This is a genomic window from Kitasatospora acidiphila, assembly GCF_006636205.1.
GTDB lineage: Bacteria > Actinomycetota > Actinomycetes > Streptomycetales > Streptomycetaceae > Kitasatospora > Kitasatospora acidiphila.
Genome location: NZ_VIGB01000003.1, coordinates 7,762,677 through 7,816,592 on the forward strand (window position 1 = coordinate 7,762,677; position 53,916 = coordinate 7,816,592).

Sequence of the window (53,916 nt, forward strand, 5' to 3'; positions counted from 1 at the left end):
CTGGTCGACGTCGCGCCGCCGCAGCACCGCCATCGCCGCCCGCACCGTGGCGCCGGTGGCGATCCCGTCGTCGACCAGCACCACGGCCCGGCCGGCGGGATCCAACGGCGGACGGTCGCCGCGCAGCCGCCCGGTCCGCTCCGCCACCTCGGCGGCGGTCTCGTCGGCCAGCCGCTCAAGCCGCTCGGCGGAGATGCCGAGCGCGGCGATGATGTCGTGGTTGAACAGCCGGATGCCGCCCTCGCCGACCGCGCCAAGGGCCAGCTCCGGCTGCCCGGGCGCGCCGATCTTGCGGACCACCAGGATGTCCAGCGGCGCCTCCATCATCCGGGCCACCTCATAGGCGACCGGGACCCCGCCGCGTGGCAGCCCCACCACGATCGGCCGGTCGGCGGCCCAGCCGGCCACCCGCTTGCCGAGCAGCCGCCCGGCGTCCGCGCGGTCGCGGAACCTCATCTGGTGCTGACCATGCGCATGGAAGACGGTCATCGCTCTCACCCACCCTCCAGCCTGCCACGGCCCCGTCGCCCGGGCCCCGTCGCCCCGGCCCCGCCGGAACGGCCCTGGCGGCCAGGCCCTGCCACCTCCGCCGGCCCGCCCGGGACGCCCAGGCCCCGCCACCCCACCCCGGCACGCCCCGGAAACGCCGAAGTCCCGCCCACCCGCACGGGTGGACAGGACTTCGACGAGCTCGGTGCCTCAGCCCGCCTGGGCCGGCCGGCTGCCGCGCTTCTCCAGCGAGGCGAGGTACGCGTTGTACGCGGCGAGCTCGGCATCCCCGTCACGGTCCGCCGCGCGGTCGGTGCGGGTCGCCTGCCGCTGCTCCGACTTGGCCCACTGGAAGACCAGCGCGACCAGCACCACGGCGGTCGGAATCTCACCGAAGGCCCAGGTGAACCCGCCGGCCATCTTCTGATCCGCCATCAGGTCGGTGCCGGGCGGCGCGGTGGCCATGGTGAAGGTGGTCACCAGCTGACTGGTCGCCATCATCACCGCCACCCCGAAGAAGGCGTGGAACGGCATCCCCATGAACAGTTCGAGGATCCGCATCACATGGCCGGGGCGGTGCGGTCCCGGGTCGACGCCCATGATCGGCCAGAAGAAGAGCAGCCCGACGGCCAGGAAGTGCACCATCATCGCGAGGTGCCCGATCCGCGACTGCATCAGGGTGTCGAACAGCGGCGTGAAGTAGAGGCCGTAGAGGCTCGCGATGAAGAGCGGGATGGTGAAGGCCGGATGCGAGATCACCCGGACGTACCGGCTGTGCAGCAGCGCCACCAGCAGCTCGCGCGGCCCGCGCGGCCGCCCCTTGCCGGCCGGCCGCAGCGCACGCAGCGCCAGCGTGATCGGCGCGCCGAGCAGCAGCAGGATCGGCGACAGCATGCTCAGCACCATGTGCTGCATCATGTGGGCGCTGAACAGCACCATGCCGTAGTCGTTCAGCCCGGAGCAGGTGACCGCGACCACCGTGAGCACCCCGAGCAACCAGGCCACCGTGCGCCCCACCGGCCAGCGGTCACCGCGCCGGACCAGTCGGACCACCCCGGCCCCGTACAGGCCGAGCGCCACCAGGCAGCCCACCAGGAACGGCCAGTCGGGGGACCAGGTGAGCGCCGAGTCCAGTGAGAACGGCCCGAGCATCCCGCCACCGTGGTGGTGCATCCCCGTCATACCGTCCATCGGCGGCCCTGCTTTCCTTCGTGGCGGCGGACCCCCGTTACCGCGTCAGGTCCGGTTCGTCCGTTTTTCATCGGCTCCACAGTACGGGCGCCCACGTGCGGCAGGGCCACCGGGGTGGCCGCGTCACGCCACGCCAGGCTCGATGGGCCGCCCGGCCACCAGGACCGCGATGTCGTCGCTGGCCGTGGTGCCGTAGTCGGCCAGGTCGCCCTGCAGCCGGTCGAGCAGTGGGCGGGACGGCAGGCCGGTCCAGTCTTCGATCCGCTCCAGCAGCGGGTAGAAGGTGCCGGTGCGGTCCCGGGTCTCGCTGACGCCGTCGGTGTAGACCAGCAGCCGGTCGCCGGGGCCGAACGGGACGGTGTCCACCGGGTACTCGTCGTTCAGCAGCGGCGACAGGTTCAGCGGCAGCGCGGGGGTGCTCGGCTCCAGCGGCCGCACCGCTTCGCCGTGCAGCAGCAGCGGCGGCGGATGGCCGCAGTTGAGCAGGCGGGCCACCGGCTGGTCGGGCGGCACCTCCAGCAGCACGGCGGTGGCGAACCGCTCGGCGGCGTCCGACCCCGGCACCCGCTCGGAGTAGCGGCGCATGCTGGTCTCCAGCCGGTCGACCAGCCCGGTGAGCTCCGGCTCGTCGTAGGCGGCCTCGCGGAACGAGCCGAGCAGCACCGAGGCCGTCTCCACCGCGGCCAGCCCCTTGCCCTGCACATCGCCGACGATCACGCGCACCCCGTGCGGCGTGCGCAACGCCTCGTAGAAGTCGCCGCCGATCCGGGCCCGGGCGGCCGCGGCCGCGTACAGCAGATCGAGGTCCACCCCGGCCAGGCGGGGTGGCATCGGGCGCAGCAGGACCTGTTGCGCGGTGTCGGCGACCGCGCTGATCTCGGCCAGTTCGCGTTCCCTGGTCTGGCGCACATGGCTGGCGAAGCAGGCCGCCAGGGTGACGGCGAGGATCACCAGCAGCCCGGTGAGCAGTGAGGACGGCCGCACCGGCCCACCCCGGGTGAAGCTGAGCAGCACCTCGAAGCCGGCCGCCAGCACGCCGAACGCGGCGGTCGCGGGCACGTTCCAGGTGGCGGCGGCCAGCGCGGGAGCGGCCGACAGCACCCGGTCGAACCGCTGCGCGCCCGGCGTCGACGCATCGACGACCACTGCCAGGGCGATCAGCAGGAACGGGGACCAGCGGGTGATCTCTCGGGAGGAGCCCTCCCGGCGGTGGCCGACCGGCCCGCCTCGGGGAGAGTTGTGCACCGGCTCAGGTTACCGGCCGGTTCGCCGTGCGTGGCGCACCGCGCGGGCGCGCCACGCACGGTGACGGAATGTCAGGAAGGCCGCGGAGCCTCAGCCCTCGATCCAGTTGTGCTGCCGACTCAGGTCGACCAGTGCCTTGCGGATCGCCAGGATCTGGGTGCCGGTCAGCGTCGGCGCGGCGGTGAGCAGCGTCTCGGTCAGCTCGTGCTGGAACTCGGCGGACGACAGGACGTCGCACAGGTTGTCACCCGGGGTCTCCTCCCGGGTGGCCCACGGCGGGATGACGGCGACCGGCGGGCGCTGCACTCCGATGCCCTCCCGGGGCGGTGCGTCGACCAGCCGCACCCGTGAGGCCTTCATGCCCCGCTCGCCCTGCTCCGCGTCGAACGACACCGCCAGGCCCGCGCGGAAGAGGTGCTTCTCCCCGAGCAGGTCGTTGGCGTGCATGAAGAGATCCTCACCCCCTTCATCGGGGGCGATGAAGCCGTACCCGCGAACCTCGTCGAACCGCAGAATGTGCCCTGTAGACGCCACAATGACCTCAATCGCCTCTGGAGAACCCACACCTCAAAAGCCGCCGGCGCCAAGAGTGCCGACGCGCCGCCCACTGTAGCGCGGCCGGGGGCCTGCGGTCAGGAGATCGGGGCATGCGGCGCACGGGCCGCGCACGCCCCGCCGGGTGGCGGCGGGGCGCTGCTCGCGGCGGTGACCGCTTCCGGGTGACAGCGCGTCAGATGACCGTCTCGGCCTCGATGTAGCGGTCGGCGGGGACGGTCTTCAGGTCGGCCACCGCCTCGCCCAGCGGCACCAGGTTGATCTGGGTGCCGTGCAGCGCGGTGATGTGCCCGAAGGCGCCCTTGTGCGCGGCCTCCACGGCGTGCCAGCCGAACCGGGTGGCGAGCACCCGGTCGTAGGCGGTGGGGGTGCCGCCGCGCTGGGTGTGGCCGAGGATCACCGGGCGGGCCTCCTTGCCGAGGCGGTGCTCCAACTCGCGGGAGAGCTGGTTGGCGATGCCGGTGAAGCGCTCGTGGCCGTAGATGTCCTTGGTGCCCTCTTCCCAGTGCATGGTGCCGGGTTCCGGCTTGGCGCCCTCGGCGCAGACCACGATGGCGAACTTCTTGCCGCGCTCGAAGCGCTCGCGGACCACCTCGGTGAGCTTGTCGATGTGGAACGGGCGCTCCGGCACCACGATGGCGTGCGCACCGGCCGCCATGCCCGCGTTGAGCGCGATCCAGCCGGTGTGGCGGCCCATCACCTCGACCACCATCACCCGCTGGTGCGACTCGGCGGTGGTCTTCAGCCGGTCCAGCGCGTCGGTGGCCACCGAGACGGCGGTGTCGAAGCCGAAGGTGACGTCGGTGCAGGCGATGTCGTTGTCGATGGTCTTGGGTACGCCGACCACGGGGAGTCCGGCGTCGCTCATCAGCTTGGCGGCCTTGAGGGTGCCCTCGCCGCCGATCGGGATGACCGCGTCGATGCCGAGGTCCGCGCAGTACTGCTTGGCCCGCTCCACGCCGTCCCGCAGATGGCTGGGCTGGACCCGGGAGGAGCCCAGGATGGTGCCGCCCTGGGCCAGGATGCCGCTCACCGAGTCGAGGGTCAGCGGGCGGTGGACGCCTTCGAGCAGGCCGCGCCAGCCGTCCTGGAAGCCGATGATCTCGTCGCCGTGGTCGACCACGCCGCGGTGGACCACGGAGCGGATCACCGCGTTCAGGCCGGGGCAGTCGCCGCCGCTGGTCAGCACTCCAATACGCATTGTTCTGCAACTCCCCTTGGGGGCTCCGCCCAGCCGGCGAGGCTGGGGGAGATACCGGACGGCCGGATTACCACCTTTGGAAGGTCGAGGTCAGAATCGGACAAATCACGCCGAAACTGATCGTAGCGGCCCCCACCTCCGGCCGGGCGGGAGCAGGCACGGGGGCGGCGTCGTCGGCGCGCCCGCGCGATGGTGCCGGTTGCCGAGGAGGGTTGCATCCGACGGTGCATATTGTCTTACGTTTTTGAGGCGACCGTTCGCGCCGCCGGATGCTGGACATCCGGCGGCCGGCGAACGTTCATCTCATGGGAGCTGATGCCCGTCAGCGCCCGCTCAACGCCTGATCAGGCGTTCTGGCCGACGGAGGCGATCCGCTCGGCGCGCAGCGCGTCGTACCAGGTGGTGTCGGCCGGCGGCAGGGCGTTCACGTCCAGCGCCAGCTTGATCAGCAGGTCGGCGACCGCAGGGTTGCGGGCCAGCACCGGGCCGTGCAGGTAGGTGCCGAAGACGGTGTCCCGCCAGGCGCCCTCGGTGCCGTCCCCGCCGCCGTTGCCGCCACCGACGGTGACCTGCGCCAGTGGCGACACGCCCTGCCCCAGGTGGGTCACGCCCTGGTGGTTCTCGAACCCGGTCAGGGTCGGCAGGCCCAGGGTCGGGTCGCCCTCGGCCAGCACGTCGCCGACGCTGCGGGCCCCCTCGCCACGGGTGGACCAGACGTCCAGCAGGCCCAGGCCCGGCTCGCGCTGGCCCAGGTCGTTGATGAACTCGTGGCCCAGGATCTGGTAGCCGGCGCAGACCGAGAAGACGATCGCCCCGTTGTCCACCGCGCGCGGCAGGCCGGAGTCGGCCCGCAGGCGCTCGGCGGCGAGCCGCTGCGGGCGGTCCTCACCGCCGCCGATCAGGTAGATGTCACCGCTGGTCGGGATCGGCTGGTCGGAGCGGACGTCGATGCGCTGCACGTTCAGCCCGCGCTGCCGTGCCCGGCGCTCGACGACCAGCGCGTTGCCCCGGTCGCCGTAGGTGCTGAGCAGGTCGGGGTAGACCCAGACCAGCCGCAGGCTGCTGTCGCTCATCCGAGAGGGCCTTCCATAGTGCTGCTGCGGTTGCGCCTGCGCAGGCTGCTGGTGCTGCGCGGGCGGCTGCTGCGGCGCCTGGTAGCCGGGCTGCGGCTGCTGCTGGTAGCCGCCCGGCCCGCCCTGCGGCTGACCGTAGCCGGGCTGCATCGGAGGCTGCTGGTGCTGCTGGGGCGGCTGCTGGTGCATCGGCTGCTGCGACTGCTGGTGCTGGGGCGGCTGCGGCTGGCCGTAGCCGGGCTGCATCGGCGGCTGCTGGCCGTGGCCGGGCGGCATGGGGGGCTGCTGGCCGTAGCCGGGCTGCACCGGGGGCTGCTGACCATAGCCCGGCTGCCCGCCGTGGCCGCCGTATCCGGGAGGCGTGCTCATCCGGCCGCCACCACCTTTCGCAGCTGCTGGAACGCCGTGTAGTTGGCGATCGCTTCGATCCGTCCGGGCGGCGCCATCTGGACCGCCTCCTCCGCCGACTCCACCACCTGGAACTGCAGGCCGGCCACCTCCAGGCGGACCGCCAGGTCGAGCTTGCGCTGGCCCATCACGAAGACCGGGTGGCCGGCGAGGCGCTCGTAGTCCACGTCCCAGAGCCAGGAGGTGTCGGTGCCGTCGGCGTCCATCGCGTTGACCGAGAGGATCACCGGTGCCGGCGGGCCGTCGATCAGCGAGAAGGTCTCCAGCCAGCCGGCCGGGTTCTTGGCCAGCAGCAGGCGGACGTCACGACCCCGGAAGTTGACCACGTCGTAGCGGCCCGCGACGGCCGTCACCGACTGCATCCGCTCCAGCGCCACCTGCGGCGACACGCCGAAGACCGCGGCGACCGCGGCGGAGCTGGTGGCGTTGGCCAGGTTGGCGCGGCCCGGCAGCTGCAGCTGGATCGGCCAGGCGGAGCCGTTCGGGTCGATCACGTGGTGGCCCTGCAGCGCCCAGTGCGGCTGCGGACGGCGGAAACCGCACTCCTGGCAGTACCAGTCGTCCCCGGGGCGCTGCATCACGCCACCGCAGGACGGGCAGGACCAGGCGTCCTCCTTCCAGGCCTGCCCGGCGGCCACCCAGACCACCCGCTGGCAGGAGGAGGCGGCCCAGGTCACCAGCGGGTCGTCCGCGTTGGCGATGATCACGGCCTCGGTGTTCTGCAGACCCTCGCGCCACTTCTCGGCCAGCATCCGGGTCTCGGCGGCCCGGTCCAGCTGGTCGCGGGAGAGGTTGAGCAGGGCTATTGCCTTGGGGCTGGTGTCCCGGGCGACGCCCGCCAGGTACTTCTCGTCCACCTCGATCACGCCGTACCGGGCGTCGGAGCCGCCGGCCAGGGCGGAGGTGATCCCGGCCGGCATGTTGGCGCCCAGGGCGTTGGAGACCACCGGGCCGGCGGCGCGCAGGGCCTCGGCGATCAGCCGGGTGGTGGTGGTCTTGCCGTTGGTGGCGGAGACCAGGACCACGTCCAGGTGGTCGGCGAGCCGGGCGAGCAGGTCGGGGTCGAGCTTGAGCGCGACCTTGCCGCCGATCACCGATCCGCTGCCGCGGCCGATCGACTTCGAGGCGGCGGCGGCCATCCGGCCCGCGGTGACGGCGAGCTTGGAGCGGGCGGGCAGTGAGGAGTCGCGCGCGCCGGTGGCCGCGGCCTCCGATTCGGTGCCTGGCATGCTCAGGGGTTCCTCCTCTGACTGACGACCTCCCGGGGACCGCTGGGCCGGGGTCGGACCGGCGGGCCGTCGGAAGGCTGGGACGGGGCCAGCCTAACGGCTCATCGGGATCGCGGTGAGCCGCGGCCCCCGGTCATGACTGCTCAGCGCCCTGACGATGGCTCGAACGGCCGCCACCCGCCCCCCGGTGCGCGCGGTGGCCGCCCCGCGCGGGCGGGGCGGCCACGGTGGTGTCGTCGGGCGCTCGGACGGCCGGTGCGCTCAGGGGCGGCCCGGCAGGCTCGGCCACGGGCTCGGCAGCCGGCCGGCCGCGCCCGCCAGGTGCGCGGTGATCACCAGGGTGCCGTCCTCCACCAGGTAGTCCAGCGGGATCGCCAGCCGCTGCATGGCGCCGATGAGCGCGGTGTTGCCGGCCTGGGTGACCGCGTAGACGGTGGCCACGCCCGCCTCGGCCGCCAGTGCGGCCATCCGGCGCAGCAGGTCCACGCCCAGGCCGCGGCGCTGCCAGGCGTCCTCGACCAGCACGGCGAGCTCGGCGCTGTCGTCGTCCCAGAGCAGGTGGGCCAGGGCGACCAGCTCGCCGTCGGCGGTCTCCACGGCCAGGGTCTGGCCGTGCCGCGGGTCCAGCAGGTGGGCCAGGTAGCGGTCGGCGTCCGCGACCGGGCCGTGGTAGCGGCGGCGCAGCGTCTCGGTGGAGCAGCGGTGGTGCATGGCCAGTGCGGCGGCCCGGTCCTGGGGCACGGCCCGGCGCACGGTCAGCTCGGCGCCGGCCGGGCTGCGCAGCCGGTCGGCCACCTTGGGCACCCGGGGACCGAGCACTCCGTCCAGGTCGACCAGGGCCTTGGCCCGGGCGAACTCGGTGGGGGTGAACGGCAGGTGAGGTCGGGAGAGCTCGATCTGCCCGCCGCCGGGCACCGGCAGCCGCATCAGGTGGCCCGCCAGGCTGGGCGCCGGCTCCTCACCCGGGCGGCGCGGGAAGTGCCGCACGGTGAGCCGGCCGAACAGCTGCCGCAGCGCCACCGGCAGCTCGGCGGCGTCCAGTGCGGTCCGGGTGGCCAGGCCCAGCACATGGGTCGGCACGTCCACCAGGTCGTGCGCGTCGGCCGGGTCGGTCCAGATCTCCCGGCCGCCGGCCAGCGCCACCGCCTCGGTCAGCCCCGCGCGCGGCAGGTCCCGCGGGGCGCGCAGCAGGAACTCGTCCACGGTGCCCTCGGGCAGCGGGTGGGTCTGCAGCGAGATGATGCTGACCCGCAGCACAGCCAGCGCCGCGCAGACCGTGGCCAGGCTGCCGGGCGCGTCCGACACGGTGGTGCGCAGCCGCCACAGCCGGGTCTCGGCCGGCGGGCCCGCCTCGGCAGCGGCTTCGGCCTCGGGCGTGGGCGGCGGCGCGCCGTGGGGATGGCGATGCGCCCACCAGGCGTGGAACACCGCCGTGGCGAGCAGCGCCAGCGCCGAGGCGAAGAGCAGCACGGGGCCGTCGTGCCCGTGCACGACCACGTTGGCGATCAGGTCGGCGGTGGCCACGGCGAGGAAGACGGCGGCCAGCTCGACCGTCGAGTGGCGCCAACGGGCGCCTCTGGCCTGCCGCCGCTGGGCCCGGGACGGGGTGGTGGAGGGGTGCTGGGCGGTCGAAGACGATTCACTCATGACACCACCATGACGGACGGGTGTTTCACGATCACGAATCCGTTATGACCACGCGGTTAATGTCTGCGAGTGCGCCCCGGGACTCGGCCAGGTCTACTGCCGGATCGTCAGTTCGTCCACCGCGCACCGGACTTCGTCCAGCAGGACGGCCAGATCAGCCTCGCTGGTGGCCGAGTTGAGCAGGCACGCCCGCACTGCCTCCCGGCCGCCGAGCAACGTGCCCGTCACAAATGCCCGGCCGCGCCGCTGCACGGCGAGCGGCAGCGCGTGGTTGAGCGCGTTCAGCTCGGCCTCGGACAGGCCGGCGGGCCGGGCCCGGAAGGCGACGATCGAGGTGTCCACCGGCGCCAGCAGCTCCAGCGCCGGGTCGGCGGCCACCGACCCGCCGAGCCGCCGGGCCAGCCGGGTGCAGTGCGCGACGTCGGCGGCGATCCCGTCCCGGCCGCGGTGCGCGATGGTGGCCCACACCTTCAGGGAGCGGAACGGGCGGGTCTGCTCGATGCCGTACTCGGAGAACCAGCCGAGCCCGCCGTCCTCCTCGTCCCGCAGGTAGGACGGCACCAGGCTGAAGGTGTCCCGCAGCTGCTCCGGGTCGCGGACCAGCGCGCAGCCGCAGTCCACCGGCACGCCCAGCCACTTGTGCGGGTCCAGGGCGAGCGAGTCGGCCCGGTCCAGCCCCGCGTAGCGGTGCGCGATGGCCGGATCGAGCACCCCGAAGGCGCCGTAGGCCCCGTCGACGTGCAGCCACAGCTGCTCCTCGGCGCAGAGGTCGGCGAGCGGCTCGAAGGCGTCCACCGCGCCGGTGTTGACGGTGCCGGCCGAGGCGACCACCAGGAACGGCAGCCGGCCGGCCGCCCGGTCGGCGGCGATCTCGGCCCGCAGCAGGCCCGGGTCGATCCGGCCTTCGGCGTCGGCCGGCACCACCCGCAGCTGCCGGCTGCCCAGGCCCAGGAGCTCGGCGGCCTTGCGGACGCAGGAGTGGGTCTCGCCGGTCGCGTAGCCGACCAGCGGCGGCAGTCCGGTCAGCCCGTCGGCCCGCACGTCGTGGCCGGCCCGTGCGGCGGCCCGGCCGCGGGCGGCGGAGAGGCAGACGATGGTGGCCATCGAGGTGCCGGAGGTGAGCAGGCCGCCGCCGGGCCGGTGGGGGAACCCGACCAGCTCGGCGATCCAGCGCACCACCGCCCGCTCCAGGTGCACGTCGGCGTGGTCGCCGCCCGCCGAGCTGGGGTTCATCGCGGCGGCCGCCAGGGTGGCGAGCACGCCGGCCGGGGCGGGGGCCGAGTTGACCCAGCCGAAGAACCGCGGGTGCCCGTTGCCCATCGGGGCCGGGAGCACCTGCTCGGCGATCACGGCCAGCAGTTCGTCCAGCTCGCGGCCGGTGTGCGGCAGCGGCGCGTCCAGCAGCGCCTGCCGGGCGGCCGGGTCCATCGGCTGCCAGACCGGGCCGGCCGGCACCCCGGCCAGGTAGTCGGAGACCAGCTCGGCAGCGGCATGGGCGGCGGTGCGAAAGTCGGACATGCGGCCGATCGTATGACCTTGACGCGCAGGTCAGCCGGGCCGTTCCAGTAGGTGGTCAGTCCAGCGATCCCGACAGGTGGGCGGCCGAGCGGCAGTACCGGGCGATCTCCTCAGTGGTGAGCTTGGCGCAGAGCCGGCCCGCCGCCCCCGCGTCGGTGTAGTTGACCGTGTAGTAGCTGACCAGCCCCTCGGTGCAGGCCTTGCGCTGCCAGCCGTCGGCCGCGGTGGCGCACTGCTGGCCCGCCCAGTCCTCCCGGTCCAGGTTGTACTTCATCAGCCGCGAGCCCAGCCCCCGGCTGCAGTCGTTGGCACCGCCGCCGGCCTGCGCGTTCAGGCACCACTTGAGTGCCTGGCCGTAGATCTCCGGGTGGTTGGGGTAGTCGTGCGAGGAGAGGTAGAGGGTCGGCGCGTAGAAGAAGCAGGCGGACTGGAACAGCGCGGGCTGCTGCGGGCACGGGTAGAGGTCGGCGGACAGCTTGTCGAGCGGGACCAGCGACTTGGCCTTCTCGTCCTCCTCGTCGGGCGAGAAGAGCTGCATGAACAGGCCCTCGGAGCAGGTGATGATCCGGCTGTCGCTGCCGAACTCGCTGCACAGGTCACGGGCCTTGGGCACGTCCTGGTTGGTGACGTAGATGGTGCCGTGGCCCACGCCGTGCACGCAGGGGCCGCTCATCTGCGGCTCGCAGAGCTTCAGCAGGTCGTGGGTGGGATCGCTGGAGCCGGCCAGCATCTCCTCGACGGCGCCGTGCAGATAGCCCGCCGCGCAGGTGTCGTGCGGAAACGACAGCACCTTCTGGAAGTCGTGGTTGTAGCGCTTCACGGCCGCGTGGCCCAGCTCGTGCGCGATCGGGTGGCAGAACCGCACGGTGTACGGCTTCTCCTTGGTGATCTTGTCCAGGTCGGCCAGCGCCACGCCGGGGTCGGCCGCCTGCATCTCGGCCATCAGCTTGTTGCGCAGTGTGCTGCGGGTCCACACCGCCGGGTCGCCGGTGGGGGACGCCGACGCGGCGCCGGCCGGCCAGACCGCGCCGGCCGCGCGGCCGGCGGTGGGGGCGGCGACCGGCACCCACTGGGTGACGGCGGCCGCGCCGATCCCCAGCAGGCCGATCAGGACGGCGGTCACGATCGCGAAGAAGCGCGGCTTCATGGCTGGCGGATCCCTACCGTTCGATTGCGTACGGTTACCGTCCCATCCTTACCGTGACCGCGCGGCGACTCATTGGGAATTGCTCCGTCCGGGTGGTCGACGGGGTGTGGCACGATGCCCGGACACCCTGGAGATTCGAACAGCCGAGGAGCCCCGCCATGGTTACCGCCGCCCCCGACCTGGCCTTCCGCCCCGCCACCGCCGCGGACGTCCCCGCCCTGGTGGAGCTGGTCGAGTCCGCCTACCGCGGCGAGAGCAGCCGGGTGGGCTGGACCACCGAGGCCGACCTGCTGGACGGCCAGCGCACCGACCCGCAGTCGCTGGCCGCGACCCTGGCCCAGCCCGACACCGTGGTGCTGCTCGCCGAGCGGGACGGTGCGCTGCTGGCCTGCTGCTCGCTGGAGCGCCGCGCGACCGCTGCCTACTTCGGGATGTTCTCGGTCCGCCCGGCCCAGCAGGGCGGCGGGGTCGGGCGGGCCGTGCTCGCCGAGGCCGAGCGCTTCGCCGGCGGTGAGTGGGGCGCCGCCGAGTTGGAGATGACGGTGATCGTGCAGCGCGAGGACCTGATCGCCTGGTACGAGCGGCGCGGCTTCCGGCGCACCGGCGAGCTGTCGCCGTTCCCGTACGGCGACGAGCGGTTCGGGCTGCCCAAGCGCGACGACCTGGCCTTCGAGAAGCTGGTCAAGGCGCTCTGACGGCGGTCAGGCCTGCGGGACCAGCTCGGCCACGGGGGTGAACGGGCGGCCGTCCAGCGTCCAGTGCGGATCCGGGACGATCTCCAGCGCCGCGAACACCTGGGCCGCCACGTCCACGTGGCGCACCGGGAGCACCGCGCCGCCCGGCGCCAGGCCGGGCCCGCAGGCGGCCACCCAGGCGGTGCGCTCCTCGGCACTGCGCCCGCCGTGGCCGCCGGCGTCGACGTGGCCGTGGTCGGTCACCACGATCACCGTCCACTCCTCGTCGGCGTACCCCGGCCGGGCCCGCAGTGCCGCCAGCAGCCGGCCGAGCCGGGCGTCCGCCAGCTCGATCGAGCGGCGGTACTCGACGCCGCAGCCGAGGAAGTGCGCGGTCTCGTCCACCGCGCCCAGGTAGACGAAGCTCGCCTGCGGGTCGTCGTCCCCGGCCAGCACCGTGATCGCCTCGGCGGTGACCCGCTCGTCGCAGACCTCCCACTCCTCGGGGTGTCCTCCAGCGGGGCTATGTAGGACAGCCGGCCGGGCGCGGCGAACAGCGGGCCGCCCTGGCGGGCCAGGAAGAGCGGCTCCCAGCCGCCCGCGGCGAAGGTGCGGCGGCGGTGCGCGGTGGCCAGCCGGGTGGTGAAGTCCGGGAACACGTCCAGCCGGTTGCCGCCCAGGTGGTTGCCCCACACCCCGTGCTTGGCCACCGTCACACCGGTCGCGATGGTCGCCCAGCACGGCCCGGACATGGTCGGGGTGGCGTCGTCCACCTCCACCGGGGCGAGGAAGCCGGCCGCCGCGACCGCGTCGAGGTGCGGGGTGTGCAGTTCCGGCAGCAGGTCGAGGCGGACGCCGTCGATGCCGACCACCAGGACACGTCGCGGCCCGGCGGGCCAGCGGCTGGACGAGGACACGGGGGGCTCCGATCGAGTTGTACGGACAACGGCCTGCCCGCACCCTAGCGGGACCGAGCCGGACCGCTCGCCGCCCAACTGGCCGGATCCGGGCTCCCCTTGATGCCCGTCGTCGAGAATTCGCCCCGATGTCACCCGTGGTTCTCCGATGGCCGGTCGGCTTCGGCGCCCTCCGGGTCGATGTGCGGCAGCAGGCGGTCCAGCCATCGCGGGATCCACCAGGCGTGGCGTCCGAGCAGCACCATCACCGCCGGGACCATCAGGAGTCGCACCACGGTGGCGTCGATCAGCACGCTGACCGCGAGGCCCAGCCCGAGCATCTTGACCACGATGGTGTGGCTGAGTAGGAACGCTGCGAAGACGCTGATCATGATCAGCGCGGCGCAGCTGATCACCCGCGCGGTGATCCGCAGGCCGTGCGCGACGCTGTCGTGCTCGTTGTGGGTGCGCAGCCAGAACTCGTGCACCCGGGAGAGCAGGAAGACCTCGTAGTCCATGCTCAGCCCGAAGACGATGGCGAACATGATCATCGGCACATAGCTCTCGATCGGGACGTTCCCGGAGACGCCCAGGGCCGGGCCGCCCCAGCCCCAGTAGAAGACCGCCACCACCACGCCGTACGACGCGGCGATCGACAGCAGGTTGAGCACCGCGGCCTTGACCGCGACCAGCAGGCCGCGGAACACCGTCAGGATCACCAGGAAGGCCAGGCCGACCACCACCGCAATGATGCCCGGTAGGCGACTGGTCATCAGCTCCACGAAGTCCAGCTGGGCGGCGGTGGTGCCGGTGATGTAGGTCTTGGCGGGGGTGCCGGCGACGGCCTGCGGCAGCACCTGCGTGCGGAGCAGGTTGAACAGGCTGGTGGTGGAGGCGTTCTGCGGCCGGCCGACGGGGACGGCGGTGGCCACCAGCAGGTCCCCGTCGGAGGTCGGCTGCGGCGCGCTGATGCTCGCGGCACCGGGCACACCCGTGAGTGCCTGCTGCACCTTGCCGGCCAGCGCCTGGCGGTCACTGGTGGCCACCGTGCTCTGGTCGACGACGATGGTCAGCGGGCCGTTGGTGCCGGGTCCGAAGCCGGTGGAGATCAGGTCGAAGGCCCGGCGGTCGGTGAAACTCGTCGGGTCGGCGCCGTCGTCGATGTGGTCGAGCCGGATCGAGAACACCGGGATCGCCAGCACGCCGACCACCACCAGGCCGGCGGCCAGGAACCACCAGGGGTGGTCGGCGACCCGCTGGGCGTAACGGGCCAGGCCGTCGGTCGGGACGGCCGGCTCCGCGCCGTCCGGCTGTTCGGGCTCCTCGGCGACCGCGCGGCGCAGGGTGAACCGGTCGATGTGCGGGCCGATCCAGCCGAGCAGCGCGGGCACCAGGGTGAGCGCGCCGAGGACGGCCGTAACCACGGTGACCGCGGCGGCCACACCGAGCTTGCCGATGAAGGCGACCCGGGAGACGTACAGCCCGGCCAGCGCGATGATCACGGTGCAGCCGGAGACCAGCACGGCCCGGCCGCTGGTGCTGGTGGCGCGCGCGGCCGCGGTGACCGGATCCCGGCCGTCCATCACCTGCTGGCGGTGACGGGTGATCAGGAACAGCGCGTAGTCGATCCCGACCCCGAGGCCGATCATGGTGGCCAGCGTGGGGGAGACGGTGGCGAAGGTGAAGGCGATGGCCAGCAGGCTCAGGCAGCTCAAGCCGACGATCACGCTCACCAGCGCGCTGACCAGCGGCAGACCGGCCGCGATCACGCTGCCGAAGCCGATCAGCAGCACCACCACCGCGACCCCGAAGCCGATCGCCTCACTGGCCAGGTCGGTGGCCTTGGGACGGGCCAGTTCGCCCAGCGGGCCGCCGTACTCGACCTCGACGGAGGCGTTCCGCAGCGGGGCCACCGCCGCGTCGACCTCGTTCAGGTAGGACTTGCCCAGTGAGGTCGGGTTGGTGTCGAAGTGCACCGTGAGGTAGCCGATGTGTCCGCTCTGGGAGACGGTGGGTCCGGCCGCGGAGAGCACGTGCGGCAGGTGCTGGAGGTTGGCGACCACCTGGCCGGTCTGCCCGGACACCGCGGAGAGCGGGGCCTGCGCGTCGTTCAGCACCACCTGGGCGCTGGTGCCGCCGGACGCGGGAGCGTGCGTCTTGAGCAGGTTCAGGCCGGTGTCCGACTGGGTGCCCGGGAGGTTGAAGTCGTCGGAGTAGGTGCCGCCGACGGTGTTCTGCAGGACGTGCAGGCCGGCCAGCGCGAGCAGCCAGCAGACCACCACCAGGACGAAGTGGCGGGCGCACCAGGCGCCGAGTCTGCCCAACCGGCCGGCGGGGGGTTGCTGCGCGCTGGTCATCGGCCCCTCCCGGGGTACGTCGTCGGTTGCCGGTCGGCGCTGTGCCGGGCCGGGTCAGTCGCCGAGCACCACGGTGTCGGCCAGCTTGTCGGCGAAGGTCTGCCTGCGGTGGTCCCAGAGCGGCCAGAGGAAGCCGAGGAAGCAGGGGATCGCGTCCAGCAGGTGCGCCAGGTCGCGGAGGAAGGCGCGCAGCATCCCGGTCGACCGGCCGTCCGCCGCATCGGTCAGCTCGCTGCCCAGCAGCTGCCGTCCCCAGCTCTGCCCGGTGCGCCCGGCCTGGTACCAGCGGTTGTACGCGAGCAGCGCGATCGAGACCGGCAGCAGGCCGACCTGCAGCGCGTCGTTGTCGGGGTCGGCCGCGCCGGCGACGATGTTCGGCGCGAAGCAGGCCAGCATGTCGATGAGGAAGGACAGCACGCGTTCCGTCCAGTGGGCGTAGCTCACCGAGACCGCACTCCGTTCCGCCGGGCCTGCCCCCGGTCCAGCCTGCCAGCCGGGCACGGCCGCGCAACCGCCGTTGCGCCGACCGGCTGACGTGCCGTCAGTGCGGCTGGCGGCCCGCCGGCCGGCTGACCGCCCGGCCGACCCGCCGTCAGTAGCCGGCGGCAGCCCGGCTGGGCAGACCGGCCAGCAGCTCGCCCAGCTCGGCGGCCTCCGGGACGCCGAGGTGCCGGGCCAGCTCCAGCGCGTCCTGGAGCTGCCCGGTGCCCTCCGCATGGCGGCCGGTGCGCAGCACGTTGCGGCCCAGGCCGGTCAGCGCGCGCACCTGCTCCAGCGGGGAGCCGGCCGCCCGGGCGCCGTCCAGCGCCGCCGTGAACTCCTGGTGCGCCGCGTCCGGGCGGCCGGTGGCGTTCAGCAGCCGGCCCAGGATGTTGCGCACCTCGGCCTCGCCGCCGCGGTCGCCCCGCTCCCGGCAGAGCGCCAGCGCGGCCCGCAGGTGCTCCTCCGCCCCCGGGTACTGGCCCAGGGCGAGCAGTGCGTCCCCCAGGTAGGCCAGCACCCGGGACTCGCCGAGCCGGTCGCCCTGCCCGCGGTAGAGCGCCAGCGCGGCCCGCAGGTTCTCCACCGCCGCGGCCGGCCGCCCGGTGGCGAGCCGCAGCACGCCCAGGTAGGCCATGGTGTTCATCCGCCCGCGCGCCTCGTCCAGCTCGTGGTACATCGCGCTGGCCTGCAGCAGGTCCTGCTCGGCGCTCTGGTACTGGCCGATGACCAGGCGGACCGCGCCGAGCGCCATCAGCCCGTTGGCCTCGCCGATCCGGTTGCCCAGGCCCCGGTAGAGGGACATCGCCTGGCGGTGCGTCGCCTCGGCCGCTTGGTAGCGGCCGGTGAGGTGCTGCAGCGACCCCAGGCTGGCCAGTGCGTAGGCCTCGCCCGGCCGGTCGTCGCGGGCCCGGCACAGCTCCAGCGCCTGGTGCAGGCTCTCCTCGGCGGCCGGCACGTCGCCGGTGAGCTGCTGGATCAGGCTGAGCTCGCTGAGCGCCGCGGTCTGCCCGGTCCGGTTGCCGAGCTCCCGGAAGAGCAGCAGCGCCCGGGTGGTGTGCGTGGTCGCCTCCGGGTACTCGCCGGTGATCCGGCCCAGGATGCCCAGCTGGCTGAGCGCCTCCGCCTCGCCGGGCGCGTCGGCCGCGCCGCGGGCCAGGCTCAGTGCCTCGGCGAAGTGGTCGCGGGCCCGGGTGTTGCAGCCGAAGGTCCGTTCCATGGCGCCCAGTTGCACCCGCGCGGCCGCCTGCCCGGACGGGTCGTCCAACTGCCGGAAGAGCTCCAGTGCGAGCCGTAGATGCTCCGCCCCGGCCTCGTGCTCGCCGGTCAGCCGTTGGAAGGTGCCCAGGTGGGTGAGCGCCTCGGCCTGGCCGAACCGGTCGCCGTTGGTGCGGGCGGTCTCCAGGGCGATCCGGTGCAGCGCCCGCGCCTGGTTCCAGTGCCCCTGGGTGCGCAGGAAGTCGTGCAGCGCGGCGGGCAGCCGGATCGCGTGGTCGGGATGCCCGTGGGCGGCCGCGTACTCGATCGCCGCCCGCAGATTGCCCCGCTCGGCGCGCAGCCAGGCGGTGGCCGCCTCCTCGGTGGGCAGCTCGGCCCCGGGGATGCGCTGGGCGGGCACCCAGCGGTGCCGGCGCACCGCCAGCCGGCGGCCCGCCTCGATCACGGTGGCCAGGTAGGAGTCCAGCAGCCGGCCCACGGCGGCGTGCCGCACCGACGGGTCGTCCATGGTGCCCAGCGCCCGGGAGTGCTCGCGGATCAGGTCGTGCATCCGGTAGCGGCCGCGGACCGGCTCGTCCACCAGGTGGTGGTCCTCCAGCTCCTCCAGCAGGCGGCGGGCGGTGGCCACGTCGGTGCCGTCCAGCGCGGCGGCCGCCCGGGCGTCGAAGTGGTCGCCGGGGTTGAGCCCGAGCCGGCGGAACAGCCGGCGCTGGGCGGGGGTCAGATCCCGGTACGAGAGGTCGAAGGCGGCGGCCACCGAGACGTCCTCGGCCCGCAGCGCCGCCAGCCGGCCCGCGGCGGCCTCCAGGTCCGGCACCAGGTCGGCCACCGACCAGGCCCGCCGGTGCCGCAGCCGGGCGGCGGTCAGGTGGATCGCCAGCGGCAGGTAGCCGCAGAGCCGGACCACCTCGACCACGGCCGGCTGGTCCGGTGCCAGGTCGGGGCGCTGCGCGGTGGCGGTGAACAGCTCGGCGGCCTCGTCGGGCGGCAGCACGCCCAGCGTCATCGGCACCGCGTCGCCCAGCGCCGGCAGTCGGCGGCGGCTGGTGACCAGCACCAGGCAGCCGGGGGAGCCGGGCAGCAGCGGGCGGACCTGCTCGCTGCCGCTGGCGTCGTCGAGCAGCAGCAGCACCCGGCGCCCGGCCAGCCGGCTGCGCCACAGGTTGGCCCGGGCGTCCAGGTCCGGCGGGATCTGCTGGGGCGCCACCCCGACGGTGAGCAGCAGCGCGGCGAGCGCGTCGGCCGGCTCGACGGCCGGGGTGCAGGGGGTGTGGGCGTGCAGCGGCAGGAAGATCTGCCCGTCCGGGAAGTCGGCGGCCAGCCGGTGCGCGGCGTGCACGGCCAGGGCGCTCTTGCCGACCCCGGGCATGCCGTCCAAGGCCAGGATCCGTACCGAGCCGTCGGGGCGGTCGGTGCGGCAGGCCGCCAGCAGCCGTTCCAACTCCTCGTAGCGCCCGGTGAAGCCGGCCACGTCCCGCGGCAGGCCGGCGCCCGCGGCCACCGCCGGCAGCTCGGCGTCCTCCTGCGCCTCGGCGGCCTGCTGCTCGGCGCGCAGGATCTCCTGGTGCGCGGCCCGGACCCGGGGGCCGGGCTCGATGCCCAGCTCCTCGACCAGGGTGCGGCGCAGCCGCTGGTAGCTCGCCAGCGCCTCGGCCCGCTGGTCGGTGCGGTGCAGGGCGATCATCAGCTGGCGGTGGAAGGCCTCGCGCAGCGGATGCTCCGCGGTCAGCCGGTTCAGCTCCGGGATCACGCCGTGCGGCCGGCCCAGCTCCAGTTCGGCGTCGAACTGCCACTCCAGGGCCTGCAGCCGCAGCTCCTGGAGCTGCTGCACATGGGGCAGCGCCTCCTCGGCCAGCGACGGCAGATCCGTCAGCGGGGTGCCGCGCCACAGCCGCAGCGCCTCGGCGCAGCGACTGCTGACGGTCTGCCAGTCGCCGGCCCGGCGGGCGGCGCGGGCGACGTCCAGCAGTTCGGTGAAGGCCGCGCTGTCCAGCTCGCCGGGGCCGACCTGGAGGAGGTAGCCGGGGGCGGCGGTGCGCAGCCGGGCCGGGCTGCCGGGGCCGAGCAGCCGGCGCAGCTGGACCACGTGGTTGTTGAGCGAGGTGGGCGCGGTGGCCGGCGGATGCTCGCCCCAGAGCGCTCCGGTCAGCCGGTCGCGGGATACCACTCGACCGGGTTCCAGGAGCAGCATGGCCAGTAGCGCACGCACTTTCGGCGAGCTGACCGGAAGCGCCGTACCGGTGCCGTCGTGGACCGTCAAGGGCCCGAGCAACCCGAATCGCAGCCCGGCGACAGGCTCGTCAGGGGTGGTCGGGCGGCCCTGCCGGGGCCCTTGTTGATGGTCCATTATCGGGATGTTACCCGCCCGTGAGCGGCCTACGGCAGGCTCATGACGACCGAGCCGGACTGGGTCGGTGCCGAACAGGGGAGGGCACCGATCCAGTCGGCCTGTCGCCGCACTACCCGCCGCACGAGGGAGGACAGGCCGCATGACCGCCAAGCGTGACACCTCCTGGACCTGAGCGTCCGCCGCACCCCGCTCGGACAACACGCCGACGTCTCACCCGGGTGCCGCGTGGGACGGCGCAGGTCGGGTAAGTGTTGGAGACAGCAGGGGCCGCCCGAGCCCCATAGCTGTAAGGGGTGAGGTCATGACCGACAACGCCACTGATTACGCCGTCGACGCCCGGGACGCCATGGAAGACCCGGAGGACCTGGAGTCCGGCAGCGACGAGCAGCCCACCCCGCGTGCCGAGCTGTCCCTGGACGCCGCAGCCGATGTGGCCGATGCGGTCGAGCAGACCCGTCAGGTCCCGGTGGACGACGACGAGTACCCGCGCTGACCGGCGCCCCACCGCCGGTCAGCGCGTAGCACTTCACCGGCCCTACCGCAGCAGCGAGACCGGGTAGAGGCGCTGCCAGCGGTTCAGCGCCAGCAGCAGCTCGGTGGCCGGCCGGTCGTGGCGCGGATCCCGGTCGGGCGCGAGGGCGCGGGTCACCGCCACCGGATCGGCCAGGGCGTGCAGGGGGGCCTTGGGGTCCTGGTACGCCTGGGCGAGCTCCGCCTTCAGGGCCTGCGGATAGTCCGGGTCCTGGGTGGCCGGGTAGGGGCTCTTCACCCGGGCCACCACGTCGTCCGGCAGCAGGTCGGCGGCCGCCGCCCGCAGCAGGCTCTTCTCCCGCCCGTCGAAGGCCTTCATCGCCCAGGGCGTGTTGTAGACGTACTCGACCAGCCGGTGGTCGCAGAACGGCACCCGGACCTCCAGACCGACCGCCATGCTCATCCGGTCCTTGCGGTCCAGCAGCATCCGGACGAACCGGGTCAGGTGCAGGTGGCAGATCTCCCGCATCCGCCGCTCCTTGGGGTCCGCGCCCGGCAGGTGCTCGACGTCGGCGATGGCGTCGGAGTAGCTGTCGGCGATGTAGCTGGCGAGGTCCAGCTCGGCCAGCAGCCCCGGGTCGAGCAGGGACAGCCGGGGTTCGGCGCCCCGGCCGGTGATCTGGTGCATGTCGGCGTGCCAGGGAAACGTTTCGGCGGCCACCGCGGCCGGATCGTGGAACCAGCGGTAGCCGCCGAACAGCTCATCCGCGGACTCCCCGGAGAGCGCCACCGTGGAGTGCCGCCGGATCTCCCGGAACAGCAGGTAGAGCGAGGTGTCCATGTCGCCGAACCCGGTCGGCAGGTCGGCCGCGCGCAGCACCGCGTCCCGGTCCGCGGGATCGGTCAGCTGGGCCGCGTCCAGCACGATGTCCTGGTGGTCGGCCGCGACGTGGCGGGCCACCGAGTGGGCGAACGGGGTGTCCAGGCTGCCGCGCAGCTCGTCCGGCTGGAAGTTCTGCGCCTGGCCGGCGAAGTCCACCGAGAACGACCGCACCGGACCGGCGCCGGCGGCGGCCAGCCCGCGGGCGGCGAGCGCCGTGACCGCGCTGGAGTCCAGCCCGCCGGAGAGCAGCGAGCAGAGCGGCACGTCCGCGATCAGCTGCCGCCGCACGGTGTCGGTCAGCAGCTCCCGGACGGTGGCGATGGTGGTGGGGAGGTCGTCGGTGTGCTCACGGGCGCCGAGCCGCCAGTACTGGTGGACCGTCAGGCCCTCGCGGCGGACCTGCAGCCAGTGGCCGGGCTTCAGTTCCGCCATGCCCCGGTAGATCGCGTGCCCCGGGGTCTTCACGAAGGCCAGCAGCTCGCGCAGCCCGTCCCGGTCGACGACGGCGGGCACCTGCGGGTGGGCCAGGATCGCCTTCGGCTCGGAGCCGAACAGCACACCGTCGGCGGTCGGGTAGTAGTACAGCGGCTTGATGCCCATGCGGTCGCGGACCAGCAGCAGTTCCTCGCGGCGGGCGTCCCAGACGGCGAAGGCGAACATGCCGTTCAGCCGGGTCACGAAGTCCGTGCCCCAGTGCAGGTAGGCGCGCAGCACCACCTCGGTGTCGCTGCGGGTGCGGAACCGCACGCCGTGGCCCTCCAGTTCGGCGCGCAGCTCATGGAAGTTGTAGACCTCGCCGCTGTAGGTCATCGCGGCCAGCAGGCGCCCGTCCTCCTCCACCGCCATCGGCTGCGCACCGCCGACCAGGTCGATCACCGCCAGTCGCCGGTGGCCCAGCGCCGCATGCGGTTCGAGGTGCACACCGCCGGCGTCCGGGCCCCGGCAGAGCATGGTCGCGGTCATGGCGTCTACCACCTGCCGCTGCTGCCTCACGTCGCTGTCGAACGCCACCCAGCCGGTTATCCCGCACATGACAGGAGACTCCTTCCGCTGCTTCGCGTCGTTGCGTATGCGTTCGGTGACGCTACGCCTCCGCTTTCGGGGTCGCCATGGCCGGGTCGGATTTGGCCGAGAACCGTCAATCCCGCCCGGAGCGCTGCGCCGTGGCTTCCGGCGTAGCGTGGAGCCAGAGCTTCCGGAAGCGGCCAACCCCGCCGCTTCCTTCGGGAACCCTCCGGTGAGGGCCGTCATGGAGCAGTGGAGGCCGTCATGAAACTGCAGGACGAACTTCCCGTCGACCACCGATTGGCCCAGGTCTACCGCTACGGCGCAGGCCTGGCCGGACTGGCACTGCTGATCTGGGGCTGCTTCGGGTTGGCCGGCAACGTCGGCTTCTCCAGCGTCCACGGCAAGACCACCGCGGGCATGTCCAGCAATGGCGCGCTCGGCGTCCTGTCGATCATCTTCGGCGCGATCCTGATGATCGGCGCCATCGTCGGCGGAAACTTCGCCTCCTGGCTCAATATGATCGTCGGCTTCATCTTCTTCGTGGCGGGCTTCGTCGGCCTGATCGCGCTCGACAGCACCTGGAACCGACTGGCCTTCCGGATGACCAATGTGATCTTCAGCTTCATCTTCGGGCTGGTGATCGCCTCCTTCGGCATGTACGGCAGGGTCAGCGGCCACCTCCCGCACGACAACCCCTACTGGCGGCAACGGCACGGTGGGGAACGAGACCGGGAGGAGGAAGAGATCGCCGGCCGCTGGCACGTCCCGGCCTTCAAGAGCGTGCTGCGTCCGACGGTGCATCATTAGGCATGACTGATCAGCACACCGCACAGCGGGCCGAGATTGGAGTCATCGGCGGCTCCGGCCTCTACGCCCTGCTGGACGACGTCACCGAGATCACCGTCGACACCCCGTACGGTGCGCCCAGCGACTCGCTGTTCCTCGGCGGGATCGGCGGGCGCACCGTCGCGTTCCTGCCCCGGCACGGCCGCGGGCACAAACTGCCACCGCACCGGATCAACTACCGGGCCAACCTCTGGGCACTGCACTCGCTCGGGGTCCGCCAGGTGGTCGGGCCCTGCGCGGTCGGCGGGCTGCGCCCCGAGTACGGCCCGGGCACCCTGCTGATCCCCGACCAGTTCGTGGACCGCACCTCCGGGCGGGTGCAGACCTACTACGACGGGCTGCCACTGCCCGACGGCACCGTCCCCGAGGTGGTGCACGTGTCGATGGCCGACCCGTACTGCCCGGACGGCCGGGCCGCCGCGCTCGCCGCCGCTCGCTCCCAGGCCTGGGAGCCGGTGGACGGCGGCACACTGGTGGTCATCGAGGGCCCGCGGTTCTCCACCCGCGCCGAATCCCGCTGGTTCACCGCCAACGGGTGGTCGGTGGTCGGCATGACCGGCCACCCGGAGGCCGTGCTCGCCCGCGAACTCGGGCTCTGCTACACCTCGCTCGCGCTGGTCACCGACCTCGACGCCGGTGTGACGGCCGGTGAGGGGGTCACCCATGCGGAGGTCCTGGAGGTCTTCGCGCGCAATGTCGACCGGCTGCGCGGGGTGCTCTTCAAAGCGGTCGAGGCACTGCCCGCCGACCGCGACTGCGTCTGCTCGCACGCCTTGGACGGCGTCGAGACCGGCCTGCCCGGGGTTCCGGAACCCTGAGCCCGCCGCTGCGGCCCCCGGGCGATTAGGAAGGGCCCGCCCGGGGCACCAGCGGGGATATAGCGTCACCCAGAAGGTCCAGAGGTGAGGAGGCGGGGATCATGGAGGGTCCGGCTCTCTCCCCGCGCGAACAGCAGCTCCTTGAGGAGATCGAGGCCGACCTGCGGACGGACTCCGTGCTGGACACCGAGCTGTCCACCATGCGGGTCATCCGGATGCGCCGCCTGCTGAACCTGCTGACGCCGTGGCGTCGCCACCGTCGGCCGCGGCCCCCGGAGCTCGGCGGGCCCCCGGAAGCCGACGGCCCGCCGCCGCTGCCGGGGCAGCCCGCGTAGCCGCGCGCCCGGGCGCCGCGGCATGGCTGTGCCGCGCCGAGGTCCTCGGCGCGGCACCCGCGGCGGCCTCAGTGCGCGTCCTCCAGGCGGAAGCCCACCTTGACGGTCACCTGGTAGTGCTCGATCGCACCCTGCGCGACGTTCCCCCGCACCTGCGTCACCTCGAACCAGTCGATGTTGCGCAGGGTCTGCGAGGCGCGGGCGAGCGCGTTGCGGATCGCGGCGTCGGTGCCCTCGTGGGAGGAGCCGACGATCTCGGTCACCCGGTAGGTGTGCTCGGTCATGGAGGCCTCCTGGCGGTACTGGGGCTGCTGTCACCTCCACCGTGGCCCAAGCCGGGCCCGGGCGCGCGCCGAGGACGGCGATCAACGTACCGAGAGCCCGAACGGTTCCCCGAACGGTCTAGCTTCACTCGAACTACTGATTGATGAAGAACGCCCGGACACCGCACACCGTTGATCCCTAGCGTCGACAGCGTCACGCACCGCACGGGCCCGGGGAGGCACCAATGGAGAACGACACCGCGCCGACCACGGACGGCGGCCTGACCCGCCGCCGCCTGCTGGCCGGGTCCGCCGCGCTCGGCGGGGCCGCCTGGCTGCTGCGCGGCGCCGTCACGCCCGACCAGGCGCAGGCCGACGCCGGCCCGCCCCTCCCCGCGCCGCCCGCGTTCCCCGGCGGCATCGAGGTCTACCGCCAGGTCTTCGAGAACTGGGCCGGCGAGATCCATGCCGACCAGCTGTGGACCTGCGCCCCGAGCACCCCGGACGACGTGGTCACCCTCGCCAACTGGGCGCACGCCCAAGGCTGGCAGCTGCGCGCCCAGGGCTTCCGGCACACCTGGGCGCCGCTCACCGTCGCCGACGGCACACCCGCCGCGAGCACCGTGCTGCTACTCGACACCACCCGCCACCTCACCGCGATCAGCCCGGCGGGCAGCACCGCCGCGCCCGCCGTCCGGGCCCAAGCCGGCGCCGCCATGGAGCAGTTGCTCGCCGAGCTGGCCGGCCGCGGCCTCGGCATCGCGCACTGCCCGGCACCCGGCGACCTCACCCTCGGCGGGGTGCTCGCCATCGGCGGCCACGGCACCGCGGTGCCGACCGCCGGCGAGACCGCGGCCCCCGGGCACGGCTTCGGCTCGGTGAGCAACCTGGTCACCGAGCTCACCGCCGTGGTCTGGGACGCCACCGCCGGCCGGTACGCGCTGCGCACCTTCGACCGCGCCGACCCGGACTGCGCGGCCCTGCTGGTGAACCTGGGCCGGGCGTTCGTCACCGAGGCCGTGCTGCGCGTCGGCCCGGACCAGAACCTGCGCTGCCTCAGCCGGATGGACATCCCGGTCAGCGAGCTCTTCGCGGCCCCCGGCACCGGCGGCGCCCGCACCTTCGCCGGGCTGATGGAGCAGAGCGGCCGGATCGAGGCGATCTGGTTCGCCTTCACCGACTTCCCGTGGATCAAGACCTGGAGCGTCAGCCCCACCCAGCCGTTCGGCTCCCGGGCCGTGGACCAGCCCTACAACTACCCCTTCTCGGACAGCATCCCGACCCCGGTGGCCACACTGGCCGGAGAACTGGTAGCCGGATCCTGGGGGTTGGCCCCGACCTTCGGCCAACTCCAGTCCCTGATCGCCAGGCTGGGGCTCACCGGAGACCTCACCGATGTGCTGCTCTCCGGCACCCTGATCCGCGACCTGCTCACCCTGGACGTGGTCACCCACCTGCTGGCCGACGGCCTGCGCTCCGACCTCTGGGGCCCCTCCCGCACCGTGCTGCAGTACGTCCGCCCGACCACCCTGCGGGTCACCGCCAACGGATACGCCGTGCTGGCCCGGCGCGCGGACGTCCAGTGGGTGGTCAACCAGGTCACCGGCGAGTACCAGCGGCTGCTGACGCAGTACCAGGACCGCGGCCAGTTCCCGGTCAACGGCGCCGTGGAGATCCGGGTGACCGGCCTGGAGGACCCGGCGGCCAGCGGCGTCCCCGGTGCCCAGCCCCCGCTGCTCTCGGCGATCCGGGCCCGACCAGACCACCCCGAGTGGGACGTGGCGGTCTGGTTCGACGTGCTCACCCTGCCCGGCACCCCCGGGCTGCACCAGTTCGGCCGGGACCTGGAGCAGTTCCTGATCGCCACCTTCGACGGCACCAGGGCCGGCCTGCGCGTCGAGTGGTCCAAGGGCTGGGCCTACACCGCCGACGCCACCTGGGCCGACCCCGACGTACTCGGCCGGGTGATCCCCGACAGCCTGCGGGCCGGCGGCGGCCCCGGCTGGGACGCGGCCGTCGCCACCCTCGACCGCCACGACCCCAACCACGTGTTCAGCAACCCGTTCCTCGATCGGCTGCTCGGGTAGGCGCGGGCCCGCCGCCGGGGCAGGCTGGAAGTAGCGGCCGCCGGGTACCGCAGCCGGCGGCGCGTCGTGAGCCGTCGGGGCGAGGAGGTCGTTCGCCATGGCAACCGAGCAGACCGGAGCCACCGGGGCCGCCGAGCAGGAGCGGCTGCCGCAGGTCTGGCCGAGCCTGCGGGCCAGGGACGCCCGGGCCCTGATCCGCTTCCTGGTCGACGCGTTCGGCTTCGAGGAGAACGTGGTCTACGGGGAGGGCGAGGTGGTGCACCACGCCGAGCTGGACTGGCCGGAGGGCGGCGGGGTGATGCTGGGCTCGGTCCGGGAGAGCGAGGACGACGGCTTCGACCTCCCGCCGGGCAGCTTCGGCGCGTACGTGGTCACCGACCGCCTGGACGAGGTGTACCAGCGCGCCAAGGCGGCAGGTGCGCGGATCACCGCCGAGCCGCACACCACCGACTACGGTTCGTACGACTTCGCCGCCGTCGACCCGGAGGGCAACCGCTGGAACTTCGGCAGCTACCGGGGCGCACCGCGCAAGAGCCACCGGGCCTGACGGGCGGCGGTCACTCACACGGCGTAGCGCCGGGAAATACCCCGGCACCTCGGGGAGCTGAGATCCGTGGAGGTGGAGTCATGAGTCCCCAGCAGGGTGAGTACCGCATCGAGCACGACTCGATGGGGGAGGTGCGGGTCCCGGCCGCCGCCAAGTGGCAGGCGCAGACCCAGCGCGCGGTGCAGAACTTCCCGGTGTCGGGCCTGCGGCTGAATCGCGCCCACATCGCGGCCCTGGCCCGGATCAAGGCGGCCGCGGCCAAGGTCAACGGCGCGCTCGGGATCCTGGACGCCGCGGTGGCCGAGGCCATCCAGCAGGCCGCCGCCGAGGTGGCCGACGGGCGCTGGGACGACCAGTTCCCGGTCGACGTCTTCCAGACCGGCTCCGGCACCTCGTCCAACATGAACGCCAACGAGGTGATCGCCACCCTGGCCGGCGAGCGGCTGGGGCGGCCGGTGCACCCCAATGACCAGGTCAACGCCAGCCAGTCCAGCAACGACGTGTTCCCGTCCTCGATCCACGTGGCCGCCACCGCAGCCGTCACCGAGGACTTGCTGCCCGCGCTGGCCGAGCTGGAGGCGGCGCTGGCAGCCAAGGCCGAGGAGTTCGCCGGCGTGGTCAAGGCCGGCCGGACGCATCTGATGGATGCCACCCCGGTCACCCTCGGCCAGGAGTTCGGCGGCTACGCGGCCCAGGTCGCCTACGGCCAGGAGCGGCTGCGCGCCACGCTGCCCCGAGTGGCCGAGCTGCCCCTGGGCGGCACGGCGGTCGGCACCGGCATCAACACCCCGCCCGGCTTCTCCGCCGCCGTGATCGCCGAGCTGGCCGCCGGTACCGGCCTGCCGCTGACCGAGGCGCGGAACCACTTCGAGGCGCAGGGCGCCCGTGACGGCCTGGTCGAGCTGAGCGGCCAGCTGCGGACCATCGCGGTCGGGCTCACCAAGATCGTCAACGATCTGCGCTGGATGTCCTCCGGTCCGCGCACCGGCCTGGGTGAGATCAACCTGCCCGATCTGCAGCCGGGTTCCTCGATCATGCCGGGCAAGGTCAACCCGGTGATCCCCGAGGTGGTGGCGATGGTGGCGGCCCAGGTCGTCGGCAATGACGCGACCGTGGGCATGGCCGGTGCCAGCGGCAGCTTCGAGCTCAATGTGATGCTCCCGGTGATCGCCCGCAATGTGCTGGAGTCGATCCAACTGCTCGCCTCCGCCGCCCGGTTGCTGGCCGGCCGCACCGTCGACGGGATCACCGCCAACGTCGGGCGGGCCCGCGAGTACGCCGAATCCTCACCGTCCATCGTGACCCCGCTCAACCGGTACCTGGGCTATGAGGAGGCCGCCAAGGTGGCCAAGCAGTCGCTCGCCGAGGGCAAGACGATCCGTCAGGTGGTCGTGGAGCGCGGCTATCTGTCGCAAGGCCTGCTGACCGAGCAGCAGTTGGACGAGGCGCTCGATGTGCTGCGGATGACCAGGCCGTAGCCCCGCCGGGCACCGGCGCTGCGCCCCGGCCTGCGGCGCAGCGCGGCGCTCGCCGGGCGGGTCCGTGCGACGCGGGCGTGCTCCGGGTACGGTCGGACCAGGCCGGGCCGGTCGGTGCTCGGGCAGCGAGGAGGCGGTGCGATGACCGAGCCGGCGGCGGCGAAGGGGGCTGCGGTGCGGTGCGTGCCGGCCGTGCCCAGCTGGGTGAGCCTGACGGTCAGCGACCTGGACAGCGCCATGGCCTTCTACGGCGAGCTGCTCGGCTGGACGTTCAGTCGCGGCCCGGACCGCTGGGGTCGCTATGTGCGCGCTCTGGCCGAGGGCGTCGCGGTGGCCGGCATGAGCGCCTCCGACCTGCACCTGCCGGTCGCCTGGACCACCTTCTTCGGCACCGAGGACGCCGATGCCATCTCCGAGCGGATCCAGGCCCGCGGCGGCACGGTGGCGATCGGTCCGCTGGGCTTCGACGCGGGCCGGATGCTGATCGCCGCCGACCGGTCCGGTGCCCCCTTCGGCGTTTGGGAGGGTGAGACCGGTAGCGGAGCCGTCCTCAACTCGCTGGCCGGCGGCCCGGTCTGGATCGAGCTGCGCACCAAGGATGCCTTCGACTCCGCGATCTTCTACGGCGAGGTGTTCGGCTGGGACAGCCGCAAGTCGGGCGTCTTCGACGTGCGCTGGGAGAACGAGCGGGTGGTGCTGCGGTCCGCAGACCGCAGCGTGGCGGCTCTGGTGACGGCGACCGACCCGGAGGCCCGGCCGAGTTGGAACGTCTACTTCTCGGTGGCCGACGCCGACGAATCGGTGGAACTGGCCGAGCGGCTCGGCGCCGATGTGCTGGGCGAGGTCAATGACAGCCCGTACGGGCGCTGGGCTGATCTGCGCGACCCGCAGGGCGGCCGGTTCTGCCTGCAGGGCCCGCGGCCCGAAGGCGGCTGACGGCTGCCCCGAGCGCGCCGGTCCCGGCCGTCAGTCCCGGCCCGTCAGTCCCGGTCCACGACCGCCCCGCAGCGCCAGCAGACGGTCGGCGGCCGCTGCTCGGCCAGCGCCCCGCACTCCGCGCAGACCAGGGGGAGCAGGCAGGCGCTCTCGCCGCCGATCGCCTCCGGCTCGGCCGCCTCCCGCAGCTGCTCCGGCTCGGCCGCCTCCCGCAGCTGCTCCGGCCGCTCCTGCCACTCCGGCCCGACCGGGTCGGCTATCGGGCGGATTTCACCCTCGGTGTTCGAATCTGCCATAGCCCGAGGCTACTTGTCCGCTATCCGAGCGAACCATCCGGCGGGTCCGTTTGATCACCAACGCCCCGGGTACCGCTGGCTGCTAGCTGCAGGAATCCCTAGCCGAGGAGGTCATGATGGAACGCGAGACCAACACCCCGGGCGAGCCCGCCACTCACGCCGAGCAGGCGCAGCGCCGGATGCTGGAGGAGGAGGCGGCGGCCGACTCCTTCGAGCACGGCGACGTCGAGTGGTACGCCGTACTGGGCGAGGACTGAGGCCGGGCCGCACCGACCGGGGCCGGCACCGAGTGCGTGCGGGCCGGACCCTCGGCCGCGCTCAGGCGATCCACACCGTGGTCGCGTTGCAGAACTCGCGGATGCCGTGCCCGGACAGCTCGCGCCCGTAGCCCGAGCGGCGCACCCCGCCGAAGGGCAGCGCCGGGTGCGAGGCGGTCATCCCGTTGAAGAAGATCCCGCCGGCCTGGATGTCGCGGACGAACCGCTCCTGCTCGGCGGGTTCGGTGGTCCAGACATTGGAGCTCAGCCCGAACGGCGAGTCGTTCGCCAGCTCCACGGCGTGGTCCAGGCTCTCGGCCCGGTAGAGCGTGGCGACCGGGCCGAACGCCTCCTCGTGGTGGATCCGCATCTGCTCGGTGATCCCGCTGAGCACGGTCGGCGGATACCACCAGCCCTCGCCGAGCCCGGCCGGCACCGCGACCTGGCACTCCGCCCGCGCGCCGAGGTCCAGCGCGTCGGCCACCAGCTCACCCAGGTCCTCGCGGCCCTGGGCGGTGGCCAGCGGCCCGATCTCGGTGGACTCCTGCAACGGGTCGCCGATCCGCAGCGCCGCCATCCGCTGCACGAAGGCGGCGCGGAACTCCTCGTAGACCTGCTCGTGCACGATGAACCGCTTGGCCGCGATGCAGGACTGCCCGTTGTTCTGCACCCGGGCGGTGACCGCGGTCCGGGCGGCCGCGGCGACGTTCGCCGAGGGCAGCACCACGAACGGGTCGCTGCCGCCCAGCTCCAGCACGGTCTTCTTGACCTCGTCGCCGGCCACCGCCGCCACCGACCGCCCGGCACCCTCGCTGCCGGTCAGGGTCGCCGCCGCGACCCGGGGGTCGCGCAGGACGTCGGAGACGGTGGCGGAGGGGATCAGCAGGGTCTGGAAGCAGCCGTCCGGGAAGCCCGCGCCGCGGAACAGGTCCTCCAGGTAGAGCGCGGTCTGCGGCACGTTGGAGGCGTGCTTGAGCAGGCCGACGTTGCCGGCCATCAGTGCCGGTGCGGCGAACCTGATCACCTGCCAGAGCGGGAAGTTCCACGGCATCACGGCCAGCACCACGCCCAGCGGGCGGTAGCGCACCAGGGCCCGGGAGGCTCCGGCGTCGGTCACATCGGTCGGCGCCGGGTGCTCGTCGGCGAGCAGCGCGGGCGCCCGGTCCGCGTACCAGCGCATCGCCTTCGCACACTTGGCCGCCTCGGCGCGGGCCGCGGTGAGCGGCTTGCCCATCTCGGTGGTCATCAGCCGGGCGATGGTCTCCTGGTCGGCGTCCAGCAGTTCGGCGGCCCGGTGCATCAGCTCGCCGCGCCGCGCGAAGTCGGTCAGCCGGTACTGCGCGAAGGTCTGCTCGGCGCGGGCCAGGCGCTGTTCCACGGCGGCCGCCGTGTAGGGCTCGAAGGTCCGCAGGGTCTGCCCGGTTGCCGGGTTCACGGTTGCGATGGCCATCGGTCGCCTCCTCGCCAGACGGGACGTGCCGCCGCGGGTGCCCGGCACTGCCGCTGACCCTAGGCGCAACACCCGGCCCGGGCCCCGTGCGACAGGCGGCACGCACCGGCGGTTGGGCCGGGTGGGTGCATGCTGGGGGCATGCCCGAGGGTGACACCGTCTTCCCTTTCCGTTTACGCGGAGAGGAATACCCGGGCGCGCTCATCGAGGTCTTGGGCCGTGCGGACGCCCCTGGACCGAACGGCAGCGAGGCTGTGCCGGATGGAAACCACAGCCTTGCGGGTGCGTTCGGACCGGACGCCGCCCATGCTGTCGATGGACCGGTGCCAGGTCGAGCAGGCTTGCTCCAGATGCCCTTGTGAGTGCTGCATGCAACCCTGGGCGACGAGGTCCAGCGCGAAGATCCTGGCGTAGGTCTCGGCCGGCCTTCCAACCGCAGCCCGGGCGTATTGCTCCTCAGCCCGCTTGCGTTCCCCAGCCTCTCGAAGACCTTGGCGGTGCGGGACTGGACGGTCGCCGCGACCGGCCCCCAGGACGTCGCCCAGAACGGCACCGGCTCGCCGATGGAGGCCGACATAAGGTCTTGCGCCCGTTGAAGTGCTTGGACGGCATCCCGGCGCCTGCCCGCACCGGCGAGGGCATGGGCGTGGGTGACCGCGAAGAGTGCTTGTGTCTCGGGGGCCGACCCTTCCGTCGCTCCGGCGGACTGCCTCAGCGGCCAGATCCAGGCAGTGCTCTGGGCGGCGGCGCTTCATGCCCTGCTGGGACATGGTCCGAAAGACGAAGGCGTCGTGGCCGGCGATGCCCGAAGCACGAGCCAGCGAGTAGGACTGGAGGTAGTAGCGCTGAGCGAGACCCTGCTCCCCAGCGTCGTAGGCTTTCCAGCCCGCCAAGTGCACGCCGACGGCCGCGGCGGACAGCATCTCCGCCCGAACCTGCTCGGTGCGGAATCGTCCGCGACACAGGCCGGCCACGTCGCTCATCAGGTATTGCACCAGGGCGCTTCGGCCATGTTGCCCGCCGTGCCGCTCGTCCATGATCATGAACATTCCGATCATGTCCCGGACGGCTTCCACTTCTGGCATTCCGGCGAATCCGCCACGCAGGGCGGTACTGGTGCGATGACCCATCTCCTCGACCACACCCAGCGGGAGGAGACATGCTGCGGCCGAATAGGCCGAGGTCACGATGAAGCGTCGACGATCCAAGTCAGCCCTCCAGATCTGTGCGAGGACTCCCACGGCGTCCGGCCCGACAGAGAGGCCGAGGTTCGCGTCATCCCCGTCTTCCGTCGAGGCTAGCCCGAGATCGGATGGCACGAGGACGCGGCCCAGGCGTTGTGACAGAGCCTCCGTCAGGTACCGGGTGGCGTTGACTCTCGGCTGGGCTCCTTTCACCCAGTGATCGACGGCAGACTTGTTGGTCCGCAGGGGGTCGTCGTACTCGGCTGCGATGCGCCTTACTTCGGAAGCGAGCTGGTCAAGGGTCCATCCGGCTTCGTCGAGCGCCTCGGCCAGCCGGTCATTTCTTCCCTGTCGAGCCACGGGAACTCCCGTATACCCGATATACCGGAGCGCGTAGTCACGCCAGTACCCAGCGTGCTGTGCAAGCGGTTTGACTGTACATCAGGCGGCTGAACCGCCTCGTGGTCGAGGTGCTGGATGGCTCTGGAGTCATGCCGAAGCAGCGGTCGGCGGGCCCGACTGAGACCTCGGGGCGCGGACTCACCCTGGTCGAAGCGCTCGCCATCAGGCACGGTGCGGGGCGCAACCGGCGCGGAAAGCGAGTCTGGGCAGAACTGGAGCTGCCTCAGCAGCCCTTCACGCGCCGTCAGTTGATGACCCAGCCGCACCGTGCTGCCAAGGCTCTCGCACAGGGGCTCGGTGGCCCGCAGCCGGCCGAGTTCAGCGTCTCCTGACCGGGTCGGCACCCAGAGATTCCGTCAGGCGCGAAGGTGCGCCCGGTGGTAGCAAGACCGGCGTCGTCCCCGGCGTCGGGAGGAACTCACGAGAGGAGAACGCGATGAGCGCGATCGTCGAGAACACCGAGGAACTGGAGACCACCGTCACCGAGGAGGAGGCGACCGCCATCAGTGACAACGTCGCGGCGTTCTTTGCTGATGGCAACGTCTCGATGATGGGCGGCTGGACCAACTAACTCTGGCTACTGGCTAGTTGATCGGTTGACTCAACCCGTGTGCCCGGCCGCCGCCACGGGGCCGGGCACATGTGTCCCCCACCCTGCTCACACTGGAGGAGCTCATGCGCTTCCTGAACATCCACCACGCCGAAGAGACCATCACCCGCCTCGTCACCGCCGTCACCGGCACCACGCCCAATCCCGCCGAGCTGTCGGCGGCATACCGCAGGGTGATCTCGCTGCGGCGTGCCATCGCTGCCACTGGCACGGGCATCACGGTGTCGTTCGAGGACAGCCCGTGGGGCGACTTCCTGATTGAGAACCGGATCTTCGAGAACATCTTCGAAGGTCTGGCCGACACCCCGGAAGGGACCCGCGACAAGTGGCAGCGTGACGTCTCCGTCGCGCTCCTTCACACCCGCGACATGGCCCCCGACCTCGGACGCCTGGTCGACCTGCTGGTCACTGATCTCGTGCTGTTCAGTTCCAAGAACAAGGGCGGTGGCTCCGGATCCCACGTTCCCGGCTTGGTGTCGATGAGCCCCGGCGATGAATGGAGGGCCCACGACTTCGCCGAATCGCTGGTCCACGAGACCATCCACTTGAACGTGTTCCTCGCCGACATGGTGTACCGGCTCTACACCCTCCCGGCCGCCGCCCTGGAAGCCCCCGAGTGCCGCGTCGTCTCGGCCGTGAAGTTCGGCCAGCTGCGCCCGCTCGACAAGGCGTTCCACTCGGCCGTCGTCGCCCCGCCGCTCATGTACATGCAGCAGCAGCGTGGCGAAACGGAGCTGGTCGACAAGTTCCGCGCCTCGCTCCTGGAGTGCACCGACGGCCTGCTCGACAGGATCGAGTACTTCACGCCCTACGGCACGCTGCTGGTGCGTGAACTCCGCGCCTTCGCCGAGACCGTCGACTTCGAGCTGGTGGAACGCTCGATCTCCAGCAAGGAGTTCGCGCACTACGCGATCCCGGCCGCCGCCTAGGATTCGATCGCGATGCCGGCCTGCCGTGCAATGCTGAGGGCAAGTTCCATCGCCCCTGCGCCTTGTACGGCAGCGCCCTTGAGGCTGGCGGCACCACCCACGTCGATCATCGTGCAGCCCTCGAACCGGACCCGCTGCATGTCCGCATTGGCGAACTGGGCTCCGGTCAGGTTGCAGTCTTCGAATCGAACGTCCCTCAGTTCGGCGAACTGGAAGTCCGCCTGCTGGAGATTGCAGCCCTTGAACAGCACGTTCTTGAACTTGCCGTACCGGAACAGCGTGAAGTCCGTCCGGCAGCTGTCGAACATTACGTCCCGGAAGTGGCCGTTGGCCCAAGAAGAGCCAGTGATCCTGCTGGAGGTCAGCGATGACCTGAGCAGGGAAACGTCCTGAGTACGGACCTGCGCGAAGTCACAGGTGTCGAACACGATGTTGGAGAAGACGGACTGGCGCATCACGGTGCCGGTGAGCCGCACGTTCTCGAAGCGGCACTGATCGACTTCCAGCGCCTCGGCTTCTCGGCCGGTGAGATCCGTGCCGCTGTACGTCACCCCCTTGATCGTCGCGTCATCTTCCAGGTCGTCGGTTGGCATCCGGGCCGGACGCGTTCCCGCCGGTTTCTTGGGGGCGGCCGGGGTCATGACGCGGGTAGCAGTGGGGGCCATGGTGGGCGCTCCTCATGGTCTGCCGGACGATCGGCGGATGCGGCAGCCTAGCAGTGGGAGCACCCACCGTGTTGCCTCCGCTACGGTCCTTGGCCAGTGTTCTGGTTACGGGTGGGTGCATGCTGGGGGCATGCCCGAGGGTGACACCGTGTTCCGGACCGCCGCGCAGTTGCACCAGGCCCTGGCCGGGCGGGTGCTGACCAGCGCCGACCTGCGGGTGCCCGCGCATGCCACCGCACGGCTGACTGGCCGTCAGGTGCTGGAGGTGCGCCCGCGCGGGAAGCATCTGCTGACCCGGCTGGAGGGCGGGCTGACCCTGCACAGCCATCTGCGGATGGACGGCCGATGGCAGGTCTATCGCACGGGGGAGCGGTGGACCGGCGGGCCCGGCCACCAGATCCGGGCCGTGCTGGGCAATGCCGAGTGGACGGCGGTCGGCTACCGGCTGCCGGTGGTGGAGCTGCTGCCGACCACCGCGGAGGCCGAGGCGGTCGGCCATCTCGGTCCCGACCTCCTGGGCCCGGACTGGTCGGTCGAGGAGGCGCTGCGCCGGTTGGCCGCCGCGCCGGAACGGCCGACCGGGGAGGCGCTGCTCGACCAGCGCAACCTGGCGGGGATCGGCAATGTGTACGCCAATGAGCTGTGCTTCCTGGCGGGCGTCACACCCTGGACGCCGTTCGGTGAGTTGCCCGCGCCGGTCAGGGTGCTAGCCAAGGCGCAGCGGTTGCTGCATGCCAACCGGATGCGCCCGGGGCATCCGACCACCGGTGAGCTGCGGCCGGATCGCAGCCACTGGGTCTACGGGCGGGCCGGGCAGCCCTGCCGGCGCTGCGGTGCGGCGATCCGCACCGCCGGCCAGGGCGTGGCGCCGCAGCAGCGGGTGGCGTTCTGGTGTCCCCGCTGTCAGCGCGGGCCGGGGCCCGAGTAGCCCAAGGGGTCTCTCAGGTGGGGGAGCCGGCCGCGGCGCCGGTGGCCAGCTCGGTGCCCCAGCGGTCGATCGCGGCCTGCAGGTCCAGCGCCCGCATGCCGCCCTCCTCGTCCCCGCTGGGCCAGTCCTCGCGCGGCACCCGCCACATCACCTCGAACTCGTTGCCGTCCGGGTCCTTGGCGTAGAAGGACTTGGAGACGATGTGGTCGGTGGCACCGACCAGGGCGCCGCGTTCGGCGAGCTCACGACCGATCTCGGCCAGCTCGCCCAGCGTGCCGACCTCCCAGGCGAGGTGGTACAGGCCGACCCGGCCGGACTGCGGCCCGGGGGCGCCGGCGCCGATCGCGAACAGGCCGAGGTCGTGGTCGTTGAGGGTCTCCTCGGCGCTCAGGAAGGCGGCCCGTCCGGGGATCTCCACATCGACCTTGAAGCCGAGCACCTCGGTGTAGAAGGCGACAGAGGTCGCGACGTCGCGGATGTAGAGGACCGCGTGATTGAGGCGGCGAACGGGCATGTCGGTCTCCTTGCCGGGATGGGCTCGGGCGGTCTGTCCTGATCTAGTTCAAATTTGAACCTCGACGCCTCGACCATACCTTGTCGTTCGAATTTGAACAACCAGGGCGTCGTCGGCCCTGGTGCAAGGGTCGCGCGCTCAGCGGACGCCGGCCAGCAGCACGACGGCGGAGCCGAAGAACAGCACGACCACGCTGAGCCAGAACACGGTGAACCCCTTGTCCACCAGCTTGGCGCGGCGCGGGTGGGTGACCCGGGCGAAGTCGGGCCCCAGCCGGCAGCGCGCCGCCGTCAGCAGGGACAGCAGGCCCGCGCCGAGGACGACCAGGGTGACGCAGAAGCCCATCAGGAACCCGGCCGCCCCGGAGACGTCCGGCTGGCGGCAGTCGCGTGCCGTGCAGCGCACCTGCACGGCCTGGTCGGGCGAGTAGGAGCGGGGCATTTCGTCGAGCCGGGCCGACCAGTCACCCCGCTGTGCGTGGACCGTCCCCCAGCAGCTCGTGGTGAAGGTCTTGCCGTCCTTGGAGGTGACGCACTGCTGGACGCTGGCCTGGTCGCCGACCAGGCCAGCGTCCAGCACCGCCTGGTCGACGCAGAACGCGGTGCCGATGCCGCCGAGACCGGTGGCGGCGATGCCGACGGCCGTGTACCTCAGGCCGGCCGCCGTGCCGCTGTCCCCCGAAATCATTGCCGTACCCCGCTCACCTGCGCCGATGGACCAACGGAGGGTAGCGCGGCTCGGCTGCGCGCACGGGTGTGGGGTGGCACCGGGGGGTGCCACCCCACTGTTGTCTCAGCAGCTGCGCAGCTCCGGGCTCTGGTTGAGGATCTGGTTCCGCTGCGAGGTGAACCTGCGGTAGGCGTCGCCCTGCTCGGTGCCGGGGCGGAAGGCGGCGACCCGGTGGCAGTTGACGAAGGCGAGCTTGACTCCGAAGTGCTGCTCCAGGCTGCCGCGGATGGCGTTGCTGGCGAGGGCGCGCAGCAGCTGGGCCCGCTCGTCGTCAGTCGGGGTGGTGTTGTCGTTGACGAACTCCTCGGCGGTATCGCCGAGTTCGCTGCTCAGGCCGGCGACCACCTGGTAGGCGTACGGGAGCGAGGTGCGGACGGTGTCGATGAACTCGGCCTGGTCGACCTCGCCGGCCTCGGCCTGGGCGAGCAGGGCGGGGGAGACGTTGAGTGACATGGCGGTCCGGCCTTTCGGTATCGAAGATGAAAACCATTAGCACTAAGACTCTTGCCGTCACCTGACGCCATGTCAAGTCGCCCGACCTCGGGCCTGTCGAGGTAGTGCGGTCCTGGGCCGAGCGGGTCGCCGGGACGTCGGGCTTCGCGGACGTCCGCCACGCCGTGGGGCTGACCGGCACCTGCACCGACAACGCCGCCGCCGGCCCGGGCTGACCCGGGCCGGCGGCGGCGCAGTGGGGCCTCGGGTCAGTGGTCGTCCCAGTGCCCCGCGTGGGCGGCGTGGCGGTGCCCGTCGTGCACGTAGTCGACATGGTCGCCGTGCGGGACGGCGGTGTGGCCGCAGCCCTCGCCGTGGCGGTGGGTGTGCTCGGAGTGCTCGACGTGGGCCGGGGTCTCGCACTCGTCGACATGGCCGTCGTGGACGCGGTGCAGGTGGCCGTCGTGTACGTAGTCGACGTGGCCGCCGTGCGGGACGGCGGTGTGGCCGCAGCCCTCGCCATGCTGGTGGTCGTGTGCGCTGTGAGTCTGGTGGTCGACCGGGGTAGCCATGGTGTCCGTCCTCTCCTGTGGTGGTTCCAAACCTAGTCATTCCGGACGAAAACGGTCGGCGAATCGCCGGTGGCCGTCCCGCCTGGAGCTGCAGCACGACCGGCCCGGCCGGGTCTGGCGACGTACCACAATTCGCTTCAAATTTGAACGGCCGACTACAGTGGCACCCATGGCAGAGACCCGGTGGCTGGACGAGCAGGAGATGGCGGCCTGGCGCGGCTTCGTGGCGGCGAGCAACCTGGTGGCGCGCCGGCTGGAGCAGCAGCTGAAGGACGAGGCCGGGCTGTCGCACCCGCAGTACGAGATCCTGGTGCACCTGTCGGCCGCGCCCGAGCGCGCCATGCGGATGACCGAGCTGGCCGACCGTCTGATCACCTCCAAGAGCGGTCTGACCTACCAGGTCGCCCAGCTGGAGAAGGCGGGACTGGTCGGGCGGCGGTCCTGCGCGAGCGATGTGCGCGGAGTGTTCGCCTATCTCACCGACGAGGGGATGGCCCTGTTGCGCCAGGCGGCGCCCGGGCATGTTGCGGCGGTGCGGGAGGCGCTGATCGACGTGCTGGACCGGGAGCAGCTCGCGGTGCTGGCCGATGCGCTGGGCGAGGTGGCCAGTCGGCTGCGCTGAGCCCGCCGCCTCGGAGGTGACTCTCCGTCAGTCCGGCTCCATCCGAGTGGCCTTGTCGCTCCACCCCAGGGTGGAGATCCACGGCTCCACCCGCCGGGTTGATTCCCCGGGCTCCCCGATCGCGCATGCTGGAGGCAGCTGAGGACCAGTCAGGTCCTCCGGTCAGCGGGTGCGAGAGGGGCGTGCGTCATGGTCCGGACGGCCATCGGCAAGGCGACGGGAGCGGTGGCGGCCGCGCTCACACTGCTCGTGGGAGGCCTGCTCGGCGCGGCCGGCCCGGCCGCCGCCGACCCCGGCGGTGTTGCGAGCGTGGCCGGCGGGCGCGACTGCCTCGCCCGGACCGGGTTCGGGCGGGTGCAGGGCGTGGCCCAGGGCGCGGTCTGCGCCTACCTCGGCGTGCCGTACGCGGCGCCGCCCACCGGTGCCCGGCGGTTCCGCCCGCCTGCCCCGCCGCTGTCCTGGCAGGGCACCCTGGCGGCGACCACGGCCAAGCCGGGGTGCCCGCAGGACCTGGCCGCCGGCCCCGGAGTCGGCACAGAGGACTGCCTGTACACCCAGATCTGGCAGCCGCGTACCGGCGGCACGCACAGACCGGTCATGGTGTTCCTGCACGGCGGCGCGGACGAGTTCGGTGCCGCCAGCGAACCGGTCTTCGACGGCTCGGCGCTGGCCGCGCGCGGCGATGCGGTCGTGGTCAGCGTCGACTACCGGCTCGGGCTGCTCGGCTGGACCGAACTCGGTGGCCTGGATCCGCGCTATGCCGGCTCCGGGAACAACGGGCTGCGCGACGAGATCGCGGCGCTCACCTGGGTGCAGGGGCATATCCGGGCGTTCGGCGGGGACCCGGGGCGGGTCACGGTCTTCGGGGAGTCGGAAGGCGCGATCTCGATCTCCGCGCTGCTGGCCGGCGACCACCCAGAGCGGCTGTTCCAGCGCGCCATCCTGGAGAGCGGCCCGGGCTATCTCGTACACGACCACCAGTACGCGCAGGACGCCGCCGCGCATGTGCTGGCCGCCGGGAACGTCACCAGCATCGCGCAACTGGACGCGATGAGCACCGCGCAACTGCTCCAGATCCAACAGAAGGCCCAGCAGGGGATCTCGGGAGCGGCCAGCGCGCTCTTCTTCGGTCCGTCGATCGACGGCACCCTGATTCCAGGGCCGGTGGTGGAGCGGATCGCGGCCGGCAGTGCCCGCCGGGTCGACCTGCTGCTCGGCACCAACGAGAACGAGACCGATTACTGGGCGCTCTTCGACCCCCGCGTGTTGGACCTGTCGCTGTCCGCCTACCGCACCTTCCCGAGAGTGCTGGCCGACCGGAAGCAGCAGATGTACCAGGTGTACGCGACCGACCGGCCGGACCTGCCGCCGGGCCGGGTGGTCAACGCCATGCTCACCGACCAGGTCTTCCGCGTGCCCACGCTGCGGATGGCCGAGGCACAGGACCGCTGGCGGCCCACCCATGTCTACCAGTTCGACTGGCACGTCCCCCATGTCGCGGGGCTGCCCGAGGCCCAGAACCTCGGCGCCATGCACACCGAGGAAGTGCCCTTCGTCCTCGGCAACCTGGACCTCGACGCCTATCCGCGCGGTGCCGCGACGCTGGCCGCCGAGCGGCCGCAACTCACCGCGCTCTCGCAGGACATGATGGACGCCTGGTCCGGATTCGCCCGCACCGGTTCGCCGGGCTGGTCGAGCTACACCCCGGTGGAGCGGGCCACCAAGATCTGGGACGTGCCCGAGCGACTGCAGCTCGGGCCGCAGGACGACGAACGCGTGCTGTGGGACGACTACTCCTTCCCCGATTGGAACTTCGAGGCCTGGCAACCGCAGGGCTGAGCAGGACCGGGCCCTCCCGCCGGTCGGGATCTTGAAGTCGGCGAGCCGGTTGCGCAGGAACGCCATCAGCTCCCGGGGCCGCACCGCCGCCTGGTCCCGCACCACGACGAAGGCGTGCAGTGCCTCGCCCCAACGCTCGTGCGGCTTGCCGATCACCGCCGAGTCGAGCACGGCCGGGTGGTCGGCGAGCGCGTTCTCGATCTCGGCCGGGTAGACGTTCTCGCCGGCCACGATGACGACGTCCTTGATCCGGTCGCGCAGGTACACGAAGCCGTCGGCGTCCAGATAGCCGGCGTCACCGGTGTGCAGCCAGCCGTCGACCAGGGTCTCGGCAGTGGCCTCGGGAGCCCGCCAGTACCCGAGCATCCGGCCGGGCGTGCGCAGGCAGATCTCGCCGCTCGCGCCGGTCGGCAGCTCCTGGCCCGCCCGGTCGACCACCTTGACCGCGAATCCGGGGTACGGCCGAAGAAGCTGCGGTGCGCAAGCACCACGCCCTTGGGCAGGCCGGTGGTGCCGCTGGTGTAGAGCTGCACCACCTCGTCGTCGGGTCCGGCATCCGAGGCCAGGTCGGCCGCGGACTCACCTTCGCGCCAGGCCAGGAAGCCGGCGCCCGGTCCGTCCGGGCCGTCCAACTCCACCACCGCGCGGGCGGCTGTTCGAGCGCAGCGGCGGCCTGGGAGGCGATCGGCCGGAAGTCGTCCTCGACGAACAGCAGGACGGCTGCGGAGTCCCGCAGGATGTGGCCGACCTCGGTGGCCGTCAGACGCCAGTTGACCGGGACCAGCACCGCGCCGCTCTTGGCGCAGGCGAACAGCAGGTCGTAGTAGTGCTCCGACTCCCGTCCGAGGTAGGCCACCCGGTCGCCGGGCCGGATCCGGGCGGTGAGCAGGGCCCGCGCCGTCCGATTGCTCGCCCGGTGCAGTTCTGCATGGCTGACCGTCCGCTCCTGGATGACCAACGCGCATGCATCGGGCCGGTGTTCGGCGTGGAACGCGGGAATGGCCGCCAGCGTGCCGAGTTCGGGGAAGTACCGCATGTGCCTTCTCTCAGTCCTGTCCGGCCTCGGCCGCGCTGCCCTGGTCCCAGTGCGCGGCGAGGTACTCGGCGACGCCGCGCACCGACGGCGACTCGAGAGCAGCTCCAGCCGCTCGAACTGCAGCAGCCCGGCCACTTCGGCCCGCACCAACTCGGTGATCTCCAGCAGCCGTTCGTCGGCCGGCAGGGACCGAAGAGCACTCAGATCGGTGTGCCGGACCGGTGCCGGGGCGGCCGTGGACACCCGCTGGTAGAGGCCCTCCCGCCCTGGGCGGCCGGCGGCCAGCAGGTCCCAGTCGCACCGTCCTACGATGGCCGTCGGTTCCGCACCGCCGAGCAGGGTCAGCAGCGCGGCACCGCCCTCGGCCGGGGTGAGCGGACTGACGCCGCCGCGCTCCAGGGCGACCAGTCGGTCCGTGCTCAGCGCGGCCGCCATGCCGACCTCGGCCCAGGGGCCCAGTCGACGGCGAGACCCGGCAGCCCGGCGTCCACCCGCCGGACCATGAGCTCGTCCAGGAAGGCGTTGCCCGCCGCGTAGTTGGCCTGACCGACCGGACCGATCACCGCCGAGAGCGAGGAGAAGCCCACGAAGAACCGCAACTCGGGGAAACCCGCCAGGGCTTGGTCCAGCAGGAGGGTGCCGTAGACCTTCGACTCGAACACCGAGTCCAGGTGCTCCCAGGTCATCCCGCTGATCGGCACATCGGCGAGGGCGCCGGCCGCGTGGACCAGGCCGCCGAGCGGCCGTCCGCTCTCCCGTACCGCCGCCATGATCCGCGCCACGCCGTCCGCGGTGCCGACGTCCGCCTGAACGGTCGCGACGGTCGCACCGAGCGCGCGCAGTGTTCGCACGGCTGTCATGCGGCCATGGCACCGGAACCCCCCCCGCTGAGCCGGATGGGCTCGCGCCATCGGGTGAGCTGACGGACTGTCGGCACGCTGCGGCGAGCGGGCCGGTTGACGATCGGCGCAAGGCTGAGCCCGCCCCCTCCTAGCGGCCGGCCGGGAGGTTGTCATGCGGATCCTGCTCGTCGCGTCGGCGTTCAACAGTCTCACCCAGCGCACCTTCGCGGAACTCGCCGACCGGGGACACTGGTTGGAGGTCGCGGTACTGGCCGGCGACCCGGCCCGGCGTGATCGCACACTGCGTGCCGCCGTGGCGCGCCATCGGCCCGAGCTGGTCGTCGCACCGATGCTGAAGAGCGCCCTCCCGGCGGACGTCTGGTCCGAGCACACCTGTCTGATCGTGCACCCGGGGCCGCCGGGCGACCGCGGGCCGTCGTCGCTGGACTGGGTGATCGAGGAAGGCGCGCCGGAGTGGGGCGTGACGGTCCTGCAGGCCAACGCCGAGATGGACGCCGGCGCCGTCTGGTCCTCGGTGTCCTGCCCGGTGCCGCCGGTCGGCAAGAGCGACCTCTACCGCAACGAGGTGTCGGACGCCGCGCTGCGCGCCCTGCTGCTCGCCGTCGACCGCCATGCCGCAGGCGACTGGGAGCCGCACCGGCAGCGTGCCGAAGCGGCCGTGATCAGGCCGTACTTCGAGCAGGCGCGCCGCCGGATCGACTGGCAGCACGACCCGACCGAGGCGGTGCTGCGCAAGCTGCGCGCCGCCGCCTCCCAGCCGGGTGTGCTGGACCAACTCCTGGGCCGTGAATGGTACTTGCACGGCGGTCACCCGGAGGCGGAACTACGGGGCACACCAGGGGAGTTGCTGGCCACCCGGGCGGGCGCGGTGTGCCGGGCGACCAGTGACGGCGCGGTCTGGATCCCGGAGCTGCGAGCCCGGCGGCAGCCGGGGGAGCCGCCCCCGGTCAAGCTGCCCGCCGCCGTGGCGCTCGCCGACCGGATCGCCGAGCTGCCGACCTCCCCGGTGCCGCCGGACGCCCCCGACGGGCGCTGGCGCGACATCCGCTACCGCGAGCACGGCCCGGTCGGGGTGCTCTCCTTCACCTTCCCCGGCGGCGCGATGAGCACCGACCAGTGCCGCCGCCTGCTGGCCGCCTACCGGCAGGCGTGCGCCCGGCCGACCACGGTGCTGGTGCTGGGCGGCGACCGGGACTTCTTCTCCAACGGCATCCACCTGGGAGTGATCGAGGCCGCCGCCGACCCGGCCCAGGAGTCCTGGGACAACCTCAACGCCATGGACGACCTGGTGGAGGCCGTGCTGACCACCACCGACCGGCTGGTGGTGGCGGCGCTGGGCGGCAACGCGGCGGCCGGCGGGGTGATGCTGGCGCTGGCGGCCGATCAGGTGTGGTGCCGCGACGGCGTGGTGCTCAACGCGCACTACCGGTTGATGGGTCTGTACGGCTCCGAGTACTGGACGTATCTGCTGCCGCGCCGGGTGGGTGCCACCACGGCGACCCGGCTGGTCGACCGGGCGCTGCCGGTCAGTGCCGCCGCCGCGCAGCGGCTCGGGCTGGCGGACGAGCTGGTGCCGTGCACGCCGCAGGACTTCGCCGCCGCGGTGGTGGACCGGGCGGTGCGGCTCGCCACGACCGGCTCGGTGGTCACCGCCCGGATCGCCGCGAAGAAGGCGGTCCGCGAGGCCGACGAGGCGGTGCGCCCGCTGGCCGCCTACCGCGCGGCGGAGCTGGAGCGGATGCACCGGATCTTCTTCGACCCGGCCGCGCCCTACCACCGGCTCCGCCGGGCCTTCGTCCGAAAGGAACCGCAGACCGGAGCAGCGACCGGACCGCGAATCTCGTCACCATCGGTAGCCGGCGTCACCGGATTGGCTGCGCTCGGTGACGCTTCGGAGCCTGATAGGCCGGAGGCTGGTGAGGACACCCGCTCACTCGTCTCCCACCTCCCCGAGGAGGCCACCCCATGACCGACACGACCACGGCGCCGACCGCCACCGAGGAGCCGGTGATCCACGTCCTCTGGATCAACGCCGGCCTGAGCTGTGACGGCGACTCCGTCGCACTGACCGCGGCCACTCAGCCGACCATCGAGGAGATCGCACTCAGCGCGCTGCCGGGCCTGCCGAAGATTGCGGTGCACTGGCCGCTGATCGACTACGAGTGCGGTCCGGTACAGGGAGCCGACACCTTCATCGAATGGTTCTTCAAGGGCGAACGCGGCGAGATCGATCCGTTCGTCCTGGTGGTCGAGGGGTCGATCCCCAATGAGTCGATCAAGAAGGAGGGCTACTGGTGCGGGTTCGGCGACGACCCCGCCACCGGCCAGCCGATCACCACCAGCGAGTGGCTGGACCGGCTGGCGCCCAAGGCCCTGGCCGTGGTGGCGATCGGCACCTGCGCCACCTACGGCGGCATCCACGCGATGTCGGGCAACCCGACCGGTGCCATGGGCGTGCCCGACTACCTGGGCTGGGACTGGAAGTCCAAGGCGGGCATCCCGATCGTCAACGTGCCCGGCTGCCCGATCAAGCCCGACAACTTCGCCGAGACCCTGGTCTACCTGCTGCACCAGGCCGCCGGGTCGGCCCCGATGATCCCGCTGGACGAACAGCTGCGCCCCGCTTGGCTGTTCGGCGCGACCGTGCACGAGGGCTGCGACCGGGCCGGCTACTACGAGCAGGGCCAGTTCGCCGACGCCTACGACTCGCCGCAGTGCCTGGTGCGGCTGGGCTGCTGGGGCCCGGTGGTGAAGTGCAACGTCCCCAAGCGCGGCTGGATGGACGGCCTCGGCGGCTGCCCCAACGTCGGCGGCATCTGCATCGGCTGCACGATGCCCGGGTTCCCCGACAAGTTCATGCCGTTCATGGACCAGCCGCCCGGTGCGACGGTCTCCACCAACGCCAGTGGCATCTACGGCGTACTGATCCGCAGGCTGCGGTCGATCACCGTCGACACGCTGGACAAGGAGCCCAGGTGGCGCCACACCGGCCAGAAGCTGACCACCGGTTACCGCAAGCCCTGGTGAGTACCCCCGCGTAGCACCGGCGCGGGGCGGCCGGCCCGCCCCGCGCTGTTCCCCGACCGACTTGATGAAGGGCACGGCAGACACGATGGCACCGACGACGAAGGCGGCCGGCGACGGCAGCGGCTTGGTGGAGATGTCCTGGGATCCGATCACCCGGATCGTGGGCAGCCTCGGCATCCACACGAAGATCGACTTCAAGCAGAAGCGGGTCGCCGAGTGCTACAGCACCTCGTCGGTCTTCCGGGGGTACAGCGTCTTCATGCGCGGCAAGGACCCGCGCGACGCGCACTTCATCACCAGTCGGATCTGCGGCATCTGCGGCGACAACCACGCCACCTGCTCGGTGTACGCGCAGAACATGGCGTACGGGGTGAAGCCGCCGCACCTCGGCGAGTGGCTGATCAACCTCGGCGAGTCGGCCGAGTACATGTTCGACCACAACATCTTCCAGGAGAACCTGGTCGGGGTGGACTACTGCGAACGGATGGTCAAGGAGACCAACCCCGGGGTCCTCGAACTCGCCGAGCGCACCCCGGCCCCGCACGCCGGCGACCACGGCTACAAGACCATCGCCGACATCATGCGCTCGCTCAACCCGCTGGAGGGCGAGTTCTACCGGGAGGCGCTCCAGGTCAGCCGCTACACCCGGGAGATGTTCTGCCTGATGGAGGGCCGCCATGTGCACCCCTCCACGCTCTACCCGGGCGGCACCGGCACCATCGCCTCGGTGCAGCTCTTCACCGACTACCTGAGCCGCCTGATGCGCTACGTCGAGTTCATGAAGCGGGTGGTGCCGCTCCACGACGACCTGTTCGACTTCTTCTACCAGGCGCTGCCCGGCTACGAGGAGGTCGGCCGCCGGCGGGTGCTGCTCGGCTGCTGGGGCGCCCTCAACGACCCCGAGTACTGCGACTTCACCTACCGCAACATGACCGACTGGGGCCGGCGGATGTTCGTCACCCCCGGCGTGGTGGTGGACGGCAAGCTGGTCACCAACGACCTCACCCAGATCAACCTGGGCATCCGGATCCTGCTCGGCAGCTCCTACTACCAGGACTGGGAGGGCAAGGAGCAGTTCGTCACCCACGACCCGCTCGGCAACCCGGTCGACCCGCGCCACCCGTGGAACCAGCACACCATCCCGGCACCGCAGAAGCGGAACTTCGACGACAAGTACAGCTGGGTGATGTCGCCGCGCTGGTTCGACGGCAAGGACTACCTGCCGCTGGACACCGGCGGCGGCCCGATCGCCCGGCTCTGGTCGACCGCGCTCTCCGGCCTGGTGGACATCGGCTACATCAAGGCGACCGGTCACAGCGTGGTCATCAACCTGCCCAAGACGCTCACCAAGCCGGAGACCACCTTCGAGTGGAAGATCCCGCAGTGGAGCAACGCGCTGGAGCGCAACCGGGCCCGCACCTACTTCCAGGCCTACGCGGCCGCCGCCGCACTGCACTTCGCCGAGAAGGGCCTCGCCGAGGTGCGGGCCGGGCGCACCCGGACCTGGGAGAAGTTCGAGGTCCCCGACGAGGGCCTGGGCGTCGGCTTCACCGAGGCGGTCCGCGGCGTGCTCTCGCACCACCTGGTGATCCGCGACGGCAAGATCGCCAACTACCACCCGTACCCGCCGACCCCGTGGAACGCCAGCACCCGCGACACCTTCGGCACCCCGGGCCCGTACGAGGACGCCGTGCAGAACACCCCGATCTTCGAGGAGAACACCCCGGAGAACTTCAAGGGCATCGACATCATGCGGGCCGTGCGCAGCTTCGACCCCTGCCTGCCCTGCGGCGTCCACATGTACCTGGGTCAGGGCCGCAGCGTGCAGACCATGCACGTGCCCACCGGCCTGAGCGGACTGGGCGGATGAGCGCCCCCGTGCAGTCCGGGACGGACCCGGCGCGGACCGCGCGGCGGATCGAGGAACTGCTGGACCGGCTGTCCGGTGACCTGGAGGCGTCGGCGGCCGGCGAGCAACTGGTGGGCGCCCTCATGGAGTTCTACGGCGCGGGCCTGGCCAGGATCGTCGAACTGGTCGGCGCCGCCACGGTGAGCCGCACCCTGCTGGACGACGAGCTGGTGGCCCACCTGCTCGCCCTGCACGACCTGCACCCGGAGGAGCCGGCCGCCCGGATCGCCCGGGCGCTGGCCGGCCAGCCGGTCGAGGTGCTGGGATTCGACGAGGGCACCCTGCGGATCCGGGCCAGTGGCGGCGGGAGTTGCGGCTGCCCCAGCACCGCGGCCGCCACCCGTGAGGCGGTGGTGGCCGCGCTGGCCGGCCTGGCACCGGAGGTCACGGCGGTGGAGCTGGCCGCCGAGCCGCCGGCGCTGCTGCAGATCGGCACCCGCCCGCCGGGCAGCGGCTCATGACGGCGGGCCTGCGCCGCTTCCTGGCGCCCCGCGCCCCGAGCCGGAGCACTGCGCACTGTGCTCCGCCGCACTGTCCGAGTACGGCCACCGCCACCTGGTCGACACCGAGCGGCGCTCGCTGGCCTGCGCCTGCACCCCGTGCGGGCTGCTCTTCGAGCAGTCCGGCACCGGCCGCTACCGTGCCGTTCCGGACCGCTACCTGACTGACCGTCAGCTTCAACTGTCCTGGGAGCGCTTGCAGATCCCGGTCGGTGTCGCCTTCTTCTTCCGCAACAGCGACCTGGACCGGCTGGTCGCGCTCTATCCGGGCCCGGCCGGGGCCACCGAGAGCGAGCTTGACCCCGAGGCCTGGGAGGCGGTGCTGGCCGGGACCAGGCTGGCCGGCCTGCTGGAGCCGGACGTGGAGGCCCTGCTGCTGCGCCGCACCCGTGACGGCGTCTCCTGCTACCTGGTGCCGATCGACATCTGCTACCAGCTGGTGGGGCGAATGCGCCTGCACTGGAAGGGATTTGACGGCGGCTCCCGGGCCCAGGCCGAGCTGGCCGAGTTCTTCGACCGCGTCGCCGCCCGCGCCAAGGCACCGGAGGAGGTCGCATGACGCAGTTCAACTTCCAGTGCACCGGCGTCCGGGCCGACCGCTATGCCGCCGGACCCACCCTGGTGTTCCGGCTGCGGATCACCACCGAGCCGCAAGTCCGGGTCCACGCCCTGGCGTTGCGCTGCCAGTTGCGGATCGAACCGGCCCGGCGCGGCTACAGCGAGGACGAGGAAGCCGGGCTGGCCGACCTGTTCGGCGACCGGTCGCGCTGGGCCACCACCCTGAAGCCGCTGCGGTTCGCCGACATCGCGCTGATGGTCCCCGGGTTCACCGGCGAGGGCGAAGCGGATCTGGTGGTGCCGTGCAGCTACGACCTGGACATCGCCGCCAGCCGCTACTTCGACGCGCTGCGGGACGGCGACCTGCCGCTGCTGCTGCTCTTCTCCGGCACCGCGTTCACCGGGGCGGGCGGCTACCAGGTCGAGCCGGTGCCATGGGACCGGGAGGCGCGCCGCGCCGTGCCGGTCACGGTCTGGCGCGAGATGATCGACCAGCACTTCCCCGGCTGCGGCTGGCTGCGGCTGCCCCGCGACACCATGCGCGACCTGCTGGCCTACCGCTCCCGCCAGGCCCTGCCCAGCTGGGAGTCGACGGTCCGGCAGCTGCTCGCCGACGCCGACGCGGCACAGGGAGCCGTCCGATGACCGCGTCCGTGCTCACCCCGCAGATCGAGGCCCGCTTCGCCGCCGTCCGGCAGCTGGCCGACGCGGTGCTCTTCGAGGGATACGTGCTCTACCCGTACCGGGCCTCGGCGGCGAAGAACCGGCTGCGCTGGCAGTTCGGGGTGCTCGCACCGCCCGACTGGGGAGCCGGGCAGGGCGAGCACAGCAGCCAGCGCACCGAATGCCTGCTGGAGCCGCGCGGCGACGCCGTGCTCTTCGCGGAGCTGCGGTTCCTGCGCACCCAGCGGCGCACGGTGCAACGGGCCGACCCGCCGGGCTTTGTGACGGTGGCCGAACTGGAGCTGTCCGACCGGGTGTTGACGCCCTGGGACGAGGGCGTCGAGGAGCGGGTCCAACTCGTCCTGCCGATCGCCGACCTGGCGGAGCAGCCGCGGATCCTGCCGTTCTCCCGCCCCGCCGGGGAGGAGACGGAGGAGGTCAGGGGCCAGGGCGGCCGACTGGTCGGGCGCCTGATCCGCCGCCGCGCCGAGCTGACCGGCGAACTGCGGATCAGCTGCGTGGAACTCCCCGGACCTTACGCGGTGCGGAAGTTGACGGTCGAGGTGGCCAACACCGCCGACTGGCAGCCGGAACCGGACGCCGACCGGGAGGCCGCCCTGCCGCGCTCCCTGGTCTCCGCCCACCTGCTGCTCGGCCTGGACCGCGGCCGTTTCCTGTCACCCACCGACCCGCCCGAGTGGGCCAGGCCCGCCACCGCCGACTGCGCCAACGCCCACACCTGGCCGGTGCTGGCCGGTGAGCCGGGCAGCGGTGACCTGCTGCTCTCCGCACCGATCATCCTGGAGGACCACGCCGCGATCGCCCCGGAGAGCCCCGGCGTGCTCTACGACGCGCTGGAGATCGACGAGATCCTCACCCTGCGCACCGCGGCACTGACCGACCGGGAGAAGCGCGAGGCCCGGGGGACCGACGCCCGCGCCGCCGCGGTGATCGAGCTCGCCGACACCCTGCCGCCCCAAGTGCTGGAGCGCCTGCACGGGGCGGTCCGGTCGCTGCGCGAGATCACCGAACCGGCGGCGGCAGCCGACCCGGACGACGCGCTGCAGCGGCTGCTCTCGCCGGGCACCCCCTGGTGGGACCCGGAAGCCGACGCCAGCGTCGATCCGCAACGGGACACGGTGCTGGTGGACGGCCGAGCGGTCGGCGCCGGCAGCCGGGTGGTGCTGCGCCCCGGGCGGCGGCGCACCGATGCCCAGGACCTGTTCCTGCACGGCCGCGGCGCCCTGGTCGAGGCGGTGCTGCACGACGTGGACGGCGGCGTGCACCTGGCCGTCACCGTCGACGGCGACCCCGGCGCCGACATCCGCCGGGAGCAGGGCCGCTTCCTCTACTTCCAACCCGACGAAGTGGCCCTTCAGGCCGGTGAGGCGACCGTTCGGCCCGACGGGGCGACCCCGGTGGTGGAGACATGACCGGGGCGGCCAGGACCCTGGTCGCCGGGGTCGGCAACATCTTCCTCGGCGACGACGGCTTCGGCGTCGAGGTGGCCCGCCGGCTGGCGGCCGAACCGCTGCCCGAGCAGGTGGAGGTGGCGGACATCGGAGTCCGCGGCGTGCACTTCGCCTACCAGCTGCTGGACGGCTACGACACGCTCGTCCTGGTCGACGCGACCACCCGGGGCGGCGCGCCCGGCACGCTGTACCTGATCGAGCCGGACTGCGGCGCCCCCGTCGACCCGGACGCGGCGGTGCTGGACGGCCACCGGATGACCCCGGACGCGGTGCTGGGGCTGATCGGCTCGCTCTGCGCCGGCACCGGCACCGCGCCGCCGAGGCGGATCGCGGTGGTCGGCTGCGAACCGGCTTGCCTCGACGAGGGCCTCGGGCTCAGCGCACCGGTCGCGGGCGCGGTGCCGCGCGCCGTCGAGCTGGTCCACCGGCTGCTCGCAGCCGACGTTCCGGGCACCCCGCCCACCCAGACCGCGACCGGCGTGGCCGCGGACCGTTGAGAGGACGAATCCCGATGACGAAGTGCGTGTTCAAGGCGTTGGTCGTGGCCGGTCTGGCCTGGGCCGCCGTCCAGTTGGCACCGGACGTGAAGCGCTACATGCGGATCCGCGCCATGTGACGAACCGTCAGATCCCTGATCCGGCCTGGTCCGAACGGGCTATGGCGCGGCGCGGCAGCCGCACGGCGGTCGGCCCGGAGCCCTGTAATGGTCCAGCGCGGCCCCCGGACCAGCGGGCCGCGCGGGAAGGGCGCGATGCACGAGATGTCGATCGCCGTGGCCGTCGTCGGCCAGGTGGAGGAAGCCGCGCTGGCGGTCGGCGCCACCGCCGTCCGGTCGGTGCTGCTCCAGGTCGGTGAACTGGCCGGAGTGGTACCGGAGGCGCTCGACTTCTGCTTCCAGCTCGCCTGCGCCGACACCGTGCTGGCCGACTGCGAGCTGATCGTCGAAGCCGTGCCCGGGCGGGCCCGGTGCCGGCCCTGTGCGTCCGACTGGCCGGTCGGCCTGCCGCCGAGCCTGAGCTGCCCGCAGTGCGGCACACCCACCGCCGAACTGCTCGCCGGCCGCGAGCTGCAGATCGTCAGCGTGCGGTGGGAGGACGGCACCGCACCCACCGACACCCCCGAGCCCGACCTCCAGGAGTGCTGAGCCATGTGCCGTGTGGTCGACCTGCAGCAGGCGGTCCTCGCCAAGAACGACCTCGCCGCGCGGCGCCTGCGCGACCGGCTGGCGGTCCGCGGCACCACGGCCGTCAATCTGCTCTCCAGTCCGGGCAGTGGCAAAACCGCCCTGCTGGAAGCCGAGTTGACGATGGCCCGGCAGCGCGGCATCGGCGTGGCCGCCCTCACCGCCGACCTCGCCACCGAGAACGACGCCCAGCGGCTGGCCCGCTCCGGCGTGCCCGTCAAGCAGGTGCTGACCGACGGGCTCTGCCACCTGGAGGCCGAGATGCTGGCCGGCCACCTGGACGGCTGGCTGCCCGACACCACCGCGCTGCTCTTCGTGGAGAACGTCGGCAACCTGGTCTGCCCGGCCTCCTACCAGCTCGGTGAGTCACTGCGGGTGGCGTTGGCCTCGGTGACCGAGGGCGAGGACAAGCCGCTGAAGTACCCGACGGCATTCGGGCTCGCCAACCTGGTGGTGGTCACCAAGACCGACATCGCCGAGGCGGTCGGCTTCGACGAGGCCGCCTTCCGGGCCAATGTGCAGCAGATCAATCCGGGGGTGGAGATCCTGCTGACCTCCGCCCGGACGGGGACGGGCATCGGGCTGCTGCTGGAGCGCGCACTGGCGGTGCACGGGGGCGCCGACGTCCACCTGCCGGCGCTGGCCCGCAGTGCCCAGCCTGCCGAATCACTTGAGCACCATGACCACCATGGGCCGCATGAGCAGCACGGCCACCCGCACCCCGCCCCGGCGCCGACCAGGTGACGGCCGTTCAGCCCGCCGGTCTGGAGGCGGTGGAGCGCCGCCGGGTGACCGTCCAGGGAGTGGTGCAGGGCGTCGGCTTCCGGCCCTTCGTCTACAGCCTCGCCACCGGCCTGGGCCTGGCCGGACAGGTCGAGAACACGGGAGAGGGCGTGCTCGCCGAGGTCGAGGGCCCACCCGAGGCACTGACCCGGTTCTGCACCCTGCTCGCCGACCAGGCGCCGCCACTCGCGGTGGTCGACACCGTGCACTACGAGAGGCTGCCACCGCAGGGCACCGCGGGCTTCGCCATCCTCGCCTCGGGCCGCGCCGGGCAGGCCCGCACCCTGGTCGCACCCGACACCGCCACCTGCGCCGACTGCCTGGCCGAGCTCACCGACCCGGCCGACCGGCGCCACCGGCACCCGTTCATCACCTGCACGCACTGCGGTCCGCGCTTCACCATCGTCACCGGCCTGCCCTACGACCGGGCGATGACCACGATGGCCGACTTCCCGATGTGCGGGAGGTGCACCCGTGAGTACGCCGATCCGGCCGACCGGCGCTTCCACGCCCAGCCGATCGCCTGCCACGACTGCGGACCCCGGCTCCGACTGGTAACCCCCATGGGGGAAGCGGTCGTTGACGACCCGGTGGCCGAGGCCCGCCGCCTGTTGGGCGCCGGCGCGATCCTCGCGGTCAAGGGCCTCGGCGGCTACCACCTGGCCTGCGACGCCTGCGACCCGGCTGCCGTGGCCCGGCTGCGCCGTTGCAAGGCACGCGGGGACAAGCCGTTCGCGCTGATGGCCGCCGACCTGGCCGAGATCGCCGACCTGGTCCAGCTCGGGCCCGAGGAGACCGCGCTGCTCACCGGCAAGGTGCGGCCGATCGTGCTGCTGCGCCGGCGCCCCGGCGGCCCCTCGACGCTGCCGGCGGCGGTCGCCCCCGGCAGCCCCGACCTGGGCGTGATGCTTCCGTACACCCCGCTGCACCACCTGCTGCTCGGCCTGCCCGGTGACCCGCCGGGGCCGCGCCTGCTGGTGATGACCAGCGGCAACCTGTCCGGCGAGCCGATCGTCACCGACGACGCCGAGGCGCTGGAGGGGCTGGCCGGGCTGGCCGACGCCTGGCTCACCCACGACCGGCCGATCCAGGTGCCCTGCGACGACTCCGTGGTGCGGGTGTGCGACGGGCAGCAGCTGACCC

55 protein-coding genes and 5 pseudogenes (2 of these 60 running past the window's edge) are annotated in these 53,916 nt (G+C 72.5%); 30 read left to right on the forward strand and 30 right to left on the reverse strand.

All coding sequences use genetic code 11. The annotated features are described in order from the left end of the window. The 4 genes from E6W39_RS36645 to E6W39_RS36660 all read right to left on the reverse strand — a co-directional run. Positions 1-489, reverse strand: partial view of a phosphoribosyltransferase gene (locus E6W39_RS36645; RefSeq protein ID WP_228718560.1) — the 5' portion only. The gene continues 204 nt to the left of window position 1, outside the view; only the first 489 of its 693 coding nucleotides appear in the window; its start codon is at positions 487-489; its stop codon lies beyond the left edge, outside the window. 210 nt (positions 490-699) lie between these two features. Then, positions 700-1,662, reverse strand: a complete 963-nt coding sequence (locus E6W39_RS36650) for a cytochrome c oxidase assembly protein (RefSeq protein WP_141638178.1) — start codon at positions 1,660-1,662, stop codon at positions 700-702. Between the two features lie 141 nt (positions 1,663-1,803). Next, a complete protein-coding gene (locus E6W39_RS36655; RefSeq protein WP_228718561.1) occupies positions 1,804-2,925 on the reverse strand; it encodes a PP2C family protein-serine/threonine phosphatase in 1,122 nt (373 codons plus the stop codon). Between the two features lie 90 nt (positions 2,926-3,015). Beyond that, positions 3,016-3,459 (reverse strand): cold-shock protein, encoded by a 444-nt coding sequence (locus E6W39_RS36660; RefSeq protein ID WP_141637125.1) that lies wholly within the window; start codon positions 3,457-3,459, stop codon positions 3,016-3,018. Between E6W39_RS36660 and E6W39_RS40040 the strand changes: the two genes are divergently transcribed. Next, positions 3,367-3,648 (forward strand): hypothetical protein, encoded by a 282-nt coding sequence (locus E6W39_RS40040; protein ID WP_181799764.1) that lies wholly within the window; start codon positions 3,367-3,369, stop codon positions 3,646-3,648. The two genes, E6W39_RS36660 and E6W39_RS40040, sit on opposite strands and share 93 nt — an antisense overlap. Before the next feature lie 7 nt (positions 3,649-3,655). Here E6W39_RS40040 and E6W39_RS36665 read toward each other — a convergent pair whose 3' ends face one another. Together E6W39_RS36665 and E6W39_RS36670 are read right to left on the reverse strand one after the other, a co-directional pair. After that, positions 3,656-4,681 carry a 6-phosphofructokinase gene (locus E6W39_RS36665; protein ID WP_141637126.1) on the reverse strand — a complete coding sequence of 342 codons (1,026 nt, stop codon included), beginning with the start codon at positions 4,679-4,681 and terminating at the stop codon, positions 3,656-3,658. A 344-nt stretch (positions 4,682-5,025) separates the two neighbouring features. Continuing rightward, a complete protein-coding gene (locus E6W39_RS36670) occupies positions 5,026-5,754 on the reverse strand; it encodes a type 1 glutamine amidotransferase (RefSeq protein ID WP_141637127.1) in 729 nt (242 codons plus the stop codon). An 18-nt stretch (positions 5,755-5,772) separates the two neighbouring features. Here E6W39_RS36670 and E6W39_RS40045 point away from each other — a divergent pair, with 18 nt between their 5' ends. Further along, positions 5,773-6,165: a hypothetical protein gene (locus tag E6W39_RS40045; RefSeq protein WP_220140319.1), complete on the forward strand. Its 393-nt coding sequence runs from the start codon at positions 5,773-5,775 to the stop codon at positions 6,163-6,165. Here the strand turns inward: E6W39_RS40045 and E6W39_RS36680 are convergent. The 4 genes from E6W39_RS36680 to E6W39_RS36695 all read right to left on the reverse strand — a co-directional run bounded on the left by E6W39_RS36680 (position 6,120) and on the right by E6W39_RS36695 (position 11,703). After that, the gene (locus E6W39_RS36680) at positions 6,120-7,391 is read right to left on the reverse strand and encodes a MurT ligase domain-containing protein (RefSeq protein WP_141637128.1); all 1,272 of its coding nucleotides are present in this window, start codon (positions 7,389-7,391) and stop codon (positions 6,120-6,122) included. The two genes, E6W39_RS40045 and E6W39_RS36680, sit on opposite strands and share 46 nt — an antisense overlap. Before the next feature lie 261 nt (positions 7,392-7,652). Then, the gene (locus tag E6W39_RS36685) at positions 7,653-9,038 is read right to left on the reverse strand and encodes a GNAT family N-acetyltransferase (RefSeq protein WP_141637129.1); all 1,386 of its coding nucleotides are present in this window, start codon (positions 9,036-9,038) and stop codon (positions 7,653-7,655) included. Positions 9,039-9,131: 93 nt separating this feature from the next. Continuing rightward, positions 9,132-10,556: a pyridoxal phosphate-dependent decarboxylase family protein gene (locus E6W39_RS36690; RefSeq protein WP_141637130.1), complete on the reverse strand. Its 1,425-nt coding sequence runs from the start codon at positions 10,554-10,556 to the stop codon at positions 9,132-9,134. Positions 10,557-10,611: 55 nt separating this feature from the next. Continuing rightward, the gene (locus E6W39_RS36695; RefSeq protein ID WP_141637131.1) at positions 10,612-11,703 is read right to left on the reverse strand and encodes a hypothetical protein; all 1,092 of its coding nucleotides are present in this window, start codon (positions 11,701-11,703) and stop codon (positions 10,612-10,614) included. 158 nt (positions 11,704-11,861) lie between these two features. On the opposite strand from E6W39_RS36695, the gene E6W39_RS36700 reads away from it, so the two are divergent. Next, positions 11,862-12,398: a GNAT family N-acetyltransferase gene (locus E6W39_RS36700; protein WP_141637132.1), complete on the forward strand. Its 537-nt coding sequence runs from the start codon at positions 11,862-11,864 to the stop codon at positions 12,396-12,398. Positions 12,399-12,404: 6 nt separating this feature from the next. Here the strand turns inward: E6W39_RS36700 and E6W39_RS43260 are convergent, their stop codons facing one another. The 6 genes and pseudogenes from E6W39_RS43260 to E6W39_RS36720 form a co-directional block, all read right to left on the reverse strand. Further along, a complete protein-coding gene (locus E6W39_RS43260; protein ID WP_267286792.1) occupies positions 12,405-12,650 on the reverse strand; it encodes a hypothetical protein in 246 nt (81 codons plus the stop codon). Between the two features lie 24 nt (positions 12,651-12,674). After that, positions 12,675-13,118: pseudogene (locus tag E6W39_RS43795) on the reverse strand (hypothetical protein); the annotation flags it as partial. Next, positions 13,115-13,501: pseudogene (locus E6W39_RS42355) on the reverse strand (hypothetical protein); the annotation flags it as partial. The pseudogenes E6W39_RS42355 and E6W39_RS43795, both read right to left, overlap by 4 nt. After that, positions 13,426-15,630: an MMPL family transporter gene (locus E6W39_RS36710; protein ID WP_141637133.1), complete on the reverse strand. Its 2,205-nt coding sequence runs from the start codon at positions 15,628-15,630 to the stop codon at positions 13,426-13,428. The gene E6W39_RS36710 and the pseudogene E6W39_RS42355, both read right to left, overlap by 76 nt. Positions 15,631-15,684: 54 nt before the next feature. Continuing rightward, complete coding sequence (locus E6W39_RS40050; protein ID WP_181799619.1) at positions 15,685-16,074, reverse strand: RDD family protein; 390 nt, start codon at positions 16,072-16,074, stop codon at positions 15,685-15,687. Positions 16,075-16,222: 148 nt separating this feature from the next. Next, complete coding sequence (locus tag E6W39_RS36720) at positions 16,223-19,819, reverse strand: AfsR/SARP family transcriptional regulator (RefSeq protein WP_141637135.1); 3,597 nt, start codon at positions 19,817-19,819, stop codon at positions 16,223-16,225. 160 nt (positions 19,820-19,979) lie between these two features. Here E6W39_RS36720 and E6W39_RS36725 point away from each other — a divergent pair, with 160 nt between their 5' ends. Next, positions 19,980-20,171, forward strand: coding sequence for a hypothetical protein (locus E6W39_RS36725; protein ID WP_141637136.1), 192 nt, complete (start codon positions 19,980-19,982; stop codon positions 20,169-20,171). 42 nt (positions 20,172-20,213) lie between these two features. Here E6W39_RS36725 and asnB read toward each other — a convergent pair whose 3' ends face one another. Next, complete coding sequence (gene asnB / locus E6W39_RS36730) at positions 20,214-22,064, reverse strand: asparagine synthase (glutamine-hydrolyzing) (protein WP_141637137.1); 1,851 nt, start codon at positions 22,062-22,064, stop codon at positions 20,214-20,216. Between the two features lie 237 nt (positions 22,065-22,301). Here asnB and E6W39_RS36735 point away from each other — a divergent pair, with 237 nt between their 5' ends. The 3 genes from E6W39_RS36735 (at position 22,302) to E6W39_RS36745 (ending at position 24,039) form a co-directional block, all read left to right on the forward strand. Next, on the forward strand, positions 22,302-22,847 hold the full coding sequence (locus tag E6W39_RS36735; RefSeq protein WP_141637138.1) for a DUF4383 domain-containing protein: 546 nt from the start codon (positions 22,302-22,304) through the stop codon (positions 22,845-22,847). A 2-nt stretch (positions 22,848-22,849) separates the two neighbouring features. Beyond that, the gene (locus E6W39_RS36740) at positions 22,850-23,704 is read left to right on the forward strand and encodes an S-methyl-5'-thioadenosine phosphorylase (RefSeq protein ID WP_141637139.1); all 855 of its coding nucleotides are present in this window, start codon (positions 22,850-22,852) and stop codon (positions 23,702-23,704) included. Positions 23,705-23,805: 101 nt separating this feature from the next. Continuing rightward, positions 23,806-24,039, forward strand: coding sequence for a hypothetical protein (locus E6W39_RS36745; protein ID WP_141637140.1), 234 nt, complete (start codon positions 23,806-23,808; stop codon positions 24,037-24,039). A gap of 68 nt (positions 24,040-24,107) precedes the next feature. Here E6W39_RS36745 and E6W39_RS36750 read toward each other — a convergent pair whose 3' ends face one another. After that, positions 24,108-24,323 carry a dodecin gene (locus E6W39_RS36750; protein ID WP_101378889.1) on the reverse strand — a complete coding sequence of 72 codons (216 nt, stop codon included), beginning with the start codon at positions 24,321-24,323 and terminating at the stop codon, positions 24,108-24,110. Positions 24,324-24,547: 224 nt separating this feature from the next. On the opposite strand from E6W39_RS36750, the gene E6W39_RS36755 reads away from it, so the two are divergent. The 4 genes from E6W39_RS36755 (at position 24,548) to E6W39_RS36770 (ending at position 29,350) form a co-directional block, all read left to right on the forward strand. Further along, positions 24,548-26,389 (forward strand): cholesterol oxidase substrate-binding domain-containing protein, encoded by a 1,842-nt coding sequence (locus E6W39_RS36755; RefSeq protein ID WP_141637141.1) that lies wholly within the window; start codon positions 24,548-24,550, stop codon positions 26,387-26,389. 97 nt (positions 26,390-26,486) lie between these two features. Then, a complete protein-coding gene (locus E6W39_RS36760) occupies positions 26,487-26,936 on the forward strand; it encodes a VOC family protein (protein ID WP_141637142.1) in 450 nt (149 codons plus the stop codon). Positions 26,937-27,016: 80 nt separating this feature from the next. Continuing rightward, on the forward strand, positions 27,017-28,414 hold the full coding sequence (locus E6W39_RS36765; protein WP_141637143.1) for a class II fumarate hydratase: 1,398 nt from the start codon (positions 27,017-27,019) through the stop codon (positions 28,412-28,414). A gap of 141 nt (positions 28,415-28,555) precedes the next feature. Next, on the forward strand, positions 28,556-29,350 hold the full coding sequence (locus E6W39_RS36770; RefSeq protein ID WP_141637144.1) for a VOC family protein: 795 nt from the start codon (positions 28,556-28,558) through the stop codon (positions 29,348-29,350). A 44-nt stretch (positions 29,351-29,394) separates the two neighbouring features. Here the strand turns inward: E6W39_RS36770 and E6W39_RS40615 are convergent, their stop codons facing one another. Continuing rightward, the gene (locus E6W39_RS40615; RefSeq protein WP_220140409.1) at positions 29,395-29,646 is read right to left on the reverse strand and encodes a hypothetical protein; all 252 of its coding nucleotides are present in this window, start codon (positions 29,644-29,646) and stop codon (positions 29,395-29,397) included. Positions 29,647-29,762: 116 nt separating this feature from the next. Here E6W39_RS40615 and E6W39_RS40055 point away from each other — a divergent pair, with 116 nt between their 5' ends. Continuing rightward, complete coding sequence (locus E6W39_RS40055) at positions 29,763-29,903, forward strand: hypothetical protein (protein ID WP_180356316.1); 141 nt, start codon at positions 29,763-29,765, stop codon at positions 29,901-29,903. Between the two features lie 61 nt (positions 29,904-29,964). On the opposite strand, the gene E6W39_RS36780 is transcribed toward E6W39_RS40055, so the two are convergent. Both E6W39_RS36780 and E6W39_RS36785 read right to left on the reverse strand, forming a co-directional pair. Continuing rightward, the gene (locus tag E6W39_RS36780) at positions 29,965-31,353 is read right to left on the reverse strand and encodes an NADP-dependent succinic semialdehyde dehydrogenase (RefSeq protein WP_141637145.1); all 1,389 of its coding nucleotides are present in this window, start codon (positions 31,351-31,353) and stop codon (positions 29,965-29,967) included. Between the two features lie 173 nt (positions 31,354-31,526). Next, positions 31,527-32,897 carry a hypothetical protein gene (locus E6W39_RS36785; protein WP_228718563.1) on the reverse strand — a complete coding sequence of 457 codons (1,371 nt, stop codon included), beginning with the start codon at positions 32,895-32,897 and terminating at the stop codon, positions 31,527-31,529. A gap of 101 nt (positions 32,898-32,998) precedes the next feature. Here E6W39_RS36785 and E6W39_RS36790 point away from each other — a divergent pair, with 101 nt between their 5' ends. The 3 genes from E6W39_RS36790 (at position 32,999) to E6W39_RS36795 (ending at position 34,478) form a co-directional block, all read left to right on the forward strand. Then, positions 32,999-33,271, forward strand: coding sequence for an ATP-binding protein (locus tag E6W39_RS36790; RefSeq protein ID WP_141637146.1), 273 nt, complete (start codon positions 32,999-33,001; stop codon positions 33,269-33,271). A gap of 104 nt (positions 33,272-33,375) precedes the next feature. Continuing rightward, positions 33,376-33,510, forward strand: a complete 135-nt coding sequence (locus tag E6W39_RS43270) for a hypothetical protein (RefSeq protein WP_267286722.1) — start codon at positions 33,376-33,378, stop codon at positions 33,508-33,510. A 104-nt stretch (positions 33,511-33,614) separates the two neighbouring features. Continuing rightward, positions 33,615-34,478, forward strand: a complete 864-nt coding sequence (locus E6W39_RS36795) for an aKG-HExxH-type peptide beta-hydroxylase (RefSeq protein WP_141637147.1) — start codon at positions 33,615-33,617, stop codon at positions 34,476-34,478. On the opposite strand, the gene E6W39_RS36800 is transcribed toward E6W39_RS36795, so the two are convergent. Beyond that, a complete protein-coding gene (locus E6W39_RS36800; RefSeq protein WP_228718564.1) occupies positions 34,475-35,143 on the reverse strand; it encodes a pentapeptide repeat-containing protein in 669 nt (222 codons plus the stop codon). The two genes, E6W39_RS36795 and E6W39_RS36800, sit on opposite strands and share 4 nt — an antisense overlap. Before the next feature lie 130 nt (positions 35,144-35,273). Here E6W39_RS36800 and E6W39_RS36805 point away from each other — a divergent pair, with 130 nt between their 5' ends. Further along, positions 35,274-36,071, forward strand: a complete 798-nt coding sequence (locus E6W39_RS36805; protein WP_141637148.1) for a DNA-formamidopyrimidine glycosylase family protein — start codon at positions 35,274-35,276, stop codon at positions 36,069-36,071. A gap of 13 nt (positions 36,072-36,084) precedes the next feature. Here the strand turns inward: E6W39_RS36805 and E6W39_RS36810 are convergent, their stop codons facing one another. The 4 genes from E6W39_RS36810 to E6W39_RS36825 form a co-directional block, all read right to left on the reverse strand. Continuing rightward, on the reverse strand, positions 36,085-36,585 hold the full coding sequence (locus E6W39_RS36810; RefSeq protein WP_141637149.1) for a VOC family protein: 501 nt from the start codon (positions 36,583-36,585) through the stop codon (positions 36,085-36,087). 138 nt (positions 36,586-36,723) lie between these two features. Beyond that, a complete protein-coding gene (locus E6W39_RS36815) occupies positions 36,724-37,272 on the reverse strand; it encodes a hypothetical protein (protein ID WP_141637150.1) in 549 nt (182 codons plus the stop codon). 105 nt (positions 37,273-37,377) lie between these two features. Further along, the gene (locus E6W39_RS36820; protein ID WP_141637151.1) at positions 37,378-37,767 is read right to left on the reverse strand and encodes an SCO5389 family protein; all 390 of its coding nucleotides are present in this window, start codon (positions 37,765-37,767) and stop codon (positions 37,378-37,380) included. 248 nt (positions 37,768-38,015) lie between these two features. Next, complete coding sequence (locus E6W39_RS36825; RefSeq protein WP_141637152.1) at positions 38,016-38,318, reverse strand: hypothetical protein; 303 nt, start codon at positions 38,316-38,318, stop codon at positions 38,016-38,018. A gap of 169 nt (positions 38,319-38,487) precedes the next feature. Between E6W39_RS36825 and E6W39_RS36830 the strand changes: the two genes are divergently transcribed. Both E6W39_RS36830 and E6W39_RS36835 read left to right on the forward strand, forming a co-directional pair. Then, positions 38,488-38,940: a MarR family winged helix-turn-helix transcriptional regulator gene (locus E6W39_RS36830; RefSeq protein WP_141637153.1), complete on the forward strand. Its 453-nt coding sequence runs from the start codon at positions 38,488-38,490 to the stop codon at positions 38,938-38,940. Positions 38,941-39,129: 189 nt separating this feature from the next. After that, positions 39,130-40,779: a carboxylesterase/lipase family protein gene (locus tag E6W39_RS36835; RefSeq protein ID WP_141637154.1), complete on the forward strand. Its 1,650-nt coding sequence runs from the start codon at positions 39,130-39,132 to the stop codon at positions 40,777-40,779. Positions 40,780-40,860: 81 nt separating this feature from the next. Here the strand turns inward: E6W39_RS36835 and E6W39_RS43800 are convergent. The 4 genes and pseudogenes from E6W39_RS43800 to E6W39_RS36845 form a co-directional block, all read right to left on the reverse strand. After that, a pseudogene (locus E6W39_RS43800) lies at positions 40,861-40,950 on the reverse strand (AMP-binding enzyme); the annotation flags it as partial. Next, on the reverse strand, positions 40,932-41,420 hold the full coding sequence (locus tag E6W39_RS43805; protein ID WP_323809170.1) for an AMP-binding protein: 489 nt from the start codon (positions 41,418-41,420) through the stop codon (positions 40,932-40,934). The pseudogene E6W39_RS43800 and the gene E6W39_RS43805, both read right to left, overlap by 19 nt. A 68-nt stretch (positions 41,421-41,488) precedes the next feature. Then, positions 41,489-42,250, reverse strand: a pseudogene (locus E6W39_RS43810) (AMP-binding protein); the annotation flags it as partial. Next, complete coding sequence (locus tag E6W39_RS36845) at positions 42,235-42,675, reverse strand: ketoreductase domain-containing protein (protein WP_181799622.1); 441 nt, start codon at positions 42,673-42,675, stop codon at positions 42,235-42,237. The gene E6W39_RS36845 and the pseudogene E6W39_RS43810, both read right to left, overlap by 16 nt. Before the next feature lie 154 nt (positions 42,676-42,829). Between E6W39_RS36845 and E6W39_RS36850 the strand changes: the two genes are divergently transcribed. The 12 genes and pseudogenes from E6W39_RS36850 to hypF all read left to right on the forward strand — a co-directional run. Then, complete coding sequence (locus E6W39_RS36850) at positions 42,830-44,647, forward strand: enoyl-CoA hydratase-related protein (RefSeq protein WP_141637156.1); 1,818 nt, start codon at positions 42,830-42,832, stop codon at positions 44,645-44,647. After that, complete coding sequence (locus tag E6W39_RS36855) at positions 44,644-45,705, forward strand: NADH-quinone oxidoreductase subunit B family protein (RefSeq protein ID WP_141637157.1); 1,062 nt, start codon at positions 44,644-44,646, stop codon at positions 45,703-45,705. Before E6W39_RS36850 ends, E6W39_RS36855 begins: the two co-directional genes overlap by 4 nt. A gap of 85 nt (positions 45,706-45,790) precedes the next feature. Then, the gene (locus E6W39_RS36860) at positions 45,791-47,575 is read left to right on the forward strand and encodes a nickel-dependent hydrogenase large subunit (RefSeq protein WP_141637158.1); all 1,785 of its coding nucleotides are present in this window, start codon (positions 45,791-45,793) and stop codon (positions 47,573-47,575) included. Beyond that, on the forward strand, positions 47,572-48,075 hold the full coding sequence (locus E6W39_RS36865; RefSeq protein ID WP_141637159.1) for a NifU family protein: 504 nt from the start codon (positions 47,572-47,574) through the stop codon (positions 48,073-48,075). The genes E6W39_RS36860 and E6W39_RS36865 overlap by 4 nt, the downstream gene beginning before the upstream one ends. Then, a pseudogene (locus E6W39_RS36870) lies at positions 48,072-48,673 on the forward strand (DUF5947 family protein). Before E6W39_RS36865 ends, E6W39_RS36870 begins: the two are co-directional and overlap by 4 nt. Beyond that, the gene (locus E6W39_RS36875; RefSeq protein WP_141637160.1) at positions 48,670-49,317 is read left to right on the forward strand and encodes a DUF6084 family protein; all 648 of its coding nucleotides are present in this window, start codon (positions 48,670-48,672) and stop codon (positions 49,315-49,317) included. Before E6W39_RS36870 ends, E6W39_RS36875 begins: the two are co-directional and overlap by 4 nt. Next, a complete protein-coding gene (locus tag E6W39_RS36880) occupies positions 49,314-50,768 on the forward strand; it encodes a hypothetical protein (protein ID WP_141637161.1) in 1,455 nt (484 codons plus the stop codon). The genes E6W39_RS36875 and E6W39_RS36880 overlap by 4 nt, the downstream gene beginning before the upstream one ends. Then, positions 50,765-51,304, forward strand: coding sequence for a hydrogenase maturation protease (locus E6W39_RS36885; RefSeq protein WP_141637162.1), 540 nt, complete (start codon positions 50,765-50,767; stop codon positions 51,302-51,304). The genes E6W39_RS36880 and E6W39_RS36885 overlap by 4 nt, the downstream gene beginning before the upstream one ends. A gap of 14 nt (positions 51,305-51,318) precedes the next feature. Further along, positions 51,319-51,423 (forward strand): DUF6893 family small protein, encoded by a 105-nt coding sequence (locus E6W39_RS44385; RefSeq protein WP_407658568.1) that lies wholly within the window; start codon positions 51,319-51,321, stop codon positions 51,421-51,423. A gap of 135 nt (positions 51,424-51,558) precedes the next feature. Then, entirely contained in the window at positions 51,559-51,951 is a 393-nt protein-coding gene (locus E6W39_RS36890) for a hydrogenase maturation nickel metallochaperone HypA/HybF (protein WP_141637163.1), read from the forward strand. Positions 51,952-51,954: 3 nt separating this feature from the next. Beyond that, positions 51,955-52,734 (forward strand): hydrogenase nickel incorporation protein HypB, encoded by a 780-nt coding sequence (gene hypB, locus E6W39_RS36895; RefSeq protein ID WP_141637164.1) that lies wholly within the window; start codon positions 51,955-51,957, stop codon positions 52,732-52,734. Further along, a protein-coding gene (gene hypF, locus E6W39_RS36900; protein WP_228718565.1) for a carbamoyltransferase HypF crosses the window boundary here: on the forward strand, positions 52,731-53,916 show its 5' portion. The gene runs 1,151 nt beyond the window's last position; 1,186 of the gene's 2,337 nt are visible here — the first part of the coding sequence; it begins with the start codon at positions 52,731-52,733; its stop codon lies beyond the right edge, outside the window. Before hypB ends, hypF begins: the two co-directional genes overlap by 4 nt.

What these genes read in the sequence shown, in the direction of transcription:
- E6W39_RS36650 (WP_141638178.1), bottom strand. Translation starts at nt 1,662, where the DNA reads ATGCACCACCACGGTGGCGGGATGCTCGGGCCGTTCTCACTGGACTCG.
- E6W39_RS36665 (WP_141637126.1), bottom strand. Translation starts at nt 4,681, where the DNA reads ATGCGTATTGGAGTGCTGACCAGCGGCGGCGACTGCCCCGGCCTGAAC.
- E6W39_RS36670 (WP_141637127.1), bottom strand. Translation starts at nt 5,754, where the DNA reads ATGAGCGACAGCAGCCTGCGGCTGGTCTGGGTCTACCCCGACCTGCTC.
- E6W39_RS36680 (WP_141637128.1), bottom strand. Translation starts at nt 7,391, where the DNA reads ATGCCAGGCACCGAATCGGAGGCCGCGGCCACCGGCGCGCGCGACTCC.
- E6W39_RS36685 (WP_141637129.1), bottom strand. Translation starts at nt 9,038, where the DNA reads ATGAGTGAATCGTCTTCGACCGCCCAGCACCCCTCCACCACCCCGTCC.
- E6W39_RS36690 (WP_141637130.1), bottom strand. Translation starts at nt 10,556, where the DNA reads ATGTCCGACTTTCGCACCGCCGCCCATGCCGCTGCCGAGCTGGTCTCC.
- E6W39_RS36695 (WP_141637131.1), bottom strand. Translation starts at nt 11,703, where the DNA reads ATGAAGCCGCGCTTCTTCGCGATCGTGACCGCCGTCCTGATCGGCCTG.
- E6W39_RS36700 (WP_141637132.1), top strand. Translation starts at nt 11,862, where the DNA reads ATGGTTACCGCCGCCCCCGACCTGGCCTTCCGCCCCGCCACCGCCGCG.
- E6W39_RS36710 (WP_141637133.1), bottom strand. Translation starts at nt 15,630, where the DNA reads ATGACCAGCGCGCAGCAACCCCCCGCCGGCCGGTTGGGCAGACTCGGC.
- E6W39_RS36720 (WP_141637135.1), bottom strand. Translation starts at nt 19,819, where the DNA reads ATGCGGCCTGTCCTCCCTCGTGCGGCGGGTAGTGCGGCGACAGGCCGA.
- E6W39_RS36725 (WP_141637136.1), top strand. Translation starts at nt 19,980, where the DNA reads ATGACCGACAACGCCACTGATTACGCCGTCGACGCCCGGGACGCCATG.
- asnB (WP_141637137.1), bottom strand. Translation starts at nt 22,064, where the DNA reads ATGTGCGGGATAACCGGCTGGGTGGCGTTCGACAGCGACGTGAGGCAG.
- E6W39_RS36735 (WP_141637138.1), top strand. Translation starts at nt 22,302, where the DNA reads ATGAAACTGCAGGACGAACTTCCCGTCGACCACCGATTGGCCCAGGTC.
- E6W39_RS36740 (WP_141637139.1), top strand. Translation starts at nt 22,850, where the DNA reads ATGACTGATCAGCACACCGCACAGCGGGCCGAGATTGGAGTCATCGGC.
- E6W39_RS36745 (WP_141637140.1), top strand. Translation starts at nt 23,806, where the DNA reads ATGGAGGGTCCGGCTCTCTCCCCGCGCGAACAGCAGCTCCTTGAGGAG.
- E6W39_RS36750 (WP_101378889.1), bottom strand. Translation starts at nt 24,323, where the DNA reads ATGACCGAGCACACCTACCGGGTGACCGAGATCGTCGGCTCCTCCCAC.
- E6W39_RS36755 (WP_141637141.1), top strand. Translation starts at nt 24,548, where the DNA reads ATGGAGAACGACACCGCGCCGACCACGGACGGCGGCCTGACCCGCCGC.
- E6W39_RS36760 (WP_141637142.1), top strand. Translation starts at nt 26,487, where the DNA reads ATGGCAACCGAGCAGACCGGAGCCACCGGGGCCGCCGAGCAGGAGCGG.
- E6W39_RS36765 (WP_141637143.1), top strand. Translation starts at nt 27,017, where the DNA reads ATGAGTCCCCAGCAGGGTGAGTACCGCATCGAGCACGACTCGATGGGG.
- E6W39_RS36770 (WP_141637144.1), top strand. Translation starts at nt 28,556, where the DNA reads ATGACCGAGCCGGCGGCGGCGAAGGGGGCTGCGGTGCGGTGCGTGCCG.
- E6W39_RS40615 (WP_220140409.1), bottom strand. Translation starts at nt 29,646, where the DNA reads ATGGCAGATTCGAACACCGAGGGTGAAATCCGCCCGATAGCCGACCCG.
- E6W39_RS40055 (WP_180356316.1), top strand. Translation starts at nt 29,763, where the DNA reads ATGGAACGCGAGACCAACACCCCGGGCGAGCCCGCCACTCACGCCGAG.
- E6W39_RS36780 (WP_141637145.1), bottom strand. Translation starts at nt 31,353, where the DNA reads ATGGCCATCGCAACCGTGAACCCGGCAACCGGGCAGACCCTGCGGACC.
- E6W39_RS43270 (WP_267286722.1), top strand. Translation starts at nt 33,376, where the DNA reads ATGAGCGCGATCGTCGAGAACACCGAGGAACTGGAGACCACCGTCACC.
- E6W39_RS36795 (WP_141637147.1), top strand. Translation starts at nt 33,615, where the DNA reads ATGCGCTTCCTGAACATCCACCACGCCGAAGAGACCATCACCCGCCTC.
- E6W39_RS36800 (WP_228718564.1), bottom strand. Translation starts at nt 35,143, where the DNA reads ATGGCCCCCACTGCTACCCGCGTCATGACCCCGGCCGCCCCCAAGAAA.
- E6W39_RS36805 (WP_141637148.1), top strand. Translation starts at nt 35,274, where the DNA reads ATGCCCGAGGGTGACACCGTGTTCCGGACCGCCGCGCAGTTGCACCAG.
- E6W39_RS36810 (WP_141637149.1), bottom strand. Translation starts at nt 36,585, where the DNA reads ATGCCCGTTCGCCGCCTCAATCACGCGGTCCTCTACATCCGCGACGTC.
- E6W39_RS36815 (WP_141637150.1), bottom strand. Translation starts at nt 37,272, where the DNA reads ATGATTTCGGGGGACAGCGGCACGGCGGCCGGCCTGAGGTACACGGCC.
- E6W39_RS36820 (WP_141637151.1), bottom strand. Translation starts at nt 37,767, where the DNA reads ATGTCACTCAACGTCTCCCCCGCCCTGCTCGCCCAGGCCGAGGCCGGC.
- E6W39_RS36825 (WP_141637152.1), bottom strand. Translation starts at nt 38,318, where the DNA reads ATGGCTACCCCGGTCGACCACCAGACTCACAGCGCACACGACCACCAG.
- E6W39_RS36830 (WP_141637153.1), top strand. Translation starts at nt 38,488, where the DNA reads ATGGCAGAGACCCGGTGGCTGGACGAGCAGGAGATGGCGGCCTGGCGC.
- E6W39_RS36835 (WP_141637154.1), top strand. Translation starts at nt 39,130, where the DNA reads ATGGTCCGGACGGCCATCGGCAAGGCGACGGGAGCGGTGGCGGCCGCG.
- E6W39_RS36845 (WP_181799622.1), bottom strand. Translation starts at nt 42,675, where the DNA reads ATGACAGCCGTGCGAACACTGCGCGCGCTCGGTGCGACCGTCGCGACC.
- E6W39_RS36850 (WP_141637156.1), top strand. Translation starts at nt 42,830, where the DNA reads ATGCGGATCCTGCTCGTCGCGTCGGCGTTCAACAGTCTCACCCAGCGC.
- E6W39_RS36855 (WP_141637157.1), top strand. Translation starts at nt 44,644, where the DNA reads ATGACCGACACGACCACGGCGCCGACCGCCACCGAGGAGCCGGTGATC.
- E6W39_RS36860 (WP_141637158.1), top strand. Translation starts at nt 45,791, where the DNA reads ATGGCACCGACGACGAAGGCGGCCGGCGACGGCAGCGGCTTGGTGGAG.
- E6W39_RS36865 (WP_141637159.1), top strand. Translation starts at nt 47,572, where the DNA reads ATGAGCGCCCCCGTGCAGTCCGGGACGGACCCGGCGCGGACCGCGCGG.
- E6W39_RS36875 (WP_141637160.1), top strand. Translation starts at nt 48,670, where the DNA reads ATGACGCAGTTCAACTTCCAGTGCACCGGCGTCCGGGCCGACCGCTAT.
- E6W39_RS36880 (WP_141637161.1), top strand. Translation starts at nt 49,314, where the DNA reads ATGACCGCGTCCGTGCTCACCCCGCAGATCGAGGCCCGCTTCGCCGCC.
- E6W39_RS36885 (WP_141637162.1), top strand. Translation starts at nt 50,765, where the DNA reads ATGACCGGGGCGGCCAGGACCCTGGTCGCCGGGGTCGGCAACATCTTC.
- E6W39_RS44385 (WP_407658568.1), top strand. Translation starts at nt 51,319, where the DNA reads ATGACGAAGTGCGTGTTCAAGGCGTTGGTCGTGGCCGGTCTGGCCTGG.
- E6W39_RS36890 (WP_141637163.1), top strand. Translation starts at nt 51,559, where the DNA reads ATGCACGAGATGTCGATCGCCGTGGCCGTCGTCGGCCAGGTGGAGGAA.
- hypB (WP_141637164.1), top strand. Translation starts at nt 51,955, where the DNA reads ATGTGCCGTGTGGTCGACCTGCAGCAGGCGGTCCTCGCCAAGAACGAC.